Here is a 57,671-nt window from a genome sequence, read left to right on the forward strand (position 1 = left end):
ACCCACAACTCTGCGCCGGGGGCAGGGGCAGGGGCGGGGCGTCGCGAGGAGCAGCGCGAACGGGGGCGAGGCGTCGCAAGAGGTGGCGCGAACGTCGCGGAGGGGGACGTCGAAACCAGGAGAAAGGTTGTGGCCAGGTGCAGCCAGACCGGCTGCCTACCGCACTAACCCACAACTCTGCGGCGGGGGCAGGGGCAGGGGCGGGGCGTCGCGAGGAGCAGCGCGAACGGGGGCGAGGCGTCGCAAGAGGTGGCGCGAACGTCGCGGAGGGGGGACGTCGAAACCAGGAGAAAAGTTGTGGCCAAGTGCGACCAGACCGGCTGCCGACCGCACTAGCCCACAACTCTGCGCCGGGGGCGGGGCGGGGCGGGGCGGGGCGGAGGCAGACGGCGGAGGGCGGAGGGCAGACGGCAGAGCGCAGAGCGCAGACGAAGATCCCGCCGCCAGCTCTGGGCTGGCGACGGGATCTGCGTGCTGGGTGCTGTGTGCTGTGTGCGCTTACGCGTAGGGGTTCGGCGTGAGCGTGTACTTCGTGTACAGGTACTCCTCGATGCCCTCGAAACCGCCTTCGCGGCCGATGCCGGACATCTTCACGCCGCCGAACGGCGCCGCCGCGTTGGAGAGCACGCCGATGTTGAGGCCCATCATGCCCGTCTCGATGCGGTCGATGAGGCGCTGGCCGCGCTTGAGGTCCTCCGTGAAGACGTACGAGACGAGGCCGTACTCGGTGTCGTTGGCGAGGCGGATCGCCTCCTCCTCGTCGGCGAACGTCGTGATGGAGAGCACCGGTCCGAAGATCTCCTCGCGGAAGATGTCGCTCGACGATGGGGTGCGGTTGAGCACGGTCGGCTCGTAGAAGGAGCCGTCGCCCTCCACGCGCTTGCCTCCGTGCAGGAGCTCAGCCCCCGCCGCCACTGCGGAGTCGACCAGCGAGGCGACCTTGTCGACGGCCTTGTCCTCGACCAGTGGGCCGATGATGACGCCGTCTTCGGTGCCGCGGCCGATCTTGAACGCGGCGACCTTCTCGGTGACCCGACGCGCGAACTCGTCCGCGACATCCGTGTGCACGAGGATGCGGTTCGCAGCCGTGCAGGCCTGTCCGATGTTGCGGAACTTCGCCGCGATGACACCCTCGACGGCCTTGTCGAGGTCAGCGTCCTCGAACACGACGAACGGGGCGTTTCCGCCGAGCTCCATGGATGTGCGGAGCACGTTCTTCGTGGCCTCCTTCATGAGGCCCTGGCCGACGCCGGTCGACCCGGTGAACGAGATCTTGCGCAGGCGCGAGTCGGCGATGATCGGGGAGGAGACCGCGGCGGTGCTGCGGGTCGTGATGACGTTGACGACGCCCTTGGGCAGGCCAGCCTCTTCGAGGATCTTCACGAAGTAGAGGGTCGTGAGCGGCGTGAGCGACGCCGGCTTCACGACCGAGGTGCAGCCTGCGGCGATCGCGGGCGCGATCTTGCGAGTCGCCATGGCGAGGGGGAAGTTCCACGGCGTAATGAGGAACGCGGGACCGACGGGGTGCTTCGAGACGATCATGCGTCCCGTTCCCTCTGGCTGCGTGCCGTAGCGGCCGTGCACGCGGACGGCCTCCTCGCTGAACCAGCGCAGGAATTCGCCGCCGTAGGTGACCTCGCCCTGCGCCTCAGCAAGGGGCTTGCCCATCTCGAGGGTCATGATGAGCGCCATCTCGTCGCGGCGCTCCTGCAGGATGTCGAACGCGCGTCGGAGTATCTCCCCGCGCTCGCGCGGTGCCATCCGGGCGAAGTCCTCCTGCGCGGCGACGGCGGCGTCGAGCGCCTGGATGCCCTGCTCTGGGTTCGCGTTGGCGATGTGCTTGAGCGGCTTGCCCGTCGACGGGTCGTTGACCGCGAACGGCTCATCCGCGCCGTCGACCCACTCGCCGCCGATGAACAGCTGGCCGGGGACCTTCGCAAGCAGTTCCGCTTCGTTGGGGTACGTCATTGTGCAAACTCCTCGATTGTTGGCGAGCTCGCGCTTCCCGGGCCCCGAGTCTCGGGCGCGGTGGCGATGGATGCTCCAACGCTACTCGGGCGGGCTGGGCGCTTCACGAGCATTTCGCCCAGCCCGGGGAGCCGAGGTAGTGCATCCGCACAATCAGGCCAGCAGGTCCCTGACCATCGGGATGACCTTCGTGCCGTACAGCTCGATCGCCCTCATGCTGTGCTCGTGAGGCAGCGTGCCTGCGCTGTACTTGAGGTCGAAGCGCTGCAGGCCGAGCACCTTGACCGTGGCGGCGATCTTGCGCGCGACGGTCTCTGGCGAGCCGACGTAGAGCGCCCCGCGCTCGCCGGCTTCCTGCTCGTACTGCGCGTACTGCATGGGCGACCAGCCGCGCTCCTTGCCGATGCGCATCATCATGGTGCGGTAGTTCAGCCAGTGCTCTTCACGCGCCTGCTCGTCGGTGTCCGCGATGTGGCCAGGCGAGTGCGCGCCGATCGGGCCGTTCGGGTGGCCGAACTGCTCGTTGGCCTGCCGGTAGAGCTTCGCGAACGGCGCGAAGCGCGCTGATTCGCCGCCGATGATCGCGAGCATGAGCGGCATCGAGTACTGAGCGGCCCGCACGACGGACTGGGGCGTGCCCCCGACGGCGGCCCACGTGCGCAGGCGGCCCTCCTCGAGCTGCGGATGCACGGTGACGTCGTTGAGCGCACCCCGGACGGTTCCGCTCCAGCTGACGGGCCCACCCGCCGCGATCTTCATGAAGAGGTCGAGCTTCTCGTCGAAGAGCACCTCGTAGTCCTGGAGGTTCAGCCCGAAGAGCGGGAACGACTCGGTGAACGAGCCCCGCCCGAGCATGACCTCTGCACGCCCGCTCGAGATGGCGTCGACGGTGGAGAACCGCTGGAAGACCCGCACGGGGTCATCGGAGCTGAGGACCGTGACCGCGCTGCCAAGACGGATGCGCTCGGTGCGGGCCGCGATCGCGGCGAGCACGGTCTCCGGCGTGGAGATCGCGAAGTCGTCTCGGTGGTGCTCGCCGACGGCGAAGGCGTCGATGCCGACGTGTTCAGCCAGGACGCCTTCCTCGACGACGTCGCGGATGACCTGCGCGTGCGAGCGCGGGGTGCCGTCGAGGTCGTTGGTCGCGTCTCCGAAGGTGTTGAGGCCGAACTCGATCGTGCTGGTCATGGCAGCTCCATCCATTTCAATGCGTTTACATGAACTCTAGTCGCAAGAAAAAGCGCCGCCCCGGGGGAACACGGCATCCCCGAGGCGGCGCAGCTTGTGGTCGAGTGCAACGACGGGCAACGCGGGGCCAGGGGCGGCGTTCCATGCAATCGAATGAAGTTCGATGATCGTGCCAAAAATGCCATGGCGCGTCAACTCAGGCACCCCTCCCCGCGCAGAATGATCACGTTTCGCGGTTCACTTGTCGGTGGCCAGCAGATGCACGCGAAACCGTATATCGTCGCCCGTATCCCCCACCCGAATAGCCCACCCAAGACACCGAGAGGCCGAGCATGACAGGCGTGGCGGAGACCCTTGACCCGAGCCCCTCCGGCAAGACCCAATTGGCCTACGAGTTCATCGAGCAGCGGATCTCGGACGGCACCTTCGCCCCGGGCCACCGACTTGTCCTCGGCGCGATCGCAGGCAAGATCGGCGTCAGCACGCTCCCTGTGCGCGAGGCTCTCCGAATGCTGGAGGCGGAAGGCGCAGTCACCTACGAGCGCTACGTCGGCGCGCACGTGACCGGACTCGAGCCGGAGCGCTACTGGCAGGCTCTGGAATCACTTGCCATCCTCGACGGCTACGCGACCGCGAGCGCCGCCCGTCACCTCACGGAGGACGTGCTCAGCGAGGCCCGCAGCGCGAACGCCGAGATGGGTCGGATGCTCGTCGATCCCGACGACCCGACGTGGCTGCATTCGAGATTCCACCACCTCCTCTTCCGACGGAGCCCGAACACGTATCTCGTGGACCTCGTCGAGCGAACCTGGCGACACCTCGACCGCCTGAGATCCTCGGCGCCGGAATCCGACATCCGCATCACGCCCGCCACGATCGCCGAGCACGACCACCTCCTCTCCCTCCTCGAGATCGGGGCGCCGAGCAGCGTGATCGAGCAGGCGGTCCGCGACCACCACCGGGGGACGTCGCGAGCTCACACGAGCGAGGTGCCCGAGACGGCCTAGACCCTGCCTGCTCCTGCGATCTCGTCCATGAGCAGCGCGAGGGCGATGTCACCGCCGGCCGCTGCACCCTGGCCAATCGAGACCGGCACGTTGGCGCGAGGGTCCCCCGCGTTGCCGACGACCCAGACCCTGGACTCGGGATGCTCTGGGCCGCGGACATCCACACCGTCGAGCATCCCGGTCAGCGGCACGAAGCTCGGGTTCGTGAAGATCGCCTCGAGCTCGAGCTCTCTGCCGTCAGCGAGACGGACTCCGCGAAGCCGTCCGTCGACACCTGCGAGCACCTCGTCGACCCCGGAGCGCTCGATCCTCACTCCGCGGGCGACGAGTGAGCGCGCCTCCGCCTCACCGAGCGCGAAGGAGCCGTTCACGAGGAGCACGAGGTCGCCGCTCCACTGCCGAAGCATGTGCGCCTTCAGATCCGAGTGCTCGCCGTTGGCAAGAACGGCGATGGGTCGATCGCGGTGCTCGTAGCCGTCGCAGAAGGGGCAGGCGTAGACGCCTCGCCCCCAGAGGGCGCGGAGTCCCGGCACGTTGGGCAGCTCGTCACGGAGGCCCGTCGCCACGACGACCGCTCGTGCCCGGAAGCCCCGTCCATCCTTGGTCATCACCTGCACGCGTGCGCCATCCTCGCCGGCGACAGAGGTGACGCTCGCCACTTCAGCCTCGGCGAAGACACCCTCGTGGGCTTCGACCTCGGCGCGACCCAACCGCCGCAGCTCACCGGGCGCGAGACCCTCGTGGCCGAGGACGCCGTGCATGTGGTCGGTGAATCGATTGCGGGGAACGCCGTGGTCCAGCACGAGCACCCGCCTGCGCCCCCGCGTGAGCATGAGCGCAGTGCTCAGACCGGCGGGGCCGGCACCGATCACGATCGTGTCCCAGAGCAGGTTCTCGTTCTCTGCCGCGTGCTGCGGCGCATCCAGTTGTGTCATGGGTCGAGTCTCCGGCGGGACTCTCGTGTTTCGCAACCGAGTTTGCTAGTTTCGCAACATGACGGATGCAGCGACGACGGATGCAGCGACAAGCGATCCAGACAGCCTTGACGACCCGACCACCGGAATCACCGAGGCGCTCAGCCGCGTCGCGCCCCGACTCCGAGAGATCAGACAGGCCCGCGGCATGACGCTCAGCGAAGTCGCCGAGGAGACGAGCCTCAGCGTCAGCACCCTCTCGCGGCTCGAATCAGGCGGCAGACGCCCCTCCCTCGACGTGCTCCTGCCGCTCGCGCGCTGCTACCGCGTGCCGCTCGACGACCTCGTGGGCGCACCCTCGACCGGCGACCCGCGCATCCACCCCAAGCCCGTGAAGCGCGGCGATCGCGTCTACCTCGCGCTCTCCCGCGCCACGGACGGCATGCAGGCCTTCAAGGTGCTCGTCGCGCCGCAGAAGCCCTCAGAACGAGACAAGCCGGTCACCCTGCGCGTGCACGAAGGCACCGAATGGTGCTACGTCCTCGCCGGAAGACTGCGCCTGCAGCTCGACGACGACGTCACGATCCTCGAACCAGGCGAAGCCGCGGAATTCGACACGACGCGCCCCCACTCCATGACCAACGACGGCGACACGACGCTCGAGATCCTCTCGCTCTTCAGCCGGCAGGCCGAGCGCAGCCACATCCACGAAACCGGCTGATCGGATCGTCCGAATATCGGCGCACCGAATACCCGGGAACCCCTACGATATTGAACATCGCGGTGGGGCTCTGCGGTGCGTATCGAGGGCGGAGCGCACCGGGGAATTCCGCCGTGCACCATAGAACGGCGTCACGGCGCCACCCAACGATGCAAGGTTGGATGCAATGATCGCTCCTCGTCTCCGAGACGTGACACAGCTCACCAGTTCAAAGGCCATACTCTTCGACCTCGACGGCGTCATAACGCCAACCGCCGAGGTGCACATGCGCGCATGGGCGCGGCTCTTCACCGACTACCTCGCAGCCAAGGGCGCCGGTCCCGCCTACACCGACGACGACTACCTCCGCTACGTCGACGGCAAGCCCCGCTACGACGGAGTCCGCTCGTTCCTCGCCTCCCGCGGCATCACGCTCGAGGACGGCACGCCCGAGGACTCCCCGGAGCTCGAGACCGTCTGCGGCCTCGGAAACCGCAAGAACGACACCTTCAACGCGGAACTCGCCGAGACCGGCGTGCAGGCCTACCCGGGGTCGCTCGAGTTCCTCGACGCCGCCGTCCGGCACGGCCTCCGCGTCGCCGTCGTCTCCAGCTCCCGCAACGCCGTCCCCGTGCTCACCGCGGCCGGGCTGCTCGACCGCTTCGAGACCGTCGTCGACGGCCTCGTCGCCGCCGAGAACGGCATCGCCGGCAAGCCGGCCCCAGACACCTACCTGTACGCAGCGCAGCTCCTCGGACTCACCGCCGCCGAATGCGTGGTCGTCGAAGACGCCCACTCCGGCGTCCAAGCCGGCCGCGACGGCGACTTCGGCCTCGTCATCGGCGTCTCCCGAGAAGCGAGCCACGAAGAGCTCATGTCCTCAGGCGCGGACACCGTCGTCGACGACCTCGCCGAACTCGTGCCGGTGTTCCCGCACTCAGACCTCAAGGAAGATCACGCATGAACCTCTCCACGGAAGATCCCCTGGACCGCCACCGGTTCCCGCTCGACGAGTGGGCGCTGGTCGAGCACGAATTCGACGCCAACTCGCAGGGCCTCGTCGAGACGCTCTTCGCGACCGGCAACGGCTACCTCGGCCTCCGCGGCAACCTCGAGGAGAGCCGCGACGGCTACATGTACGGAACCTTCATCAACGGCTTCCACGAGACGTGGCCCATCCGCCACGCGGAGGACGCGTTCGGGTTCGCCCAGGTCGGCCAGACGATCGTCAACGTGCCGGACGCGAAGATCATCCGCCTCTTCGTCGACGACGAGCCCCTCGTCATCAGCGAGGCAGACCTGCTCTCCTACGCGCGCGTCCTCAGCTTCAAGGACGGCATCCTGACGCGCGAGCTCGACTGGCGCACGCCCTCCGGCAAGCACGTGCGCATCCGCTCGCACCGCCTCGTCTCCTTCACGGACCGCCACTACGTCCTCCTCGACTACGAGGTCGAGATGGTCGACCGCGGCGCATCCATCCTCCTCTCGAGCCAGATCATCAACCGCCAGGACGGCGGCGACGAGTTCCAGCGCGGCAAGAAGGAGACCGAGGTCGCCTTCGACCCGCGTAAGGCGGAGTCGTTCACCGACCGGGTGCTCCAGTCCCGCATCGCGCGCGAAGAGGGCCTGCGCTCGATGCTCGCCTACCGCACCACCCATTCGGGCATGACGATCGCCGTCGCGGCCGACCACGACATCATCACCGACAACGAGTGGGACGCCACCACGCGCGTCGACGCCGACTTCGCCGAGACCGCCTTCCGCGTTCGCGCCGAGCCCGGTGTCCCCGTGCGCATCATCAAGCACGTGGCCTACCACACGTCCAAGAGCGTCCCCACCCGCGAACTCGCGGACCGCGCCGACCGCACCCTCGACCGCATGCGCGAAGTGCCCGTCGAGGACGTGTACCGCTGGCAGCGCGAATGGCTCGACGACTTCTGGGACCGCAGCGACATCGTCATCCACGGCCACCCCGTGTACCAGCAGGCGACGCGCTGGAACCTGTTCCAGCTCGCCCAGGCAACGGCCCGCACCGACGGCGGCGGTGTCGCAGCGAAGGGCGTCTCGGGCTCCGGATACGGCGGGCACTACTTCTGGGACACCGAGGTCTACGTCCTCCCGTTCCTGAGCTACACGGCGCCGAACGTCGCCCGCAACGCGCTCCGCTTCCGTCACCAGATGCTCGACGCGGCACGCCAGCGCGCGCACGAGATGAACCAGAAGGGCGCCCTCTTCCCATGGCGCACCATCAACGGCCAGGAGTCCTCCGCCTACTACGCCGCAGGCACGGCGCAGTACCACATCGACGCGGACATCTCCCACGCGCTCGTGCAGTACGTGGCGGCCACCGGTGACGACGAGCTGCTCGCGCAGGGTGCCATCGACATCCTCGTCGAGACCGCGCGGCTCTGGGCCGACCTCGGCTTCTGGCGCACGGGAGGCGACGACCACTTCCACATCCACGGCGTCACCGGCCCAGACGAGTACACGACCGTCGTCAACGACAACCTGTACACGAACGTCATGGCCAAGGCGAACCTGCGAGCGGCGTACGACGCGTGCGAGCGCCTCCGCGAGACGGACCCCGCCTCGTTCGAGCGCCTCACGATGCGCCTCCACCTTGCAGAGGAGGAGCTCGTCGAGTGGGCTGCCGCCGCCGAGGCGATGTTCCTCCCCTTCGACGAGAAGCTCGGCATCCACCCGCAGGACGCGCAGTTCCTTGAGAAGGAGCTGTGGGACCTCGAGAACACGCCCTCATCGCAGCGCCCGCTGCTGCTGCACTTCCACCCGCTCGTCATCTACCGCTTCCAGGTCCTCAAGCAGGCCGACGTGGTGCTGGCGCTGCTCCTGCAGGGCAACGAGTTCACGCCGGAGCAGAAGCGCAAGGACTTCGAGTACTACGACGCCCTCACCACGGGAGACTCGTCGCTCTCCGCGGTCGTCCAGTCGATCATCGCGGCCGAGGTCGGGTACGCGGACCTCGCCGAGCACTACTTCTCGACGGCGCTGTTCGTCGACATCGCGAACCTGCACCACAACACGAGCGACGGCATCCACATCGCGTCAACGGGCGGCATCTGGAGCGCGCTCGTCTACGGCTTCGGCGGCATGCGCGACCACGGGGGCAAGATCACCTTCGACCCGCGCCTCCCCGCCGACTGGCCGCACCTCGAGTTCCGCATCACCCTGCGGGATTCGCGCATCCGCGTCGATCTCGAGCAGGACTCCATGACGTTCACGGCGGAGACCGGCTCGGGCGCCGAGGTGTTCGTGCGCGGACGCCGCGTCGCGGTCGCCCCGGGTGAACCGACGACCGTCAAGCTGGGTGCCGTTGAGGAGCTCGCCGGTTACCCGACGCTGAGCGACATCGAGGGCTCGATCCGCGAGGACGGGTCCGTCATCACAGCCTCGATCCCGACGATCTCCGTCGACCACGCAGTGCTCGACGCCGGTCTCGACTGACGCGAGCCTCGCATCCACGAACGCCGACGCCGTCTGCTCCTGCAGGCGGCGTCGTCGTTCTCTCAGCGGCCCGCGCCCCGGCCCCGCCGATCACTGCCCGGCGTTTCCCCCTCCGGTGCGTCCTCCAGAGGGGGATTCGGCTGGCAGCGATCACGGGCGAAGACCTCGCTCCGCGAGGGCGAGGCGGATGCTCTCGAACAGGCGCCGAGGCGACTTCAGGTCGCCTTCGGTCACTCTGACGACGCGCCATCCGGCTCGCTGCAGTGCCTCCGTGCGCGTCAGATCCCTTCGCGCTGAGGCCGCGTCCGTGAAGTGCCCCTCACCCTCGAACTCGATGGCGATCTTCTCGCGCACGTCGGCGAGATCGAGGCGAGCTTTCCCGTGTCCGGGCACGACGAGCCTGTGCTGCATGACCGGCTCGGAGAACCCGCCGCCGATGATGAGCAGCCTGAGCTGCGTCTCCTTCGGGGACTCCGATCCCGACCTCGAAAGCTCGAGCGCGGAGCGGAGAGTCGCCGCCCCCGGGCGACCCTTCCACTGTCGCGCGGTCATGGTGAGCTCCTCGAGCGTGTGCACCGGGACGATCTGGGTTCGACCCGGGTAGTGCTCGAACGACGTGCGGAGTGCATCCGCGAACACCACCGCCTGTGTGAGGGTGAGGCGCGCGGCAAGCTGCGCCAGGAGGGTCGCGGGCGCGAGGGTCGGGATGCCCGACGGGCCTGCCAGCACGAACCGCTTTGGGTCCAGGCGATATCCGCGAATCAGCTTCCAGGGCAGCGGAAGCCCCCAGCAACGAGCACCCGAGGCTTCGGCAAGCACTTGGCCGGGCCCGAGGCGCGCTCGAACGAAGCTCAGATCGAGGTCACGTGGCGCGAGGGTCCGAGCCGATACCCGGACGCCGTGGTGCGTGGCGACGAGGTCGCTGGCTTCGAGCCGTTTCCTCGGCACAGTGAGCGCCATCGCGGCTGATACGGAGACCCCCTCATCCCTCGTGAGGTCATCGGGCAACGGACAACGGGCAAGGCAACGGCATGCCGAGAAGATAGAAGCGCACGGCGCTCCGACCGTCAGCTGCGTCTCCGACTGTGGACGAGCGTCTCTCCACAACCCCGCCGCCTCGGGAGTCGGTGGAGCCGTCCACCGCGCACCCGCAGAGGGCGAAACGCCGGGCAGCGATGTACGAGAGGGGCGGGAGCTAGTACAGGAAGATCGGGAGCCAGGCGGGGTGATGGGCGTGGACGATCACGAGGAACACGACGAGGTCGAAGAGCAGGTGCACGCAGATGACGTACGTGAGCGACTTCGTCTTCGTGAAGATCCAGCCCTGGATGAGCGCGAACGGCAGCGTCAGGAGCGGACCCCATGACTGGTAGCCGAGCTCCCACAGGAACGACACGAACACGATCGACTGCAGCGCGTTGGCGACCCAGAACGGGAAGTGGCGGAGCAGGAGCGTGAAGACCGTGCAGATGAAGAAGAGCTCGTCCCAGATGCCGACGAACCCGACGCCGACGAAGAGCCGCCCGATCTCGGATGCCGTCGTGACGGCTGGCCAGTTCTGGTACACGCCGGAGGTGATGAAGTAGAACGGCAGGATGAGCCAGCCCAGGACCAGCACGAGGCAGAGCCAGATCTTCTCTGGTCGCGACCACGGAGTCCCTCGACGCAGCGGGAACCGCACAGCGTGGTCCTTGTAGACCCACCTCGAGATCGCGTAGGGGACGGCGACGGCGAGCGACAGCACGGTGCCCATGACGAAGATGTTGCCCCACGAGATGTCGGCCTTCATCGAGTGGAGGCTGATGATGCCCATGCCGATTCCGACGAGCAGCAGATCGCGCCCGAGGCTCCGGTCCGCGACGAACCCGAGGGCCACCCCTGCGGCGAGCGGAAGGTAGCCGAGGTCGTTCTCCAGGGCGAAGAGGACGGTTGCGCTGCAGACCACCAGCAGGGCGGCGACGAGGTGCAGGAGTCGGGTGCGCGGGGGCGCTTGTTCGGGGGTGCCAGTGACGGGCGGATCCTGCGCTCGTTCGCTCATCCACCCATCCTCGCAGGCCAACTTGGGCGGATGATTGGCCCAGATGGGCCCAACGATGTAACGCTCCGGTAACTATCCCGGTTCGCGCCGCGATCCGCATGAGCGTAGGCGAGACGCCAGGTTGACACCCGGCGAATGCACCGACTTTGGCGGAAAATCAGGCCTCTCAGGCGATACCCGGGGAACCCACCTTGCTACCGTTGACTCTCGGAGCAATCGCCGCCACACCGGTTCGGCGCCGCGATTCCCCGCGAAAGACCAACCCAGAGCGCTTTATCCGCTGCCTCAGTTAGGCAATTTTGATCGGCAGCGCGCGCCTGGGGCGACATCCGCGCCCAATCGACATTCTGGCGCTGATCCGCCTGGTACTCCGCCGCCACCGCGACGACCTCCCCCATCGAGGCACCGTCGAGAAGTGCTGCGAGCTTTCGCGTCCGATCCATCTACCGCAGGGAGAACGCGTGAACGACACAGCTGTGTCTGTGAAAGGCCTCACCAAGGTCTTCGGGCGCAAGCCCAAGGAAGCCGCGAAGCGACTGAGCTCCGGAACGCCGAGATCTGAACTCGGCGCTGGAGTCACCGCGGCAGTCATCGACGCCACCTTCGACGTCAAGCAAGGCGAGATCTTCGTCGTCATGGGCCTCTCCGGCTCGGGCAAGTCCACCCTCATCCGGACCCTCAACGGCCTGCTGGAGCCCACCGCCGGCAGCATCGTGATCCACGGCACCGACCTCGCGACGGCCGACGCCGCCGAGGTCCGCAGCGTGCGACAGAACCACGTCTCCATGGTGTTCCAGCACTTCGCGCTCTTCCCGCACCGCACGGTGCTCGAGAACGCCGCCTTCGGCCTCGAGGTCCAGGGTGTCCCCCGCGCAGAGCGGAACGAGCGAGCCCGCAAGGTGCTCGAGCGCGTGAGCCTCGGGCAGTGGGCCGACTCGCTGCCGTCCGAGCTGTCCGGCGGAATGCAGCAGCGCGTCGGCATCGCCCGCGCTCTGACGGCCGAGACCGACATCCTGCTCATGGACGAGGCGTTCAGCGCCCTCGACCCGCTCATCCGTCGCGAAATGCAGGAAGAGCTCGTCGAGCTGCAGGCCGAGCTCGGCAAGACCATCATCTTCATCACGCACGACCTCAACGAGGCCATGTTCCTCGGCGACCGGATCGCAGTCATGCGGGACGGCGCGATCGTGCAGATCGGGACGCCGGAGGAGATCCTCACGGACCCGGCCAACGACTACGTCGCGCAGTTCGTCCAGGATGTGGACCGGGCTCGTGTGCTCACGGCTGGCAGCGTCATGGAACCCGCGCGCGCCGTCGTCCCGCAGAGCGCGGGACCACGCGGTGCGCTTCGCGTCATGCGCGACACGCAGACCGGCGGAGCGTTCATCACGTCAACGGGCCGCAAGCTCGAGGGCGCCGTCATCGACCGCCACGTCATGCGCCTCGTGAAGGACGGCCAGCCCGACCTCGCGAGCGCCATCAAGCGCGACATTGCGATGGTCTCCCCCGAGACGCCGCTCTCCGACCTATTCGAGCTGTCGGTCGACTCGACCCTGCCGATCGCGGTCGTCGACGAGAACCAGCGCCTCCTCGGTGTGGTTCCCCGCGTCACGATCCTCGCCTCGCTCGCCAACGTGCCGAGCACCACGGGCCTGCTCCCGATCATCGACCCCGTCACGAGCGTCAGCCCGGCGGACATCGCAGAGACTCTCGAAGGGAGCCACGCATGATCGCGGCCACCGCACTCACGACCCTGCCGGCCACGTTCCGGCTTCCTCTCGGTGACGGGGCGGAGGCGGTCGTCGACTGGCTGACGAACGCACTCTCCGGCGTCTTCACCGTCATCCGCTCGCTCTTCCAGGGCATGTACGAGGGCGTCTACTGGGTACTCGAGACGCCGCCGTTCTGGGCGATCCTCATCCTGGTCGTCGCGATCGCGTACTTCGCGAAGGGCTGGAAGCTCGCTGTCGGCAGCCTGCTCGGCTTCCTCGTCATCGTCGGCGTCAACCAGTGGGAGAACGCCATGGCGACGCTCGCGCTCGTGCTCGTCGCAAGTGCGCTCGCGATCCTCTTCAGCATCCCGCTCGGCATCTGGGCTGCGAAGTCGGATGCTGCATCGAGCGCCATCAAGCCGGTGCTCGACTTCATGCAGACCATGCCAGCCTTCGTGTACCTGATTCCCGCGCTCATCCTGTTCCGCGTTGGCGTCGTCCCCGGCATCGTGGCGACGATCATCTTCGCCATGGCACCCGGCGTGCGCATGACCGAGCTGGGCATCCGCGGAGTCGACAAGGAAGTGGTCGAGGCCGGCCGCGCATTCGGCGCGACCCCTGGCCGCATCCTGCGTCAGATCCAGCTGCCGCTCGCGATGCCGTCCATCATGGCCGGCGTCAACCAGGTCATCATGCTCGCCCTGTCGATGGTCGTCATCGCCGGAATGGTCGGCGCTGGCGGTCTCGGCGCGCAGGTCGTGCAGAGCCTCAACCGGATCGACGTGGCCCTCGGCTTCGAGGCGGGCATCTCCGTCGTCATCCTCGCGATGTTCCTCGACCGGGTGACCGCCGCATTCGCCGGGCAGAAGCGTCGTGTGCCGTCGTTCCTCCGCTCCAAGCGCACCCAGAAGCGCGAGGCGGCCGGAGATCTCGAGCAGGTCGACACGAGCTCCACCCCGACTCAGGCGCCGGTCGCGGCCGGCACTGCCTGACCCACAGACCTCAACTCCCCCAACCAGAAACGAAAGGACGCGCATGCGTACCAAGAAACGAATCATCACCGGGATCGCGGCGGCTTCCGCCGCGGCGCTCGCCCTCACCGCATGCTCCGGCGACACCGCCGCTGAGACGCTCGAGAACGGCGACCAGAAGGACATCACGATCGCCGTGTTCAACGGCTGGGACGAGGGCATCGCCGCGTCCGAGCTGTGGAAGGCGATCCTCACCGAGCAGGGCTACGACGTCGAGCTCGAGTACGCGGACCCGGCTCCGGTCTACTCCGGCCTCTCCACGGGCGACTACGACCTGACCCTCGACACGTGGCTGCCGGTCACGCACTCCGACTACGTCGCCGAGTACGGCGACGACATCGTCGACCTGGGCGCGTGGAACGACGAGGCGTCGCTGACCATCGCGGTCAACGAGGACTCCCCGATCACCTCGCTGGAGGAGCTCGCCGGCTCGGCCGACCAGTTCGGCAACACCATCATCGGCATCGAGCCGGGTGCTGGCCTCACGCGCGTCACGCAGGAGGACGTCATTCCCGGCTACGGCCTCGAGGGGATGAACTACCAGACCTCGTCCACCGCTGCGATGCTCACCGAGCTGCAGACGGCGACGAACAACGGCGAGAACATCGTCGTCACGCTGTGGCGCCCGCACTGGGCCTACGACGCGTTCCCCGTGCGTGACCTCGAGGACCCGAAGGGTCTCCTGGGCGACGCCGAGGGCATCCACTCGTACGGCAAGGCCGACATCGTGGAGACGCACCCGACCGCGGCTGCTTGGATCCAGAACTTCAAGATGGACTCCGAGCAGCTCTACTCGCTCGAGAACCTGATGTTCAACGAGAACGAGACGGACGACTACGCGCCGATCGTCGAGCAGTGGATCTCCGAGAACCAGGAGTACGTGGACTCGCTCACGGCGTAGCCCGCACTCCGGTCTCGCGGAGCCCGCGAACCACACGAGCCCACCCCGATCTGTCGGGGTGGGCTCGTCTGCGTTCTCGGCGATATGCAGGATGCTGGCTCGAAGCGGAGCCAGCACCCTTCACGGGCGCTGCTGGCGGTCCCGGATGAGCGCCGGGAGCTCGGCCATGCGCTCGAACGTCTGGGCACCGGCATCTTCGAGCCACGCTCGCGGCGTGAGGCCGCCCGCGAAGCCGTAGGCGTGCATCCCGGCTGCCACCGCTGCCTGCACACCGTACGCGCTGTCCTCGACGACGACGCACGTGGCGGGGTCGACGCCCATGCGGTCGGCGGCGTGGAGGAACAGGTCGGGTGCCGGCTTCCCGTTCTCGACTTCGGTGGCGCTGTAGATGCGCCCCTCGAAGCGCGGGTGAAGCCCGGTGTGCCCCAGCGTCTTGCTGAGCTTCGCGTGGTCTCCGCTCGAGGCGACGCAGCTCGCGAGCCCCAGCTCATCCTGGATGACGGCAAGCGCCTCCGGCAGGCCGTCGACCGCCGTCAGCTCGGTATCGAAGGCACGGAAGAGCGTCTCGCGCTGCAGCGCGAACCACCCCTCCGGCACGGGGCGCCCCAGCCCTTCCTGCAGCTTCCGCTCGAAGGTCGCCTGCGACGTGCCGAGGAATCGGGCGACGTGCTCATCCTGTGTGAGCTGCCAGCCGAGCTCGGCGAGCATCTCCCGCTCGATCCGCACCGCGAGCACCTCACTGTCGACGAGCACCCCGTCGCAGTCGAAGATGACGAGTTCGACCGGGCTCATGCACCTGCCCCTGGGAGGGTGCGCGTGGCGATGAGCTGCTGGTACCAGCGCCCCGAGTCCTTCCAGGTGCGCTCGAGCGTGTCGTAGTCGACGCGGAGGATGCCGAAGCGCATGTTGTAGCCGAACGCCCACTCGAAGTTGTCGAACAGCGACCAGGCGAAGTAGCCGCGGACGTCCGCCCCGGCGTCGATGGCGTCCGCGATGGCGGCGATGTGGTCACGGTAGTAGGCGACACGCTCCGGGTCGTGCACGAGCCCGTCCTCGCTGACGACGTCGGGGAAGGCCGCGCCGTTCTCGGTGACCATGAGCGCCTGCCCCGGGTAGCGCTCACTGAGCGACATGAGGAGCTCGGTGAGGCCGTCAGGGAAGATGCTCCACCCCATCGACGTGTACGGCGCCCCCTGGTCGACGAAGTCGATGTCGGTGACCCCCACCCAGGGGCTCGCCGCGGACTCTCCGTGGCCGTCGTTGCGCGAGCGCTCCCCCGTGCCCAGGTACTTCTTGACGCGGAACGTAGTGTAGTAGTTCACGCCGAGCACGTCGATGCGCTGGTGGATGAGCTGGGTGTCGCCCGGCAGCACGAACGCCCAGTCGGTCACGTGGCGGGTGTCGTGGATGAGGTCCTCGTCGTAGTGCCCCGAGAGCATGGGGCCGAGGAACACTCGGTTCGCAAGTGCGTCGATCTGGCGGACGGCGTCTCGGTCGGCGGCGGACTCGGGGTCGTCCGGGCGGATGACGTGGAAGTTCAGGGTGACCGAGACCACGGCGTCTTCGCCGACCGCCGCGCGAATGGCCCGTGTGGCGAGGCCGTGCGCGAGGTTGAGGTGGTGGCAGGCTGCGAGCGCCGCGGCTGGCTCGGTGCGCCCAGGTGCGTGGACACCGGAGGCGTAGCCGAGGTAGGCCGTGCAGAACGGCTCGTTGAGGGTGGACCACGTGTGCACGCGGTCGCCGAACTCGGCCGCCATGCGGGCCGCGTACTCCGCGAAGGCGTACGCGGTGTTGCGGTTCGCCCATCCGCCCTCGTCTTCGAGCTCCTGCGGCAGGTCCCAGTGGTAGAGGGTCGCCACGGGCTTCACACCGGCCGCCACGAGCGCGTCAAGGAGCTCGGAGTAGAAGCGGATGCCCTCCTCATTGAACTCGCCGGAGCCGCCGGGCTGCACTCGCGACCAGGAGATCGAGAAGCGGTACGCATCCAGTCCCATCTCCCTGATGGTCTCGACGTCGTCGCGCCACCGGTGGAAGTGGTCGATGGCCACGTCGCCGGTGTCGCCGCCCTCGACCTTGCCAGGCGTGTGCGAGAACGTGTCCCAGATCGACGGGGTCCTCCCGCCTTCTGCCGCACCGCCTTCGATCTGGTAGGAGGCGGTCGCAGAGCCCCAGACGAAATCGTCCGAGAAGACTCGAGGGGAAGATGCCGCGGTTGGTTCAGGCACGATACTCCTTGGCTGAGTGGGACGCGCGTCGTCGCGCACGCCAACTCTAGCGAAGCGGTGGACGGCGGCCGTGGCGTTCACCACTGCCCGCTGTTCACGGAGGAGACCACCCCCAAGCGACGGTGAGATGTCTGCAATCGACAGAACGAGCAGTCAGCGGCAGGGAATGCTTGTTTACATGATCTCAATCCGTCGGCAGATTGGACCGGGCTATAGTCTGGTTCTTCGTGCTGCGCCAAGGGGCCAGCAGACGGGGGAAAGACGAGAAGTGAAACGCACATTCCGAGACACCGCGGGGGCGGCTCTCAAGACACTGCTCGTCGGAGCACTCGCAGTCGCAGGCCTGACGTTCGCAGCACAGAGCGCGGCGGCAGCAACCGTGCAGCCGACGACAAGCGGCGTCACGTTGACCAACGCAGCTGGCGAGGCCGTCGACACGGTTTCGCCGAACCAGCCCTACAAACTGGGCTTCAGCTTCAACATGCCAACCGGCGTCGAACCGGGCGATTCGTTCGATGTGACGCTGCCAGACGGCTTCGCCGTGGCATCGACCGAAAGCGTGGCGCTCGGCCAGATCGCCACTGCTGTCCCGAACGGCACCGGAAAGGTCACGGTGACCTTCACCGACGACGCTGCCGGTGCCGCCAGCCTCTCGGGTGGCTTCGAGTACGTCATCACCTACGTGAAGATCCCAGATGAGGGCACCCCCGTCGACAACCAGGTCATCATCGGTGGCGAGACGGTGTACTTCCCCGTCGTCAAGTTCGGAGCCGCTCCCGGCGAGAACCCCATGATGATCACCAAGTGGTCGGGGAACAGCAGCGACTCGGTCAACCTCCAGCAGAAGCTGAAGCTCGATTCCTTCGCGTACGACTTCGCGTGGATCCAGCCGGCGAACAGCGGCCAGATCTTCGCGCAGTGGTTCGTGGAGCTGAACAACTGGCAGTCTGGCGAGCCCACGGCCCTGGGCCAGAACATCATCCTGAAAGACAAGCTGCAGAACCTCGGTGGCTTCGCGCCCGAGATCAAGCAGGACCCGGACGACGGACGACGGACGCTCACCGCGGCCGAGCTCGACGGCCTGCTCGCTGGCCCGTACCTGAAGGACTTCCTCACGCTCAACGTCCGCGACGGCGGCACAACGCAGGCGTTCTCCGGCCTTGCCGACAGTGAGTTCCTCACCTTCGCCGCTGACCCGGACGGTTCGACGACACTCGAGCTGCGCATCAGCGACTACCTCGCGTCGCAGGGTGTGAAGCCGAGCGACAAGGCCCAGTATGCGCTCTCTTACCGCACGGTGCTCCCGAAGATGAACGCCGAGATCAAGAACTCCGCGAGCATCACTTCCACCGAGATCGAGGGCGAGGTCGTCGACGGCGGTTGGTTCAAGTTCGTGAACGCCTCAGGTTGGGGCGAGACCGAGTTCGCCGAGCAGCCCACGACCTCTCTCATGCTCAAGAAGGAGTGGGCGGGCAAGTCCGAGGCCGGCGTGAGCGCCGGAACAGGAACCTGCCCTGCGGCGCCGCCCGCGGGCCCGCTCGACGTGCCTGCCGCGACATTCAAGCTCCTAGCGAACGGCACACCCGCCGTCGGCCTCGACGGTGCCCTCCTAGCGGACCAGACGGTGACTCTGGAGCCCGGTACTCAGCACTACGTGTGGCGGAACCTGCCGACGCAGCTCGCCCCGGGCGAGCCTGTCACGTACACGATCGAAGAGGAAGCCGTCGCCGGTTACACATCGGTTGTATCCGGGCCGTATTCGGTCGACCTCACGAAGTCGAACGCCTGCGGAGTGATCGCGGTCACGAACACGCCGACGCCGACCGCAACACCGGAACCGACGCCGACGCCGACCGCAACGCCGGAACCGACGCCGACGCCAACCGTGACGCCCGAGCCCACAGCTACGCCGACATCGACGCCCGAGCCGACCGCAACACCGGAACCAACGCCGACGCCGACGCCAACCGCGACGCCAGGGCCCACCTCGACACCAACACCGACGCCCACGCCCACGCCAACGCCAATGCCAACGCCGACTCCGAAGCCCACGCCCACCGGAACGCCTGCGCCGACCCCGACGCCTGAACCGACCGCGACACCGACACCCACGCCCACCGCGACTGAGCCCGCAGTTCCTGCCCAGCCGCCGACGACCCCAGACACGCCGACGACGCAGCCGGGCAAGTCCGCGCCACCTACGCCGCAGAGCGGCGGAAGCCTCGCCACGACGGGAGGAGAGATGCCGACCTGGCTGATTCCGGCTGCGGCCCTCGTCACCCTGTCCGGCGGCGCGCTCTTCCTGCTGAAGCGGCGGCGCACCGCGCGCGACTAGTCTCCGCTGAGGAGTCCAAGCAGGAAAGGCGGGTCACTCTCACGAGTGGCCCGCCTTTTCGCCTGCACAGAGACAGGGACCGCCAGAGGGGAAGCAAACACCTCGATACGAGCGAGCGACAACGTGGACGAAGCAGAGGTGCCCCTCGCCGCATGGGCGAGGGGCATCTCACGGAGTCGCGACTCAGCTGTCGTAGCGCTTCTTGTAGGGGCGGTCGCCCGAGTCGCGCGACGGTCCGCGGTCTGGGGTCAGCTCGATGAGCTTGCCCGAGATGCGCGTGCCGGTCAGCTTGTCGAGCACGTCGTTCGACAGGTCGGCGGGCAGCTCGACGAGCGAGAAGCCGGGGCGGATGTCGATCGCACCGAAGTCGTCGCGGCTCAGGCCGCCCTCGTTCGCGAGCGCGCCAACGATCTGGCGGGGCTCGACCTTGTGGCGCTTGCCGACGGCGAGGCGGTACATGGCCATGGGCTTGCCGTTCGAGCGCGGGCGGCGGGGTGCACGCTCTCCGCCGCTCTCACGACGGTCGCCCCCGCGCGAGCCACGGCTGTCGCCGCCGCCTTCGCGGTCGCGGCGCTCCTTGCGCTCCGCCTGCTCGCGCTGGTTGCGCTCGAAGCGCTCCTTGCGCTCTGCTTCCGCGTCGAGGAGCAGAGGCGTCTCGCCCTGGGCCACGATCGCGAGGGCAGCAGCGACGTCGGCTTCCGGCACGTCGTGGTGGCGCACGTAGTGCTCGATGATGTCGCGGAACTTCTCGACACGGTCGGACTGCGTGAGCGCCTCGCTGATGGCGTCGTCGAAGCGCGTGAGGCGCGTCGTGTTGACGTCGTCGACGCTGGGGAGCTGCATCTGCGTGAGCTCCTGCTTGGTCGCCTTCTCGATCTGGCCGAGCAGGTAGCGTTCGCGGGGCGTGATGAAGCTGATCGCGTCGCCGGTGCGACCGGCACGGCCCGTGCGGCCGATGCGGTGCACGTACGACTCGGTGTCGGTCGGGATGTCGAAGTTCACAACGTGGCTGATGCGCTCCACGTCGAGACCGCGGGCAGCGACGTCGGTCGCGACGAGGATGTCGAGCTTGCCCGACTTCAGCTGGTTGACGGTGCGCTCGCGCTGCACCTGAGCGACGTCGCCGTTGATGGCGGCTGCCGAGTAGCCGCGTGCGCGGAGCTTCTCGGCGAGGCCCTCCGTCTCGTTCTTCGTGCGAACGAAGATGATCATGCCTTCGAAGTTCTCGACCTCGAGGATGCGCGTGAGCGCGTCGACCTTCTGCGCGTAGCTCACGATGAGGTAGCGCTGCGTGATCGTCGACGAGGTGGTGGTCTTCGTCTTGACCGTGATCTCGGCGGGGTCGTTGAGGTACTTCTTCGAGATGCGGCGGATCTGCGACGGCATGGTCGCCGAGAACAGCGCGACCTGCTTGGTGTCCGGGGTGTCGGCGAGGATCGTCTCGACGTCTTCCGCGAAGCCCATCTTGAGCATCTCGTCGGCCTCGTCGAGGACGAGGAACTTGAGCTCGCTGAGGTCGAGCGTGCCCTTCGAGAGGTGGTCCATGATGCGACCCGGGGTGCCGACGACGATGTGCACGCCGCGACGCAGCGCGGAGAGCTGGACGCCGTAGCCCTGGCCGCCGTAGATGGGCAGCACGTGGACGCCGCGCATGCGGGCCGCGTACTTCTCGAACGCCTCGCACACCTGGAGTGCGAGTTCGCGGGTCGGTGCCAGCACGAGCGCCTGAGGCGTCTTCTGGTCGACGTCGAGCTGGGAGAGGATGGGCAGCGCGAACGCGGCCGTCTTGCCGGTTCCCGTCTGCGCGAGGCCGACGACGTCGCGGCCTTCGAGGAGGGTGGGGATGGTCGCGGCCTGAATGGCGGAGGGGGTCTCGTACCCGACGTCGCTGAGGACCTTGAGTACGGGCCCGTCAAGACCGAGATCGGCGAATGTAGGCAGGGCCTGGGCCTCTTCGGAGGGAGCCTCGGCCTCGGTCTGAACGGTAGAATTGCTAGAAGTCACGCTTTAGACTAGTCGTTTCTGTAGGAGTTTGGGCAGTTTCAGTTCTGAGTATCGCATCAAGCACTGAGCGAAGCAGATCAGCGCGGTCTGCATCGCGCCCCCAGCGCACGAGCGCGTGGGCGTTGAGGCCGTCGATCATGCCGAGGATCTGCCAGGCGACGGCGTCCGCCTCGCGCACCCGGAACTCCCCCGTCGCGCTTCCGTCGACGAGGATGCGCGTGATGGCGGCGTGCCATCTGTCCATCTCGGCACGCACCCCCTCGGCGAGGATCTCGTTGCGCCGCCCGAGCGACCATCCGTCGACCCACACGTGCGTCACGGCATCGCGGCTGCCGTCGAGGAGGGTGCCCACGAGCAGGTCCAGCTTCTTGGATGCCGACGAGACGGGCGCGAGCTGCACTTCGAGCTCGTCGAGCTCACCTCCCACGATGGCCCTGAACGTGGAGGTGACGAGCTCGTCCATGTTGGGCTCGTAGTGGGCGACGAGGGCTGGGGCGACGCCGATTCGCGTGGCGACGGCGCGCATGGTGATACCGGCGAGCCCCTCTTCGAGGGCGAGGTCGATCGCGGCCGCGGTGATGTCGGCGCGGCGCTCTGCTGCTGGCTTCCTGATGGCTCTTGACACGATGTCCCGAGTCTACGTACTCTTCGAGCACTTGTTGATCACATGATCAACAATGCTCGCTTCGAGTTCTGGAGGACCGGATATGGCCTGGAAGATGCCCGCCGAGACGGCACCGCACGATCGCACGTGGATGGCCTTCCCCCGCGAGGGGATCACGCTCGGCGACACGGCCGCGCAGCGCGAGGACGGCTACGCGGCCTGGACCGCGGTCGCGCACGCCGTCGCGCGCTTCGAACCCGTCACGATGGTCGTCGATCCCAGCGAGCTGCATCGCGCCCGCCGGATGCTCGGCGAGGAGATCGAGATCCTCGAGGCACCCCTCGACGAGTTCTGGATGCGCGACATCGGCCCGACCTTCGTCACCGACGACGAACGGCCCGGCGTCCTCGGCGCCGTCGACTGGATCTTCAACGGCTGGGGCGCGCCGGCGTGGGCCGAGTGGCAGAAGTCGGCGGGGATCGGCCGCTTCGTCGCAGAGGCTAGCGGTGCTGAGCTCGTGAGCTCTCTGCTCGTCAACGAGGGCGGCGGCATCCATGTCGACGGCGAGGGCACGCTGCTCGCGACGGAGACCGTGCAGCTCGATCCGCGACGCAACCCGCTCGCCGACAAGTCGCGCGTCGAAGCCGAGTTCGCGAGGACGCTCGGCGCGACGCACACCATCTGGCTGCCGCGGGGGCTCACCCGCGACTACGACGATTTCGGCACGAACGGGCACGTCGACATCGTCGCGACCCTCACCGCACCTGGCACGCTCCTCCTGCACGAGCAGCTCGACCCCGAGCATCCTGACCACGAGGTGGTCGCCGGCCTGCGCGAGCACCTCGCGGGCCAGCGGGATGCCGCGGGGCGCGAACTCGAGATCGTCGGCATACCGGCGCCGAGCACGCTCCGCGATGAGGAGGGCTTCGTCGACTGGAGCTACGTCAACCACCTCGTCACGAACGATGGCGTCGTCGCGTGCGGCTTCGACGACGAGGCGGCGGATGCGCGGGCGCGCGAGGTGCTCGAGTCGGTCTACCCCGGCCGCACGGTCGTGTCGGTGGATGCCCGTGAGCTGTTCGCGCGCGGGGGCGGCATCCACTGCATCACCCAGCAGCAGCCCACGCTCGGGGGTGCACGGTGAGCTTCGACGTGGTCGAGGCGCCGATCGCGCAGCTGCGGGCCGCGCTCGAGGACGGGCGCGCGACGAGCGCCGGCCTGGTCGAGGCCTACCTCGCGAGGATCGCGGCCTACGACGCGAGCGGTCCGAAGCTCAACGCGGTCGTCGTCCAGAACCCGGATGCGCTCGAGGAGGCTCGCGCCTCGGACCGGCGCCGCGCGGCGGGGCGCCTGCTCGGCCCGCTCGAGGGCATCCCCTACACGGCGAAGGACAGCTACCTCGTCGAGGGCCTGACCGCGGCGTCCGGGAGCCCCGCCTTCGCGGGCCTCGTCGCGCAGCGCGACGCGTTCACGATCGAGCGCCTCCGCGCCGGGGGTGCGATCTGCCTCGGGCTCACGAACATGCCGCCGATGGCGAATGGCGGCATGCAGCGCGGCGTGTACGACCGCGCCGAGAGCCCGTACAACGCCGCGTTCCTGACGAGCGCGTTCGGCTCCGGCTCCTCGAACGGCTCGGGAACCGCGACGGCGGCGAGCTTCGCGGCGTTCGGTCTCGGCGAGGAGACGTGGTCGAGCGGTCGGGCCCCGGCTTCGAACAACGCGCTCTGCGCGTACACGCCATCACGGGGCGTGATCTCGGTGCGCGGCAACTGGCCGCTCGTCCCGACGATGGACGTCGTCGTCCCCCACGCCCGCTCCATGGCCGACCTCCTTGAGGTGCTCGACGTGGTGGTGGCCGACGATGCGCAGACGCGAGGCGACTTCTGGCGGGCGCAGCCGTGGGTGCGCATCCCTCCCGTCTCGGAGGTGCGTCCCGCCTCGTACGTCGCCCTCCTCCCGTCGAACCAGGCGGATGCGCGTGCCGGCCTCGCGAGCACCCGCATCGGCGTGCCCCGCATGTACATCAACGCCGACCCGGACGCGGGAACGTCGTCCGAGCCGGGTATCGGCGGTCCGACCGGCCAGAAGATCGACACGCGTCGATCCATCGTCGAGCTCTGGGAGGCGGCGCGGGCCGACCTCGAGGCGGCGGGCGCGACCGTCGTCGAGGTCGACTTCCCTGTCGTGTCGAACTACGAGGGCGACCGGCCGGGAGCTCCGAAGATCCACACGCGCGGGCTCGTCTCCCCCGAGTACCTCAAGCGCGAGATCGTCGACCTGTCGGCATGGGGGTGGGAGGACTTCCTCTCGGCGAATGCCGACCCGCAGCTCAACTCCCTGACCCAGGTCGACGGCTCGCGCATCTTCCCGAACCCCGAGGGGGCACTCCCGGACCGCTACACGGGCTTCGATGACGACATCGCCACCTACCCGGACCACGTGCGCGAGCATCCGGTCGCCTCGTTCGCCGACATCCCCGAGCTCGCGGCCGGCGTGCGCGGCCTCGAGGAGACGCGGCGGGTCGACCTCGAGGAGTGGATGCTCGCGCAGCGCCTCGATGCCGTCGCCTTCCCGGCGGTGGCCGACGTGGGCCCAGCCGACATGGACGTCGACGTGGCCTCAGCCGACCTGGGCTGGCGCAACGGCGTCTGGGTCGCGAACGGGAACCTCGCCATCCGCCACCTGGGCATCCCCACCGTGACCGTGCCGATGGGCACGATGGCGGACATCGGGATGCCCGTGGGGCTCACCTTCGCGGGGAGGGCCTACGACGACACGGCGCTCCTCCGCCTCGCCGCGGCCTTCGAGGCGACGGGCGAGCGCCGCACGGAGCCGCCGCGCACGCCGCGGCTCTGACGCCTCGCCGCGCCTCGCGGCGTCTCGGGGCGCCTCGGTCCCGACAGAGTTGTGGCCCGGTGCTCCTCCCGAATCCGGGAAGCGCATCGGGCCACAACTTCGTGCGACTGGGTGGCGGCAGGGCGCGGCTCGCGGCCGCTACGCCTCGACCTTCTCGTCCTCGACGGCGTCGGCCTTCTTCACGACCAGCGTCTTGGCCTGATCGAACTCGGCATCGATCTCGGGGTCGCGCTTGTACGTGAGGAGGCTGACGACGACCGAGGCGATGAGGCTGACGACGACGCCAGGAACGATCTCGTAGAGGTCGGTCCCGAGGGCGGACCAGGCGAACACGGTGATCGTGCCCGCGACCATGCCCGCGAGCGCTCCCCAGTTGGTGAGCTTGCGCCAGTAGAGGCTGAGGATGACGGCGGGGCCGAAGGCCGCACCGAAGCCGGCCCAGGCGAAGCCGACGAGGCTGAGGATGGTGCCGGTCCGGTCGAAGGCCAGGACGCCCGCGACGACCGCGACGGCGAACACGCACGTGCGACCGAGGATCACGAGCTTCCGAGCGGAGGGCTGCCTCTTCGCGATGACCATGTACAGGTCCTCGACGAGCGCCGACGAGCACACGATGAGCTGGCTCGACATCGTGCTCATGATGGCGGCGAGGACAGCGGCGAGGATGAAGCCGCTCACGATGGGGTGGAACATGACCTGCGCCATGACCAGCGTGACCGCCTCGGGGTCGCTCAGCTCGATGCCGTTGCGCTGGATGTAGGCGACGCCCACGATTCCTGCCGTGACGGCTCCGACCATGGAGAGCGTCATCCAGGACATGCCGATTCGGCGTCCCGCCTTGGCCGAGCCCGGGTCGCGCATCGCCATGAACCGGACGATGATGTGCGGCTGGCCGAAGTAGCCGAGGCCCCAGGCGAGCGCCGAGACGATGGCGAGCGTGGTCACCCAGTCGAGTCCGTCGCCGGGGATGAGCCCCGTGTGCTCGATGCCGGACGCGACGATGGCCTCGGAGACGCCGCCGAAGCCCCCGAGCGTGAAGATGGCGACGACGGGGATCAGGACAAGCGCGAGCATCATCATGAGCCCCTGCACGACGTCGGTGAACGACGCCCCGAGGAACCCGCCGAAGAGGGTGTAGAGCAGCGTGACGCCCGTGACGAGGAGCATCCCGACCAGGTAGTCGCCGCCGAATGATCCCTCGAAGAACACGCCGCCTGCGACCATGCCGGACGAGATGTAGAAGGTGAAGAAGATGAGGATCACGACGCCGCTGACGATGCGGAGGAGGCGCGAGCGGTCGCGCAGGCGGTTCTCGAAGAAGCTCGGGATGGTGATGGAGTTCTTCGCCACCTCCGTGTAGGCGCGGAGGCGCGGGGCGACGAAGCGCCAGTTGAGGTAGGCGCCGATCGTGAGGCCGATGGCGATCCAGGCCTCGATGAGTCCGGAGATGTAGATGGCTCCGGGGAGTCCCATCATGAGCCAGCCGGACATGTCGGAGGCCCCGGCGCTGAGCGCCGCGGTGCCCGGGCTGAGGTTGCGGCCGCCGAGCATGTAATCCTCGTGATCCTTGGTCTTGCGGAACGCGTAGAGCCCAATGCCCACCATCGCCGCGAAGTAGATCGCGAGGGCGATGAGCTGGAAGGTCAGATCGGACATCGGCAGTGACTCCTTCTGGAAGCGACGCGTCGACCCCGGTGGATACGCGCCCTTTCCAGTGTTGCTGGCGTGATTGCGGACGAATAGCGAAGATAGTCGAAACGAACTCATCGATGAAATCGAAAGGTGGCGCAAGATGTGGGACCTCCGCCGCCTCCGCCTGCTGCGAGAGCTGCAGCTGCGAGGCACCATCACTGCCGTCGCGGCCTCGCTCAACTTCAGCGCGTCGACCGTCTCGCACCAGCTGGCGCAGCTGCAGCGCGAGGTGGGCGTTCCCCTGCTCGTGCAGGATGGCAGGCGCGTGCGGCTGACGCCGCAGGGGGTGACACTCGCCGAGCACGCCGCGCGTGTGCTCGACCTGGAGACCCGCGCTCGCGATGAGCTCGGCGCGATGCGCACGGGCACCGAGCGGGTGCGGGTGGCCGCGCTCGAATCCGTCGTCCGCGCGCTGCTCCCCCGGGCCCTGACGCTCCTGGAGCAGACCCGTCCGGACATCCGGGTCGAAGTGGACGCCGTCTCACCTGAGGAGGGGCTCTTCGAACTCGAGGCGCACCGGTACGACCTCGTGGTCGCCGAGGAGTATCCAGGCCACACCAGGCCCCACGCGGAGGGCATCGAGCGTGAGGTCCTCGGGTTCGACGCGATCTCGCTCGCGACCGCCGGAACGTCTGGAGCCACCTCGATCGCCGACTTCCGCGGTAGCCCCTGGGTGATGGAGCCCCCGGGCACCGCCGCGCGTGACTGGGCGGAGCAGCAGTGCAGGGCGGCGGGATTCGAACCGGAAGTGCGGTACGTGGCCAGTGACCTGCACACGCACCTGCGCCTCATCGCCGCGGGTCACGCGGTTGGCCTCGTCTCCGAGCTCGTGGGCGCCGCATCTGGCGGCGGGCTGCGCTTCCTGGACCTCCCGGGGCGGCCCCACCGGGATATCTTCACGGCGACGCGTGGGGCGCTCCGCGATCGAGACAGCGTGCGTCTCGTCAGGGATGCGCTTGGCACCGCGTTCTCGGAGCTCGTCGCGGCAGGCGCCGCGACGGAACCCGGCGTGCCGGACTGAGCCGACCATCCGGCCCCGCAATGCGTCGTTAGTGCTTCTCGACGCCGGGAGCTTTTGCGGTCGCGGCCGCCTTGGGCTTCTTCGGCAGGATGCGTCCGACGAGCAGCGTGATGCCGACGACGACCAGGCCGACGACGAGACCGACGATGGCGGAGATGAGCGTGTCGACGAGCCAGACGACGACGGCACCGGCGTTCATGAGGGCGTGCTCGATCTCGTGCAGCAGGTCTGCAGGCGCGTGCCAGCCGACCTCGCCGACGTTGATGATGACGAGGTGGCCGCCCACCCAGAGCATCGCGACGGTTCCGACGATGCTGATGACCCGGAAGACGGCGGGCATGGAGCGCACGATGCGCACGCCGAGGTGGCGGGTGCGGCGGTCGCGGCGGGTCGCCATGTGCAGGCCGACGTCGTCGATCTTGACGAGCAGCGCCACGGCGCCGTAGACGAGGGCCGTCATGGCGAGCGCGATGACGACGAGGGCCGCCAAGCGCATCCAGAACCCCAGCTCGGGGTCGAGGTTCGACAGCGAGATGAGCATGATCTCGGTCGAGAGGATCAGGTCGGTGCGCACCGCTCCCGAGACGAGCTTCTTCTCGTCACGCGGATGGTCCTCGTCGAGCGCGTGATGGTGGCCGAACCACTCGGTGACCTTCTCCGCGCCCTCGAAGCACAGGTACACGCCGCCCACGATGAGGAGGTAGGGCAGCACCCAGGGCGCGAAGGCCGTCAGCAGCAGCGCGATCGGGATGATGATCACGAACTTGTTGAAGAGGCTGCCCTTGGCGATGTTCCACACCACCGGCAGCTCCCGTGCTGGCGTGATGCCCTGCACGTACTGCGGAGTGACGGCGGCGTCGTCGATGACGACTCCCGCCGACTTCGCCGAGGCCTTCAGCGCAGCGGTGAGGATGTCGTCGACGACGGCGAGCAGTCCAACGGGCACGGTGTTCTCCTTGGTGTTCTGGTGCAGCGCGGAACGCGGCAGACAGAGCTTACCCGCGGTGTGCGAGAGCAGGGAGGTCAGGACGGATGCGCGTTCAGGCTTCTCGGGAGCTCCGGCGGGATCGCCGCGAGGAGCTGCTTCGTGTACTCCTCCTTCGGGGCGCCGAAGATCTCGTCGGCAGGGGCATGCTCGACGATTCGCCCGCGCTGCATGACGAGCACATCGTGACTCATCTCCTCGACGATCGCGAGGTCGTGCGCGATGAAGAGGTAGCTGAGCGAGAGCTCGTCCTGCAGCCTGCGCAGCAGCTCGAGGATGCGGGACTGGATGGACACATCCAGAGACGCCGTCGACTCGTCGAGGATGACGATGTCGGGCTCGAGCGCGAGTGCCCTGGCGATCGAGACCCGCTGCCGCTGCCCGCCGGAGAGCTCGTGCGGATACCGGCCGATGAAGTCCCGCGGCAGCTCGACGAGGTCGAAGAGCTCGTCGATGCGCACGGAACGCGAACCGCCAGCGGGGAGGCGGTGGACGCGCAACGGCTCGGCGACCGACTGGCCGACGGACATGCGGGGGTCGAGCGAGGAGAACGGGTCCTGGAAGACCATCGCGATGCGGCGCCGCAGCTGGTTGTCGGCCTTGAGCACATCGAGGCCCTCGAGCGTCGCTGTGCCGCCCGTCGGCTTGACGAGGCCGGTGAGCGCGTTCGCGATGGTCGACTTCCCGGAGCCAGACTCGCCGACGATGCCGAGCGTCGTCCCCTGGCGCAGCTCGAACGAGACGCCGTCGACGGCGTGCACGTGGCTGCGGCCCTTGGGGGTCTGGATGGGGAAGCGCACGTCGAGCTCGGAGACCCGGAGGATCGTCGTCGCGTCCGGCCTCGCTGGGGTGGGCTTCGCCTTGCCGAGCCGGGGCCTCGCTGCGAGCAGCTCCCTGGTGTACGGATGCCGTGGGGCCGTGACGAGGTCGATGGCGCCGCGCCGTTCGACGGCCGCGCCGTGGCGCATCACGAGCACCTCGTCCGCGACCTGCGAGATGACTCCCATGTCGTGGCTGATCCAGATGACGGCGGTGCCGTGCTCGTGCTGGAGCGTGCGGACGAGATCGATGATCTGCGCCTGCGTGGTCACATCGAGGGCGGTGGTCGGCTCGTCGGCGACGAGCAGGCCGGGGTCGCAGGAGAGCGCGATGGCGATCATGACGCGCTGCCGCTGCCCGCCGGAGAGCTCGTGCGGGTAGGCGTCGAAGCGAGCTTCGGGCTCTGGGATGCCGACGGATTCGAGGAGCTCGATGGCTTTCGTGCGCGCGGCGCGGCGCGAGAGGCGTCGGTGCGTCTCGAGCGACTCGGTCAGCTGCCGGCCGAGGGTGAGCAGCGGGTTGAGCGAGGTGCTCGGGTCCTGGAAGACGAAGCCGATCCCGTTGCCGTGCACGCTCCGCAGGGTTCGAGCGGATGCGCCGATCAGCTCAACCTGCCCGAGCTTCTGGTCGTTGAGCGTGCTGGTGCCCGTGACGCGGGCGCCTGGCGCGTCGAGGAGTCCGGTGGCGGCGAGGACGGTCATCGACTTCCCCGATCCGGACTCCCCCACGATGCCGAGCGTTCCGCCCGGCTCGATCGAGAAGTCGATCCCGCGGACGATGTCCTTGCGGCCGATGGAGACCCGCAGGTCGGCGACGCGGAGCGCTGGAGCGGTCATCGCTTCCTCCTTGACTCGATGAGGGTGCGCTGCTTGGGGTCGAGGACGTCGCGCATCCCGTCGCCGAGCAGGTTGAAGGAGAGCGCCGTGATGAAGATCGCGACGCCGGGGAAGAGGCTCATCCACCAGGCCTGGCTGATGAAGCCCTGCGCGGCGAAGAGCATGCCACCCCAGGAGGGGGCCGGCGGCTGGATGCCGAGGCCGAGGAAGGAGAGGGCCGATTCGGCGAGGATCGCGAAGGCCAGGGAGAGCGAGGTCTGCACGATGATCGGGCCGGTGATGTTGGGCAGCACGTGGCGGCCGAGGATGCTCGCCCATGGCGTGCCCATCGTGCGGGAGACCTGGACGTACGGCTCGACACGGACGGAGAGCGTGCTCGCTCGGGCGACCCTCGCGAAGATCGGCGTGTAGACGATGCCGATCGCGAGCATGGTCGTCGCGAGTCCTGGCGCGAGGATCGCGACGATGGCGAGCGCGAGCAGGAGCACGGGGAACGCGAACATGACGTCGACGAGGCGCATGAGCACGGTGTCGAGGAGTCCACCCGCGTAGCCGGAGATGACGCCGACCAGCACGCCGACGACGAACGCAAATGCGACGGACACGAACGCCACCTGCAGGGAGACGCCAGACGCGATCATCACGCGGCTCAGCACGTCCCGTCCGAGGTCGTCGGTGCCGAACCAGTGCGCGGCGCTCGGCGGCTGGAGCTGGTTCGCGACGTCGACGTCGTTGACGCCGTATGGCGCGATCCAGGGGCCGAGCAGGGCGACGAACACGACGATGAAGAGGAGCACCGCGCTGACGACCGTCACGGGGTTGCTGAGGAGGAGGCGCCAGGCGGCGACGCGGGTGCGTTCCTCCGGTGCGGGCGGGCCGGATTCCGCCTGCCGCGTGGCTTCTGGGTTCTGTGCGGTCATGAGAGCCGGATCCTCGGGTCGACGAGCGCGTAGAGCACATCCACGATGAAGTTCACGGCGAGGAACATCACGGCGATGAGCAACACGGAGCCCTGGATGAGCGGGTAGTCGCGGGAGGAGACGGCGTCGTAGACGAGGCGTCCGAGCCCTGGCCAGGCGAAGACGACCTCTACGACGATGACGCCGCCGAGGATCGTGGCGAGCTGGATGCCGGCGATCGTGAGGACGGGCACGAGCGCGTTCCTGACGATGTGGCGCATCGTCACCGTCCACGCCGAGAGCCCCTTGGACTTCGCGGTGCGGACGTACCCCATGGACGCCACCTCGAGCACGGCCGAGCGAATGTAGCGGGTCATGATGGCGCCAGCGACGAGGCCGACGGTGAGGCCGGGCAGGAGCACGTGCCTGGCCCAGTCGCCAGGGTCATCGCCGATCGACGAGTAGCCGCTCGAGGGGAGCCAGCCGAGCGTCGACGAGAACAGCCCGATGAGCAGCATGCCCATCCAGAAGTCCGGAATCGAGACGCCGAACTGGCTCGTGACGCGGATGACGCCGTCGCTCACGCGCCCTTCCCGCAGCGCCGACCAGATGCCGGCGGGCACGGAGATGAGGAGCGCGATCACGAGCCCGACGCCGGCCAGCGAGAGCGTCGCCGGCAGGCGCTCGAGCAGCGTCGTCGTCACGGCGTCGCCGTTGCGGAAGCTCACGCCGAGGTTGCCCGTGAGCGCGTTGCCGACGTAGGAGAAGAACTGCTCGAGGATGGGCCGGTCGAGTCCGGACGCCGCCCGGAGCGCGTCGTACGCCTCCTGCGTGTACCTCGTGCCGAGCGCCAGCCGAACTGGGTCGCCCGGCACGAAGTGCACGAGGGAGAAGACGACGACGAGCACTCCGAGCAGCACGATCGCCGAGTAGAGCAGGCGCCAGCCGAGGAACGCGGCGATGGAGCCGAACGACATTCTCATTGGGTTTTCCCCTCGTGGACCCTGTGTCCTGGGTTGTTGTCTTGCTGTGTTGCCGTCTCGCCCGGTTGCTGGGCGGGGCGGGCTACGGGGTCAGCGTGGCGTCGCGGAACCGCGTCGCCCGGTCAGCGCGCGCCTCGTAGTCGCCGAGGGTCGGGCTCCACACCTGGATCACCGACGGGTTGTACAGGTAGATGTAGCTGGCGTCGTCGGCGATGATCGTCGCGGCCTGCGCGTACAGCTCCTTGCGCGCAGCCTGGTCGGTCTCCGTGCGGGCCGAGTCGAGCAGCGCGTCGACCTCCGGGTTGGAGTACTTCTGGGCGTTGCTGCCGCCGTCGCTGTGGTGCTGCGAGTAGTAGAAGTCGTCCGGGTCGATGTTGCCGAGCCAGCCCATCATGAGCATGTCGAAGTTGCCGGAGTTCTGCTCGTCGAGCCAGGTCGAGAAGTCGGGCTGCCTGATCTCGACGGTGATGCCGAGCGGCTCGAGGTTGGATGCGATGATCTGCGCGGCCGTGACGGTCTCGGGGTACTCGCTCGTCGCGAGCAGGTCGAGCGTTCCGCCGGTGAAGCCGGCCTCGCTGAGGAGCCGCTTCGACTCCTCGATGTCGGTCGAGTACTTGTCGTACTCCGTGTACCAGATGCTGTCCTGCGGGATGGCGAGCTGGTTGGCCTCGGCGGTGCCGTAGCTGACCGCCTGCACGATGGCGTCGCGGTCGATGGCGTAGGCGATGGCCTGGCGGACGCGTGGGTCCTGCCACTGCTCCTTGCCCTCGTTGAGTGCCAGGTACCAGTAGTCGCTCGACGGGTTCTGCCCCAGCTCGATGGACTCGTCGCCGCTGAGTTCCTCGACCTGCTGCGCGGGGACGACGTCGGTCCACTGGATCTCACCGCTCTTGAGTGCGGCGAGCGCCGTCGAGGGCTCGGAGATGAACTGGAACTCGACGCCGCCGATGCTCGGGGCGCCGTCCCAGTAGTCGGGGTTGGCGGCGAGTTCGATGCGGTCGCCGCTCGTGTAGCTCGCGAGCGAGAAGGGGCCGGTGCCGACAGGCGCGTTCGTGATCTCGCCGGATTCGACGTTGGACTGCTCGACGATCGCCATGCCCTTGAACCCACCGAGGTTGGAGAGCAGGTTCGGGGTCGGCTGCGAGACGGTGATGACGACCGTCGAGTCGTCGGGCGCCTCGACGTTCGTGACGGCGTCGAACTTCCACGCGTTGGCGAGCTCTTCGTCGATGATGCGGTTGTACGAGTAGACGACGTCCTCGCTCGTGAAGTCGGAGCCGTCGTGGAAGGTGACGCCGTCGCGCAGCGTGAAGGTCCAGGTCAGCTGGTCGTCGCTGGTCTCCCAGGACTCCGCGAGCGCGGGCTGCATCTCGAGGTTCTCGTCGGGTTCGACGAGGGTGTCGTAGACGTTCTCGAGCACCTGGAACGAGAAGTAGGAGGACGTCTTGTGGGGGTCGAGCTGGTCGGGTTCCCCGCCGATGGCCGCGTGGAGCACTTCGCCTTCGACGGCGTCTCCGCCACCGAGGTCGACGCTCTCGCCGGCCGAGCATCCGCTCAAGACGAGGAGCGCGCCGATGGCCGCGGCTCCGATCCCTGCACTTCGTCGTTGCATGATGCACTCCACTTCGTTCATTTTCGTGAATGTTTCATCAGTATGTGGCACGCTTGGGCGAGGTACAAGGCCGCAGGGCGGCCGAAACAGGATCGTCACAAACGATTCCAGTGCCCGGGGTTCCCTCCTCGAGGCGCGCTGCTGAGACGAGGACGAGCATGACCTTCACACTGCTGGCACGCGATCGCACGGCGGGCCTCCTCGGCGCCGTGACCGCAAGCCGATCCCTCGCGGTGGGCAACGCCGTGCTCGCCATCGATCCGACCGTGGGGGTCGTCGCCAGCCAGGCGTGGACCAACAGAGCCCTGCGAGGCCGCATGCTCGACGCCCTGGCGGCTGGCGAATCGCCCGACGCCGTCGTCGGCCGAATCGCCGAATGGGACGAGGCTCCCCAATACCGACAGACGGCGGCACTCGACCTGAGCGGACGCACGGGCGCGTGGGTGGGCGACCTCACGAGCCCCTGGACGGGCCAGCGCCACGGCGCAGGCTACGTGACCGTCGGCAACCTGCTCACCGGGCCAGAAGTGCTCGACGCCATCGCCGACTCCTTCGAGCGCAGCGCCCCGGAACCCGGGTCCCCCGAGCTCGAGCAGACGACCGCGATCGCCGTGTTCGCGAGACGACTGCTCGTCGCGCTGCACGCCGGCCAGAGCGCGGGCGGGGACGCGCGAGGCCGGCAGAGCGCCGCGATCCTCGTCGCCACCAGGCAGGAACGTCGCATCCACCCGCCGGAGCTCGCGGTCGACCTGCGCGTCGACGACCACACCCACCCGGTCGACGAGCTCGACCGCCTGCTCGAGCTGCGCATCCACGACCTTCATGAGGCGCTGGTCTCGAGCTCGTCCGTCGACGCCGAGCCGGAGAGCTCCCGCAGGGGCGAGGGCTCGACGCAGGCCTAGCGCTCGAAGGGGCTCACGGCTCCGATCACGACCGTCTCGCCGTCGTGCTCGTTCGACCACCAGTGGGCGGTCGAGCATGCGTAGGTCGCGGTGTCCCCCGCCTCGAGGACAACCCGCTCCTCGCCGTGCACCACCATGAGGCGACCCGAGAGCACGGTGACGCTCTCCGTTCCGATATGCCGGAACGGGCGGCCCGCGTTCGTGAAGCGCGGCGGCAGCACGGACCGGATGAGCTGCAGCGTCGACTCGCTGCGGGGCGTCAGCAGCTCACGGACCGCGCGCTCGTCCTCCGGGACATCGGTGGGAGTCGGCAATCGCAGCCGTCGGTCGTGGGTGACGACGGCGAAGTCGGGTGCCGGCGGTTCCAGGAGCTGCGTGATGGGCACGCCGAGCGCGGTCGCCAGTCGCTGGATCGAGCCGAGCGACGGATTGCCGATGCCGCGCTCGAGCTGGCTGATGAGCCCAAGGCTCACACCCGCCTGCTTCGCGAGCGCGTGCACGGAGAGGTCGAGGCGCTTGCGGCCGGCACGGACCGCGAGCCCGAGCGAGGTGACCGCGAACTGCTCTTCGTCCTCGGATCCTCGCGGGTCTGCCATGCCGCGAGTCTACCGACGCAGCTTGCCTAGGCTGGGTGCATGCGTGATCGTGCGGTTCCCAATCTCCCCTCGAGGCACTTCGATGCGACGCAGCTGAACCTCATCGGAGCATCGTGAGCAACCGCCCCATCGCCCAGCTGCCAGGTGCCGCCCGGATGCTCTGCCTCAGCCGCCGCAGCGGCGAGCTCTGCACGCGTCGCGCGGGCCACGCCGGCCTCCACAACCGGACGGGGTCGAGCATCCTCTGGAGCGATATCGACGCGGACGCACCCCGGTGCCCGGCGAGTGGGTCGGCCGCGGTTCCGGCGCCGAGACTCCCGGACGGCTACCCCAACGGCCGAGCTCTGTGCGGCGTCTGCTTCGCATTCGTCACGCTCGACGACGGTGCCCTGTCGGCACACGACTCGTGGCGCGGCGATGAGTCACGCGAAGAGGCCGACCGACGCCGAGCGTGGATGAACACGCACGGCTGGTGAGCCTCGCACGGCGCGGGCGCGCAGTCCCCTCGCCTCCATCGCGGGCCCACCGACTGGCTAGGATCTCGTGACAGGCCGCGAGCAACGCCCGAGGCGACCCCTCCCCGACTCCCCTGATCCCCGACTCCCCCCGACGACTTGGAGCGCGCCCATGAGCGGCCGAAGCGAAGACCCCTCGACGTCGACGTCGATCTCCCCCTGGAAGCGCTTCTGGGAGCGCGGCGGCTGGTGGAAGGCGACGCTGCTCGTCGTCGTGTACTACGCGCTCTACCAGCTCGGGGGCTTCCTCTTCGTGCCCTTCAGGGGCGACCCGGCACCCGGTTCCGCCTCCGCGCTGCTCTTCGACTACATCCTGCCGATCGCGTTCGGCGGTGCGCTGCTCGTCGCCTTCGCGCTCTCACTCGGCTGGCTGCGCGAGCTGTTCGCGCGGCAGCCGATCAACGGCAGGGGGTGGATGTGGATCGGCGTCGCCGTCGTCCTCGTCTTCAACGTGCTCCGCTTCGCGTCGCTCGACTACGCAGCGGCTGGGTTCGATGTCGTCGCTGCCTGGCTGGTCGCCGGCCTCTGCATCGGCTTCGCCGAAGAGGTGCTGACACGTGGCTACGTCGTGAACCTCATGCGCAAGGCCGGCCACTCGGAGCTCGCGACCGCGCTCGTCTCGGCCGCGCTGTTCGCCGGACTGCACTCGGGGAACCTGCTCGGCGGGCAGAGCCTCCTGGCAACGGGCATCCAGGTCGTGTACACGTTCGCGTTCGGCATCTGCATGTACCTCACGCTGCGGGTCACGGGCCACCTCATCTGGCCGATCCTCCTGCACGCGAGCACCGACCCGAGCATCTTCCTGCTGACCACGCACCCGGGAGACGGGCCCCTGGCGACGTTCGCCGGATTCGGGAACATCCCGGTCATCCTCTTCGGCCTCGTGGCGATCATCTTCATCCGCGGACGAGTCACTCCGCCCGCGGTTCCGGGACTGCCTGAAGGCGCGCCACGCGACTGACGGCGCGCACCCTCGTCGCGAGCTGAAGTCAAGGGGTCTGGAAACTCCAGGGGCACCTGCGACGCTCAACCGGATCACACCGGGAGCCCACATGACCTCGATCTGGCACGACACCACCGCTCGCCCCATCACGGACCCCTCCGACGAGTTGCCGAGCAGAAGCGACGTCATCGTCGCGGGTGCTGGCATCGCGGGACTGACCGCGGCGGTCCTCCTCAGCGAGGCCGGGCTGAAGGTCACCCTCGTCGAGGCGCGCACCATCGCAGCGCTCGCGACGGGCAACACCACCGCGAAGTTCTCGCTGCTGCAGGGATCGCAGCTCTCCAGCGTTCGAGCGCAGCGCGGCCACGAGATCGCGGCGGCCTACGTCGAGGCGAACAGGCTCGGACTCGACTGGGCGGCAGCGTTCTGCGCCGAGGAGGGTGTGGGCTGGCAGACGAGGCCGGCCGTGAACTTCGCCACGACGAGGTCCGGGGCGAGAAAGGTGGACGAGGAGCGTGCGGTCGCCGAGGAGCTCGGGCTGCGCGTCGAGACCGGCGGACACCACGGGCTGCCCTTCACGGTCGAGAACTTCTTCGCGGTCCCCGGCAACGGGCAGCTCGACCCGTACGAGCTGTCGATCGCGCTGGTCGCCAGGGCTCGCCGGGCAGGCGCGAAGGTCGTGGAGGGGCTGACCATCACCGCCGCGTCCCAGCACAAGGCGCACGTCGAGGTGCAGGCGACGAAGGCACCGAACGCCGACCTCGTCTCGTTCTCCGCGTCGCACCTCATCCTCGCCACCGGCTTCCCCGCGCTCGACCGCGGCCTGCACTTCGCGCGCCTCACCGCCCACCGCTCGCACCTCGTGTCGTTCAGATCGGAACGCGAGGTGCCGACGGGCATGTACCTGTCGATGGACTCGGGCGGCCACTCGTACCGACAGTTCCGTCGCGGCGACGACGACTACCTGCTCGTCGGCGGGGCCGGACACCAGGTGGGGGCTTCCATCTCGTCACGAGCACTCGTCGACGCCCTCATCGCCCAGGCGCACGAGCGCTTCCCCGGCCTCAACGAGACCCACCGGTGGGCCGCCCAGGATTACACGAACGTCGACGCGACGCCGCTGTCCGGCCCCATTGACCCGCGCGACGACCGCATCCTCGCTATGACCGGGTTCGCGAAGTGGGGCATGACCAACGGCGTCGCGGCCGCCCACGACCTCGCTGCCCGCATCCTCGGCGGGCGGGCCGAGTGGATGAAGACCCTCTTCGATCGTGCCCCCAGCGCGAAGGGCGCCCTGGGGCTCGCTGAGCGCGGCGCGCACACCGCGGCCAGGCTCACGAGCGAATGGGGCAAAGCGCTGAGCCACGCCGACGACGCGGCACCCGCGGAGGGCGAGGGACGCGTCGGTCGGGACGGAGTGCATCCGGTCGCGACGAGCACCCTCGGCGGAACGACACGCACCGTCTCGGCAGTGTGCCCGCACCTGGGAGGTGTCGTCGTGTGGAACGACGAGTCCTGCTCGTGGGACTGCCCCCTGCACGCTTCACGCTTCGAGGCGGACGGGACCCGGATCGAGGGGCCCGCCACGACGGGCCTGCCCCGTGTTCCCTAGTCGACGGCGTCAGCCTTCTCGAACTTCCCCCTGAGCTCATCGAGCTCCAGAGCGTCCGTGGTGACCTGCTTCTTGTCGTCGTAGACGTCCCGGTCGATCTCGTTGGTGGCGTTGGCGACGAGCATGGCGACGAACGTGTCGCCGTTCACGTTGAGGAACGTGCGGAAGATGCCCGCGAACCAGTCGACGGCGATGAGGAGGCCGACCGCCTCGAACGGGAGGCCGAGCGAGGTGGCCAGGAACATGGCGACGACGGGGAAGCCGCCCGGCACGGTGATGGTGCCCATGTTCAGGAGGATGGCGAGGGCCATGCCGAGCACGATCGTCCCGAAGTCGAGGGTGATGCCGCCCGACTGCGCGAGGAACATGACGACGATCATGTAGTTGAGCACGGCGCCGTATGACCCCATCGTGAGGCCGACGGAGAGCGTGAAGTTGGCGACGGGCTGGCTGACGCCGACCTTCTCGATCGCCGTCTTCAGCACCGTCGGGTAGGTGACGGCCGAGCTGGTCGTCGTGATGGCGATCATCGTCTGGTCGCTGAGCTTGGCGGGAAGCCGCGCGGGGTTGAGCCCAGTTCGCAGCCACACGACGACCACGAAGAGCACGAGCAGGATGAGCACCCCGATGAGGGTCGAGCCCAGGTACTTGAGTCCGCTCGTCACGACGGCGAACCCGACGGTGCCTGCGAGGTTCGCGAGCAGGCAGAAGACGCCGATCGGCGCGATGATCATGACGAAGCGGATCATCGTGAGGACGATCTGCTGGATCTGGTCGAAGAAGTCCAGCACGAGGCGGTTGCCGGTCTTGGCGATGAAGGCGTTGAGCGCGACGCCGAACAGCAGCGAGAAGATGATGATCGGCACCATCGTGGCCGTCGACATGGCCGCGAAGATGTTCGTGGAGACGAAGTTCACGACCGTCTCCTGCCAGCCCGTGGCCTCGGCCGCGGACTCCTGCAGCGCTGGGTCGACCGCGGCGGAGAAGTCGATGCCGGCTCCGGGCTGGAGCACGGCGCTGATGCACCAGGCGAGGATCGCGGCGACGACGGAGAAGCCGATCATCCACGTGAAGGTGCGGGCGGCCATCCGACCCATGCCCGAGCCGCTCATGGCCCCGGTCGCGACGATGACCGAGGTCATGACGAGCGGCACGATGGCCATCTGGATGAGCCGGATGAAGAGGTCGCCGACGAACTTGAGGTTCGCCGCCCACTCGCCCACGAGCAGACCGAACACGATGCCGAGGATGGCAGCGGACCCGATCTGGAGGGCGGGGTTCTTCAGGGTTCTCTTCACGGTGTCCTCCGGGCGACTGACGGTGAGCGGCGCAGAGCTGCGTCGGTGCGACCCAAGCTAGGGCCGCCAGAAGCCGCACCTCAGCGAATTGGTAGGACCGTTACACGCTGTTCACGTGGCGCCTCAGGCCGTAACACGCTCTTTACAGGAGCGGGCATCTCCCGCCGCGAATGGGCCTCCAGTGCGTGCCACACTGAGGACGTGGTGACGGTCGCCACACCACTCACGCGAGAACAGGTGACCCCGTGACTGACACGACCGACCGAGCCCTCGGCCCGCTTCCCCGCACGCGGGCGCTCATCGCGGACGACATCGTGCTGCACCTGGAACGCCTCATCGTCGGGGGTGACCTCGAGCCAGGAGCACCCCTGCCCCCGGAGCGCAGTCTGGCGCTCGAGCTCGGCGTCTCGCGCAACGCGCTCAGGGAAGCCCTGACGCGACTCGAGGGCCTGGGCCTGCTCGAGCGCCGCCACGGGAGTGCCAATCGCGTCAGCCGCGCTATCCCCCTCACCGCCACGCTTGCCGGCAGGCTCCAGGCGGTGCAGGCCGACTACGACCACTCGGCGGAGTTCCGCGCCCTCGTGGAACCGCGCATTGCACGGCTCGCGGCCGAGCGCATCGACCGGAAGCAGCTGGCGACGCTCGGAGAGCTGCTCGCGCGCTCGGCCGACGAGATGGATGCCGACCTCTCCGCCAGACTGGACATCGCCTTCCACACGGCCATCGCCCAGGCCACCGCGAACCCCCTGCTCGCGACGCTCGGCGAGCTCACGGCGTCCTGGACCGTCGAGGCACGCGTGCTCTCGCACCTCGAGGGGGCAGGACGCAGGGTCTCCCACGAGGGTCACTCGCGCATCTTCGCCGCCCTCTCCGCTCGCGACTCGGAAGCGGCCGAGTACGCCATGCGCATCCACCTCTCGGAGATCCGGGACGTGATCGAGCAGGCTCGGAGCGAGGATGCCCACAGCACACACCCGCAGCGGTAGGGGGCCTCGAGGACCGTGTTGGTCCAACCAATCTCAGGCCGTCGAAGAGCTGAGCCAGCCGAGGCGACGCTGCCCTGAACAGCAGAAAGGCCCCGGCTCCCTTGCTATTGCAGGGAAGTCGGGGCCTTTCAGATGGCGGTGACGGTGGGATTTGAACCCACGGTAGAGTCGCCCCTACACAACATTTCGAGTGTTGCACCTTCGGCCGCTCGGACACGTCACCGTGAGGAATCTTATACCGAGACCAGGGGTGCGCCGCAAATCGAGCCGCCCAGGCGTGTTCTCAAGAGGCCAGCCGGGGCGGACTCTCAGACGATCGGGATCTGGAACGTCTCGGTGAAGGGCGGCAGCGCCACCGTCGACACGTAGGAGACGTTGGCCCCTGACGGACCGGTGACCCGGAAGTTCGCGACCAGTGTGGTGACGCCGGAGTCGACGGTGGCGGTGAAGCTGCCATCTCCGTTGTCCGTGAGGACACCACCCGTGATGGCCGTGTTCACGATCGTGACGCCGGCATCCGGAGTGATGACCACGGTGGAATTGTCGGGGAGCACGGAGTCGTTGCCGTCTCCGTCATCGCCCGTGAGCGTGAACCGGGCGACGTTCCCGCTCACGACGCTCGTCGAGCCACCCGTGTACCAGGTGTTCGCGAGGGGGACGGGCGTCGAGGCCACGGCGATCGGCGCCGCGACCGTGATGGCCACGGCCGGGACGGACCAGGCTGCGCCGGCCAGAAGGGTACGACGGGAAGTGCTGTCAGCAGACACGAGGATCCTGTTCGAGAGGGGGGAAGCACGCAGGGGGATGGACGAGTCGGCAGATGGGGAATCGGCTCGGCCAGGTGGATAGTCGCACGCGCGAGAGGATTCGCGTTGCCCCTTGCATTTCGACGTCACAAAACGTATGCGGCCTCGACCGGTCTACCGACGCGTTCCGGTCTCGATCAGGCGCACAGCTCCCGCGTCGATGCGGAGATCAAGCGTGCAGGCGGCCCGGCCCGGCCCGCGGAGCTCCTCGCCGTCGGCGTAGACGAGCACGCCCTTCGGCACCAGCACGCGGATGCCCGTCAGGCGCTCGAAGGTGACGGCCGGGAGGCGCGTGTGCAGGCCGGCCATGGCGAGTGGGAAGAGCGTGAGCAGGCCGATCCTCGGGAGCCCGCCGACGACGAACAGGTCGAGGAGCCCGTCGTCGATGACCGCGTGCGGCGCGACTGCGATGCCGCCGCCGATCGACGAGCCGTTCAGCACCGTGAGCATCTCGGCGGCGACCGACTCGCCAAGGCCGCCATCGATCCGAACACCGAACTCGAGCGGCTCGAAGTGCCGCACGGACTCCAGCAGGGCGGCGACGTAGCGGACCGTTCCCGGCAGACGCCGCAGCTCGTTGGCGCGCCGATTCACGACGGCGTCGAAGCCGATGTTGACCGAGTTGACGGCCACATGCTCGGCGCCGTCGAGCACCAGTCGCATGGCGTCGACGCTCCGGGTGCTCGCGGTGCCGGTGCGCAGCGCGGTGAGCATCCGCTCGATGCCGACTGCTGGCACGCCGCGTTCGATCCCGGCGGCTCGAGCGAAGTCGTTGCCCGTGCCAGCTGGCACGACCCCGAGAGGGACCTCGGTGCCCGCGACGAGGCCGGCCCCCATCGACACCATGCCGTCCCCGCCCTGCACGATGAGCGCATCGGGGCGACGCTCCCCACCGAGCTCGGCCACAGCCTGCCGTCGCAGCTCCTCGAACGAGTCGGCCGCCACGAGCACGACCTCGAGATCCGGCGAGGAGGCGGCGCCAGCTCCCCCGGCGAGGCGCCTGCCGAGGTGCGCGGATGCGCCCAGCCCAGCCGCCGGGTTCACCACGTACAGGACTCTCTGCGCTCGCACGATCCCATTCTGCACGCACCCGGTCCCCGCGCGACCTCACCCCGCAGTCCAGCGCCCGAGAATCGCGCCGCCACGGGCCCGCTGACGCGCCAGTGTCGGTGGTGCCGCCTAGCCTTGGCACATGCCTCCCAAGACCAAGCAGCAACCAGCGTTCAAGTGCACCGAATGCGGCGCAGCGTCGCTGAAGTGGTTCGGGCAATGCCCCGAGTGCCAGGCCTGGGGCACCCTCGTCGACCGCTTCGAATCGCAGACCGCTGGCCGCATCCAGGCGGCCACGATCAGCGAGTCACGCGCCGCACGTCCGATCACCGAGGCGCCTATCGACAACGTCGCCCACCGCCCGACGGGCATCGGCGAGTTCGACCGCGTGCTCGGCGGTGGACTGGTGCCTGGCGCCGCCATCCTGCTGAGCGGCGAGCCCGGCGTTGGCAAGTCCACGATCCTCCTCGAGCTCGCGTCACGCGTCGCCGCGAAGGGCACGACCGTGCTGTACGCATCGGCCGAGGAGTCCGTGAACCAGGTGCGGATGCGCGCCCAGCGCACCAACGCGCTCCACGACACCCTGTACCTCGCGAGCGAGACCGACCTCTCGACCGTCCTCGGCCAGATCGAGCGCCTCGACCCTGGCCTCATCATCGTCGACTCCGTGCAGACCGTCGCGAGCGATACCGTCGACTCGCTCGCCGGCCAGCCCAGCCAGGTGCGCGAGGTCGCATCCGCCCTCATCCGAGTCGCGAAGACCAGGGGCGTGCCCGTCATCATCGTCGGCCACGTCACGAAAGACGGCACGATCGCGGGGCCCCGACTGCTCGAGCACCTGGTCGACGTCGTCGCCCACATCGAGGGCGACCGCCACACGGCGCTTCGCTTCGTGCGCACCATCAAGAACCGCTTCGGCCCCACGGACGAGGTCGGCTGCTTCGAGATGACCGGCGAGGGAATGACGGAGGTGCCAGACCCCTCAGGACTCTTCCTCAGCGAACGCCCCGAGCCGGTCAGCGGCACGTGCGTGACCGTCGCGCTCGAGGGGCGACGCGCCCTCCCCGTCGAGATCCAGGCGCTCGTGCAGAAGACCAACGCCCCGAACCCTCGCCGCGTCACCAACGGCGTCGACACGAGCCGCGTCGCCATGCTGCTCGCCGTGCTCGAACGACGCACCAAGCACAAGCTCTCCGAGTACGACGTCTACGTGTCGACTGTCGGCGGGGTCAAGCTGCAAGAACCCGCGGCCGACCTCGCCATCGCCATCGCCATCGCCTCCTCCATCCGCAACCGGCCCGTGCGCGACGGCACCGTCGTCTTCGGCGAGGTGAGCCTCGCCGGAGAGATCCGCCGTGTCGCATCCGCCAACCTCCGAGCGGCCGAGGCCAAGCGCATGGGCCTCGCCCACGTCGTCGACCCTTCCATCGGCAGCATCGACCGCGCCCTCACGGCCGCGCTCGGCAACTGACCGCAGACCTCTCACTCGGAACGCGAGCCACCCGAAGGCTCGAGGAGTCCAGAAACGCGAGTAGGCCCGGAGCGATGCTCCGGGCCTACTGCTCATCGACCGCTGGCCGAATCAGTGCTGCGTGCGCGTGCTACGCGTCGCTGCCCGCGCGTCGGCGGAGCAGGATCGCGGCGCCACCGGCGACGAGGAGCGCAAGCGCGCCCGCGATAGCCGCGAACATGGCGTTCTCGTCAGCTCCGGTCGTGGCGAGGGCACCGTCTCCGGCGTCCGCCGTCGGAACCGGCGCAGCCGTGGCGCTTGCCGTCGGCTCGACGGTCGCCGTCGGGGTGACGGAGACCGTCGGTCCCGGCGTCGCGGTCGGCGTCTCAGCGGCCGCCTGAACCGAGACCGGCACGGCGACGGATGCCGCAGACAGGTCCGCGAGGAACGTCAGCGTGCCATCCCCCACCGTCGAGTCGACGGGAACGGTGAAGCTCACATCGACGAGGTTCGCGTCAGCAGCGACGTCGACAGACCCGATGCCGATCTGCTCATCGCCGAGCCACACCGTGACCGAAGAGCTCTGGATGAATCCCACCGACTGCAGGTTGAACTTCGCGACCTTCAGCGAGTAGCTCTCACCTGCCTGGAACTTGTTGTCCGTGGGCAGGCCGACGACCTCGAAGCCGTTGCGCTGAACATCCGGGACGACACCAGTCGATCCCGCGGCAGTCTTCGCGCGAACCCAGTTGACGAACGCGTCGAGATCGATGAGGCCCGTGTCCTTGACGCTCTCGGCGTTGTTCAGCGAGTGGAAGTTGTCGCCACCCGCGGCGAGGAACGTCGGCATCGCCACGTTGTAGACCTGGCCGCTCGAGACGGGCTCACCGTTGATGGAGAGCGACACGATGCGCTCCATGCGAGGCCGCGAGCTGTCGAACGCGTACGTGAAGTTGTCGCTCAGCCCGAGCTGCAGGTAGTCGCGCGACGGCACCTCGCCGCCAGCGGTGAGCTGCCACTGCTCCTCGAGCACGTTCTTCAGCTCGGCGCCGGAGATGCTGACGACCGACAGGTTGTTCGCGAAGGGAAGGACCGTCGCGGCTTCCTTGTACGTGATCTGACCGTCGTTGTCCAGCAGGTCAGCACGGAGACCACCCGGGTTGATGATCGCCGCGTCGACGTCGAAGCGGCCCGTGTCACTGATCGACTCGAGCATCGACTGCGCGACGATGCCACCCAGCGACGACTCCTCCGCACGGTTGTCCTGTCCGCCCTCGGCGACGACACCAGTGGTGGAGCCGTCCTCGGCCATCTCGATGGAGTCGGGGACGAATGTCTTCGCCCTGGAGATGTCACCCTGCTGGGTGCCGATGACCTCAGCCCCAAGCACGTCGGCCGTCGCGATGGCTGCGTCGAGCTTCGCCTTGATGTCGATGATGCGCTTGTCGTTGACGTACTCGATGGGCGCCGGGTTCTTCGGCGGGGCAGCGTCGGGCTTCAGCGTCGACGGGTCGATCGAGTCGTAGACGGGCACGATGGAGCTGTCCGAGGCGGTCACGTTGCCCGCGGCGTCGACCGTGAGTACGACCTGCGCGAGGTTCTCCGCGTACTGCCCGGCCTGCACGATGGGACGGGTGGATGCACCGTTCGGGGCGTCGTAGGCGTAGGTCTGGTGCGTGTGCGCGTTGAAGATCGCGTCGACCTCGGGGGCCGTGTCCTCGGCGATGGAACGGAAGGTGCTGCTCTCCTGGTTCTCATCGAGAGGAGCGTCGGACTTCGGCGCGCCCTCGTGGTAGGAGGCGATGATGACGTCGGCCGACTTCGCCGCCGTGATCTCGGCAGCCACCTCGTTGACCGCCTCGACGGGGTCGCCGAAGGTGACGCCCGTGATGCCGTCGGGCGAGACGAGTGCCGAGGTCTCCTCCGTCACGGCCCCGATGACGGCGACCCTGACGCCGTCGACGTCGAAGATGGCGTGCGTGTCGAAGGGGTGGCTGCCGTCCGCGAGCGTGACGTTCGCGGCGAGATCGGGGCCGTTGGTCGCCGAGGCGAGCCGGCCGGTGGCGTCGTCGATGCCCTTGTCGAACTCGTGGTTGCCCTGCGTCCACGAGTCCACGCCGATCGCGTTGAGCAGGTCGATCGTCGGCTGGTCCTGCTGGATCGAGGACTCGAAGAGGCTCGCGCCGACAGCATCGCCGTTGGAGATGACGAGGCTGCTGTCCTCGCCGAACTCCTTCTGCGCCTCGAAGACGGAGGCGGCGAACTTCTCGCCGTTGAGGATCCGACCGTGGAAGTCGTTGAAGCCGATGAGGTTGATCTGCTTCGCGCCGTCGGTGGGCGTGATGAAGCTCGGCGAGAGGACGGCTGCTTGAGCTGGTGCCGCGAAGGCAGACACGAGAGCTGCCGTGCCGAGAACGGCAGCGGCAGCGGTGGCGCGCTTGCGAGTGGGCGTCGTCATGAGTCTCCTGGCGATCGACGAACGGACGGAATCGTGCGGAACGTGAGGATGCTCTCAGCTCACACTGTCTTCAAGGTTAACGTTCAGGAGATTTTCGCGAAAGCCCCCGGGCACCCCGCGCGAGTCAGTCGAGAACGAACGTCGCCGGCTGCGACACGATGCCGTTGACGCTCACGACGAGCTGGTAGTAGGCACCCCCGGCCACCGCATCCGCCCGGTCGGTCCCGCACGTGTCGAGCGAGGAACGCTCGCGCACCCAGGTGATGGGAGGGGCTGTCACGGACTGCCCGGCACCGATCGTGACGATCTCGTCAGCTGGGTCGGTCTGGCAGTGCGACGACACCCAGATCACGTCGGCTCCGCTCGAGATCGTGTAGACCTGCACGGCCGTGCCGACGTTCATGACACACGCTTCGCCGCCCGTGTTGGCGATCGAGAGCGACAGCTGAGGCTGCGCGTCGGGCGCGTAGCTCGTCGCGTCGAGCATCGCCGAGACGACAAGCTCAGGGGCTGCGCACTCGGCGGGCCCCGTCGGAGTCGGAGTGGGCGTCGGTGTCGCCTCGGCCGCCCCACCACCGTCGCTTGACGCCGTCGCGGCGGACGACGCCGTCGGCGCACCGGATGCGGAGGCTTCGCCGGGTTCGCCGGAACCCGCCCCGAAGAGGCTCGCGATTCCCCAGATGAGCGCCCCGATGACAAGTACGCAGACGATGAGGAGCGCCAGCCGCCGACGGCGGTAGACGGCCTTGCTTGGTCTGCGGGTCGAACTCACTCGCCAAGGGTACGGACCCGTCCTTGGGACTCCCGTGAGGCGCACCGTGCGACCACTGCGACGCGCCCGAAGAGCCCGTCGCGGCGGCGGAGACGGGCTCTTAGAGCACCTTCAGCATGCGCGTGTTGCCAAGCGTGTTGGGCTTGACGTGGGCGAGGTCGAGGAACTCCGCAACGCCCTCGTCCGGCGAGCGGCGCATCATCTCGTAGGTCTCCGCGTCCACGATCTGCTCGCCGACCGAGACGAAGCCGTGCCGCTCGAAGAACCCCGTCTCGAAGGTGAGGCAGAAGAGGCGCTCGAGGCCCAGCTGACGGGCGTCCGCCATCAGCCGATCGAGGATCACGTGCCCGACACCGGTGCCGCGAACCGAGTCCGCCGTCGCGATGGTGCGCACCTCGCCGAGGTCGCGCCAGAGCACATGCAACGCGCCGCAGCCGACCAGCTGCCCCCGCTCATCGACCGCCACCCGGAACTCCTGCACCGCCTCGTAGAGCGTCACGAGCTCCTTTCGCAGGAGCACGTTTCGGTCGACGAGCGGCTGGATGAGCTCGCTGATGCCCACGATGTCGTGCGTGGTGGCCCGTCTGATGGTGATCTCCTGCATCCGACCAGCGTACGCGCGGGCACGAGAGCAGGACGCTCAGGACGACAGCACGGGTAACATCACGGTCATGCGCCTTGGAGTTCTCGACGTCGGATCCAACACCGTCCACCTCATCGTGGTCGACGCCCACCCCGGCGCGAAACCCGTCCCCGAGACGTCCCAGAAGAGCGTGCTGCGCCTCATGCGCTACCTGCAGGCCGACCGCTCCATCTCCGACGAAGGTGTCGCGAAGATCATGGAAGCCATGCACCGCGCCGCCGATGCGGTGAAGAAGAGCAAGCTCGACCACTTCATGCCCCTCGCCACCAGCGCCATCCGCGAAGCCAAGAACGGGCCGGAGCTGCTGAAGCGCATCCACCGCGAGACCGGCATCGACCTGCAGGTCATGAGCGGCGAGGAGGAGGCGCGCACGACGTTCCTCGCGGTCCGCCGCTGGTTCGGCTGGGCCGCCGGGCGAATCATGCTCGTCGACATCGGCGGCGGCTCCCTCGAGCTGGCGGTCGGCGACGACGAGCTCTCCGAGCACGCCATCTCGGTGCCGCTCGGAGCGGGCCGCAGCACCGTCAACTTCCTGCACAACGACCCGCCGACCGACGATCAGGTCGAGGAGCTGCGCAAGTACGCACGAAAGCTCATCAAGGAAGCAGCGGAGACCTTCGAGGGCGGGGCGCGACCCGACCAGTTCGTGGGCTCGTCCAAGACCATCCGCTCCCTCGCCCGCCTCGCCGGCTCGTCCATCGACGGCATCGGCGCGGGGCAGCGGACCACCCTGCAGAAGTGGCAGCTCGACGACTGGGTGCCCCGCCTCGCGAAGCTGCACTCCGAGGCGCGCCCCGCGCTCCCTGGCATCACCACCGACCGGGCCCTGCAGATCGTCGCCGGCGGCGTCGTCCTCTCCGAGGTCATGCACGTCTTCGACATCAAGCAGCTCGACGTGTCCCCGTGGGCCATGCGCGAGGGGGTCCTCCTCGACTACCTGGACCGCCTCCCGCACTGAGCGCCCGGCGTCACCGCCGCTGTCGCGGGACGTGCTTCGGGATCTGCCACCCCATGAGGGCCGCCCCCACGAACCCAAGCACCCCGAGCATCCCGGACGTGAACGAGATCGACACGACCGCCGTCGCCACCGCCACGATGACGGGCACGGATGCTGCCGACGAGTCGGTGATGAGCCTCCAGGCCCCGAGGAACGGGGCCGGATCCTGACGCGGCGCGAGGTCGGCGCCGAGCGTCATGAGGATGCCGGAGCCGATGCCGTTCGCGAAGCCCAGCCAGATCGCGAGCACCGTGAACCACTGCTGAGCGGCGTCCCCGACGAGGTCGTGGGTGAAGGCGAGTGTCAGGAAGCCCGCGCCGAGGCCGAGCAGCGCCGGCACGGCGCCCCACACTCGACCGAAGCGGTCCATGACCCAGCCGGACACGAAGAAGAGCGCGAAGTCGACGCCGGCGCTCACGCCGATGACAAGCACCGCCGTGGCGGTGTCCATGCCGATCGACAGCGCCCACAGCGGCAGCATCACGTTGCGCGCCGCCCGCAGCGCTGCCATGATTCCCGCACCGGTCCCGAGCCGGACCAGCACGCCGGCGTTGGCGCGGATCGTCGCGAACACGCCGAGGCGTTCGGGCACGCCAGCCCCCGCACCCCCATCCCCCGCTGAGACCGGCGCCTTCGCGGAATGCGACGGGCGTGCGACCGTCTCGGGGTCCGGCGCGAACAGCAGGATGAGCGCGGCCACCGCGCCGCACACGACGAAGACCCAGAACCCGTACTGGGGAGCATCGAACAGGACGAGGATTCCCGCGATGATGAACGGCCCGACGAAGAAGCCGGCGCGGAACACCCCGCCAAGCGTCGAGAGCACTCGCGCCCGGTAGCGCAGCGGCACGTAGGTCGTGAGGAACGCGTGCCTCGCGAGGTTGAAATTGGCGGCGGAGATGCCGATGATGACGACCCCGACGAGCAGCATCCACGGCGCGACGGCGAACGCGCAGAGCAGGATGCCGACGAGGCTCACCGCGAGGGCCGCGAGCATGGCCCGCTTCTCCCCCAGGCGCTGCACGACGGCACCGGCGGGAAGATCGCCGATCATCTGGCCGATCATGAGCGACCCGGCGATGAACCCGGCCAGCTCGATGCCGGCTCCCAGCGAGACCGCCACGGTCGGGATGATCGGGATGATCGCTCCCTCGCCGATCGCGAACACGAACGACGGCAGGAGCGCCAGCAGAGTCACCTGCGCGAGCGTGGCTTCCTTCTTCGGCTTGCCGTGTGACGAGGGTGACGGGGATGCAGGCACGCGTTCCAGCGTAAGCCCGTCCGGTCGTGCGCCGGACAGGGGCCGCCGGCGCTGCACGCTCGCTGCGCGCTTTTGCAGTGTCATTGACGACACTGTGTGACGCACACTATGGTGTGAGTCATGGGCACTGAAGAGACGCACGACATCCACCTGCAGGAGCTCCGCAGGGGCACCGTCGTGCTCGCATGCCTTCGCCTCCTCGCCGAGCCGGGCTACGGCTACGGACTCCTCGAGGCACTGCAATCCCGAGGCTTCGACACCGACGCCAACACCCTCTACCCGCTCCTTCGCCGCCTGGAGAAGCAGGGTCACCTCACGAGCGAGTGGAACACCGACGAGGCGCGACCTCGCAAGTTCTACCGCGCCAGCCCATCCGGTGCCGCACTCGCCGCCGCGATGACCACCGACTTCCGCTCCCTCGCCCAGGCGATCGAGCACCTCCCAGAAGGGGCCTGACATGACGACCATCACCGACACCCTGACCGAGCGCTACGTGAGCGCCGCCATGCGCACGGTGCCAGACGACCAGCGCGCCGACCTCGAAGCAGAGCTGCGCGCCTCCATCCGCGACCTCGTCGATGCGCGAGTCGAATCCGGCGAGGCGGGCGATGCCGCCGAGGTGGCCGTGCTCACCGAGCTCGGCGACCCTGAGCTGCTCGCCGCCAGCTACACCGACCGCCGACTGTTCCTCGTGGGGCCCCGCTACTACCTCATGTGGTGGCGGCTCCTGAAGACCCTGCTGTGGATCGTGCCGGTGTGTGCGGCCTTCGGTGTCGCGATCGCGCAGACGCTCATCGGCAGCACCATCGGCGAGATCATCGGCGAGGTCGCGGCAGTCACCTTCAGCGTCATCATCCACGTCACGTTCTGGACGACCCTGGTGTTCGTGGTGCTCGAGCGCTCCGGCGGCCAGTCCAAGCCGGAGCAGTGGAGCGTCGCCGACCTGCCGGAGATCCGCCAGACCGGGGCCGGCAGATCCGAGCTCATCGCCTCGCTCGTGTTCCTCGCACTCGGGACCGGCGCCGTCGTCTGGGACCGCTTCATCGGCTTCGTGCCGACGCAGCCGGGACTGTCGTTCTTCGGCCACGACCTCTGGCCGTGGTGGGCCCTCGCGCTTCTGGTCCTCTTCGTACTCGAAGCGGCCTACAGCGTGGCGCTCTACCGGACGGGTCGCGTCACGCTGCCCCTCGCCTGGGCCAACGCGGTCCTCGCGGTCCTGTTCATGTCGCTGATCCTGACCACCCTGGGTCGCGGCCTGCTGCTGAATCCGGACTTCTTCGCCACGGTCATCCCAAGCGCGGACAGCGCGGCGACGGTGACCACCATCGTGACCGTGATGATCGCCTTCGGAGTCCTCGCCACCAGCGTCTGGGACATCTGGGACGGTTTCCGCAAGGCAACCCGCTAGCGGGCTACGGGGCGCGCACGACGAAGCCCCCGCATCACGTAGATGCGGGGGCTTCGTCGTATGCGCGTGCGGAGGTTACGCGGTCGGCGCGTCACCCTCACCGGCGTCGGCGATGATGCCCTCAGCCTGCGAGGTGACTCCACCTGCCGCGACCGTCTCGGGGACGAGGCGCTTGGAGACGTTGAACACGAACTCGTCTACCGGGTAGTCGACCTCGACGTGGTCGCCGGCCTTGAGCTCGCCGCGGAGGATCTTCTCGGAGAGAAGGTCTTCCACCTCGTGCTGCACGGCTCGGCGCAGCGGGCGAGCACCGAGTGTCGGGTCGAAGCCGACCTTGATGAGCTTGCGCTTCGCGAGCTCGGTGATCTCGACGGTCATGTCGCGGTCGAGCATGCGCTCGCTGAGGCGACCGATGAAGAGGTCCACGATCTGCAGCAGCTCGTTGGTGGAGAGCTGCGGGAACACGATCGTGTCGTCGACGCGGTTCAGGAACTCGGGCTTGAAGTGCTTCTTGAGCTCTTCGTTGACCTTCGACTTCATGTTGTCGTACGACACCGAGGCGTCGCCTTCGAGCTGGAAGCCGACGGGGCCGCCGGAGATGCCCTTCGTGCCGAGGTTGGTCGTCATGATGATGACCGTGTTCTTGAAGTCCACGACGCGACCCTGGCCGTCGGTGAGACGACCTTCTTCAAGCACCTGGAGGAGCGAGTTGAAGATGTCGGGGTGAGCCTTCTCGATCTCGTCGAACAGGACGACGGAGAACGGCTTGCGGCGCACCTTCTCGGTGAGCTGGCCGCCCTCTTCGAAGCCGACGAACCCTGGAGGGGCACCGAAGAGCCGCGAGACCGTGTGCTTCTCGCCGAACTCGGACATGTCGAGCGAGATGAGCGCCGACTCGTCGTCGAAGAGGAACTCCGCAAGCGCCTTGGCGAGCTCCGTCTTTCCGACGCCCGTCGGGCCGGCGAAGATGAACGAACCGGACGGACGGTTCGGGTCCTTGAGTCCGGCGCGGGTGCGGCGGATGGTCTTGGACAGGGCCGCGATGGCCTCGTTCTGGCCGATGACCCGCTGGTGCAGGGCATCCTCCATGAACACGAGACGCGCGGTCTCTTCCTCGGTGAGCTTGAAGACCGGGATGCCGGTGGCCTGCGAGAGGACCTCGGCAATCAGGCCCTCGTCGACGGTGCCGGTGGACTTGACGTCGCCCGACTTCCACTGCTTCTCGAGGCGGAGGCGCTCGCCGAGGAGGTTCTTCTCGTCGTCGCGCAGTGACGCGGCGCCTTCGAAGTCCTGCAGCTCGATGGCCTGCTCCTTGTCGGCGCGGACGATGGCGATCTTCTCGTCGAGTTCGCGCAGCTCGGGGGGCGAGGACAGCACCGAGAGGCGGAGGCGGGCACCTGCCTCGTCGAGGAGGTCGATCGCCTTGTCCGGCAGGAACCGGTCGGAGACGTAGCGGTCGGCGAGGGTTGCCGCGGCGACGATGGCGTCGTCGGTGATGGACACCTTGTGGAACGCCTCGTACTTGTCGCGGAGCCCCTTGAGGATGTTGATCGTGTGCGCGATCGACGGCTCCTCGACCTGGATGGGCTGGAAGCGTCGCTCGAGCGCCGCATCCTTCTCGAAGTGCTTCTTGTACTCGTCGATCGTGGTGGCGCCGATCGTCTGCAGCTCACCTCGCGCGAGGAGCGGCTTCAGGATGCTCGCGGCGTCGATCGCGCCCTCGGCGGCACCCGCACCAACGAGGGTGTGGATCTCGTCGATGAAGACGATGATGTCGCCGCGTGTGCGGATCTCCTTGGTGACCTTCTTGAGGCGCTCTTCGAAGTCACCGCGGTAGCGGGACCCGGCGATGAGCGAGCCGAGGTCGAGCGAGTAGAGCTGCTTGTCCTTGAGCGTCTCGGGAACCTGCCCCGTGACGATCGCCTGGGCGAGGCCCTCGACGACGGCGGTCTTGCCGACGCCCGGCTCGCCGATGAGGACGGGGTTGTTCTTCGAGCGGCGCGACAGGATCTGCATGACGCGCTCGATCTGCTTCTCGCGCCCGATAACGGGGTCGAGCTTGCCTTCGCGAGCGGCCTGCGTGAGGTTGCGGCCGAACTGGTCGAGCACGGCGGAGCCCTGGGCTGCCTGCTGCGGCTGGTCCGCTCCCGCGACGACCTGCTCCTTGCCCTGGAATCCGCTCAGCAGCTGGATGACCTGCTGGCGCACCCGATTGAGGTCGGCGCCGAGCTTCACGAGCACCTGAGCTGCGACACCCTCGCCCTCGCGGATGAGGCCGAGGAGGATGTGCTCCGTGCCGATGTAGTTGTGGCCGAGCTGCAGCGCTTCGCGGAGCGACAGCTCAAGCACCTTCTTGGCTCGCGGCGTGAACGGGATGTGCCCCGTCGGACGCTGCTGGCCCTGGCCGATGATCTCCTGGACCTGCTCACGTACGGCAGGCAGCGAGATGTCGAGGGATTCGAGCGCCTTGGCGGCGACCCCTTCACCCTCGTGGATGAGGCCGAGGAGGATGTGCTCGGTCCCGATGTAGTTGTGGTTGAGCATCTTCGCCTCTTCTTGGGCGAGGACGATCACGCGACGGGCGCGGTCGGTAAATCTCTCGAACATCCGTTTCTCCTTCGACTCCCTGACCTCGACACCTGGCTACAGGGTCGGGGGCCGTGTACAGAGAGAGTAACGGCGTCAACCTCCGTTTCCCTCCCCTGTTCGCCCTGGGCGTGCGGATGCGTCGCCCAGGTACGCGAATGCGCCGCCGCTGGTCTCTTCGACCGCGCGACGGCGCATCCCTTGTTCAGCTTCCGAGCGCTAGAGGCACTTCTCGAAGGCGAGGTCGCTCAGCCCGATGAGCTGGTTGTGGTTGGCGTCCAGCTTCTTGAGGTCCTGGTAGTAGCGGAAGGTGACCTCGCTGATGGGACCCGTGTAGAAGAGCTGCACGTTGCCGTTCAGGGACGTGCTGGGGATCTCACCTTCGGTGGCCTTGCGCCACGGGCTTGCGAGCGTGCCGCTGCCTTCGAGCGCGGATGCTCGCGTGGACGAGGTCGGCGTGGTCGTGGCGATGACGGCGTCGCGGTGGTTGCCCGGCGCCCAGTCGAGGTCGAAGATCGTGAACGAGAGCTTCGTGACCGGTTCGCTGAAGACGATCTTGACGTCGACGCCACTGCCGGAGCGGGCGGTCCCGTTCTCGATCTTGATCCACTTGAGCGACTGCGGGTTGCCCCCCTGTGGTCCGTCCTGGACGGTCCCGTTGGTCGATGAGCCCGTGAAGCCTCCGTAGCCGAGGTAGCTCAGGGTCGCGGTGACGCCGGTGCCGGGGAAGGGGATGCTCGTGGGCTTGGTGCCCGTCTTGAGCGCGTTGTAGTTGGTCTTGATGACGCATCGGGAGGCCGCCTGCGCTGGCGCGGCGGTTGCGAGGGCGATGACGGGGGTTGTCCACGCGGCGGCGCGCAGCACGGAGCGGCGAGTGGTGCCGCCCTTCTCGTCGGTGGTGACTGGGGCGGATGAGGAGCTGGGGGTTTCTGACAAGGGGGAACCTCTTCGGAGCAGATCGGGGGAAGTTGCTTCCGCGCCGGTGGGCGCGTGGTTCGCCGGTGCATCCAGTTCGGAGGTACCGAGCGGCTCAATAGCACCCCGGTTTCGAATCCGTTCTCGTGAAGTCACCCCAGACTTCACCCTAAGTTGTATCTACAATTAAATGGCCCACCAATTTCCCCGGGCACCAACGACGAAACCACCCCGGGCTTCACCCCGGAGTGGCTTGCGGAACAGAAGAGCGACGAACTACTCGCCGTTGCGATCCCGGAGCAGGCCCAGAGATTCGGCGCGACGCAGGGCCTCTGGCCGCGTGTGGACCCCGAGCTTCTTGTAGGCAGAGCGCAACTGGGTCTTCACGGTGTTTGGCGAGACGAACAGCTCCTCGGCGATCCGCGTCGGCGAGGTGTGCCTTGCGAGCGCGTGAACCACGACTCGTTCGCGCTCCGTGAACTGCGGCATGGCGCTCACTTCCTGGAAGTTCGTCACCACGTCGAGCGAGTCGAACATCGCGATGTCATCCGCGCCGCCGGATTCTCGGCTGAGCTCAGCCAGCGCGTTGCGGTCGCGATCGGGCAGCATGAGCAGGGGCGAGACGAGCCCATATTGGAGCGAGAGCCCGGCAGCGAGGCCGACCATGCTCCGGGCGACGTCGCGGTCGCCATCGCGCAGCGCACCGGCCGCGCCGATGAGGTGCATCGCCATGCGCATCCTCGGCGTCGTCACGAAGTCCAGCGACCGCGAGACCCACTGCATCGACTGGTCCGTGTCGCCGTCGACAAGAGCGAGCAGCGACCTTGCCGGCAGCGTCCGGAAGTCGTCGACGGCGTACCCCTCCAGCAGCTTGCGTGCGCGTGCCGGGCGACCGGCGGCGAGCCAGAGGACGACGAGGAGGGACTTCACGCGGAACAGGCCGAGGCTCTCACCGACCCCAGAGGCGGCAAGCGGGCCCTCGAGCATCTCCTCGACCCGCCTGGCCTCCGCGAGCGCCTCGCCCTGCGCCAGCCGAGCAAGCATGACGGGCTCCTGCAGGTAGGGCCAGAGGTCGGACGTGACGGTGAAGCGCTCGATATCCTCGAGAGCCGCCTGCGCCTGCATCCACTCACCGCGCTCGAGATACCCGTAGGACTTCGCGATATGCCCGAAGGTGCCGAGGTGTCCGCGCGAGCTTGTCGTCATCCACGCACCATCTTCGACCTGCGCGAGCATCGCCTCCGAGGCGGGCATGTCACCATCGATGGCCTTGTAGCCCGCCGCATCCCAGAACGACAGGTTGCGGGAGCTGTTCGACTGCGGCACCACGAAGGTCCCCTCGAGTGCGGCGTGCGCCCCCGTCATGTCGCCGACGAGGAACAGCGAAAGCGCCGCCCCGCGAGTGAAGACCGGAGACAGCGTAGGCGACGCCCCCACCCGGGACTGGGCAGCGGCGAGGCCGAGCGCTTCCCGCGCGAGCTCAGCCGACTCGAGGTACCTCCCGAGGGTGCGCAGCGCGAAGACCTTGAAGCAGAGGTACTCGCAGCGACGTGCGACCGAGAGGTCGCTCGGGATGCGCATCCCGGCCGCGATCTGCAGGAGCGGCTTCGCACCGCTGCGCAGCACTGGATTGGCGAGACGGGCGAGGCCGAGCACGAACGCGAGCACGGGGTACGCGACGAGCACGTCCTGCGGGAGGTGCTGCAGCCGCGATACATAGCGATCCGTCGTGTAGGCCTCGACGACCGTGAGCAGCAGGCGTGCGCAGATGCGTGACGCGAGGTCGAAGTCGTCGACCTCGAGCGCCAGCTCGAGAGCCCCTTCCGGGTCGCCGTTTGCGCTCAACCACGCCGCGGCGAGAGAGGCTGCGCGTCGATACTCGGCCGGGGAATCGGCCCGCAACTCCTCGTGCAGCGCCTCGCGGAGCGCCGTGACGTACTGGAAGGCCTTGCTGCTGCGGGTGAACGAGATGTGCCTGCCGAAGCCGTCCGCTTCGAGCATCTCGATCGCCGCGTCCGGATCCAGGTCGGGCACGAGCATCCGCGCGAGCGAGGCGTCGAAGTACGGCACGACGCTGGTGATCCTCGCGAACCTGGCGAGCTCGGCGTTGGGCAGCTGACCGGAGAGGTTCGTCGAGTTGAGCGCATTCTCGCGCCAGTGGAATGCGCGCGGGCCTGACCGGGAGAGCTCGAGGATGGCCGCGCGGACGGCGATGGCGTAGCCACCGGTCGCCTCGTACACCTCCGCTGGCGTCGCGATATGGGTCTGCCCCACGACGAGCTCGAAGAAGGCCGCGACCTCGGCCTCCGTGAACTCCAGGTCGATGTTGGTCACGACACGAACTCGGCCCTGCAGCTGGAGCCTCGACTGGTCGAGCGTGGTGCGGCCCCTCGCGGCGATGATGACCCGCATGTTCGGGACGCTCTCGGCGCCTCTGAGGAGGTCCTGGTCGACAATCGGCACGAGGTCGCCGAGCCGCTCGTAGCCGTCGAGGATGATCGTGAAGGGAACCTCACTGCGCATGGCCACGACGAGGTCGCGCTTCTCGAAGTCATCGCTGTTGATGAGCGTCACGAGGTCGTCGTATTCGAGGCTGGTGAGGAGGCCCTCGCGGAGGGCCGCGCGCGCGATCTGCTCCCAGACGCTGTTGCGGGTGGTCGTGGCGGTGCTGAAGGTCACCC

The 57,671-nt window shown here is 68.2% G+C and carries 46 protein-coding genes and 1 tRNA gene (1 of these 47 only partly in view); 20 read left to right on the forward strand and 27 right to left on the reverse strand.

The features are described 5' to 3' along the window. Positions 1 to 498: 498 nt before the first annotated feature. Positions 499 to 1,968: an NAD-dependent succinate-semialdehyde dehydrogenase gene (locus ITJ61_RS08265; protein WP_104242822.1), complete on the reverse strand. Its 1,470-nt coding sequence runs from the start codon at positions 1,966 to 1,968 to the stop codon at positions 499 to 501. Between the two features lie 153 nt (positions 1,969 to 2,121). Then, positions 2,122 to 3,156, reverse strand: coding sequence for an LLM class flavin-dependent oxidoreductase (locus ITJ61_RS08270; RefSeq protein ID WP_194685938.1), 1,035 nt, complete (start codon positions 3,154 to 3,156; stop codon positions 2,122 to 2,124). Positions 3,157 to 3,497: 341 nt separating this feature from the next. On the opposite strand from ITJ61_RS08270, the gene ITJ61_RS08275 reads away from it, so the two are divergent. After that, positions 3,498 to 4,163, forward strand: a complete 666-nt coding sequence (locus ITJ61_RS08275) for a GntR family transcriptional regulator (protein ID WP_181059744.1) — start codon at positions 3,498 to 3,500, stop codon at positions 4,161 to 4,163. Here the strand turns inward: ITJ61_RS08275 and ITJ61_RS08280 are convergent. After that, positions 4,160 to 5,098: an NAD(P)/FAD-dependent oxidoreductase gene (locus ITJ61_RS08280; RefSeq protein ID WP_194685939.1), complete on the reverse strand. Its 939-nt coding sequence runs from the start codon at positions 5,096 to 5,098 to the stop codon at positions 4,160 to 4,162. The genes ITJ61_RS08275 and ITJ61_RS08280 overlap by 4 nt on opposite strands. A 58-nt stretch (positions 5,099 to 5,156) precedes the next feature. Here ITJ61_RS08280 and ITJ61_RS08285 point away from each other — a divergent pair, with 58 nt between their 5' ends. The 3 genes from ITJ61_RS08285 to ITJ61_RS08295 all read left to right on the forward strand — a co-directional run bounded on the left by ITJ61_RS08285 (position 5,157) and on the right by ITJ61_RS08295 (position 9,239). Further along, complete coding sequence (locus ITJ61_RS08285; RefSeq protein WP_104242830.1) at positions 5,157 to 5,798, forward strand: helix-turn-helix domain-containing protein; 642 nt, start codon at positions 5,157 to 5,159, stop codon at positions 5,796 to 5,798. Between the two features lie 166 nt (positions 5,799 to 5,964). Beyond that, a complete protein-coding gene (locus ITJ61_RS08290; protein ID WP_104242832.1) occupies positions 5,965 to 6,741 on the forward strand; it encodes an HAD family hydrolase in 777 nt (258 codons plus the stop codon). Continuing rightward, the gene (locus tag ITJ61_RS08295; protein ID WP_104242834.1) at positions 6,738 to 9,239 is read left to right on the forward strand and encodes a glycoside hydrolase family 65 protein; all 2,502 of its coding nucleotides are present in this window, start codon (positions 6,738 to 6,740) and stop codon (positions 9,237 to 9,239) included. The genes ITJ61_RS08290 and ITJ61_RS08295 overlap by 4 nt, the downstream gene beginning before the upstream one ends. A 150-nt stretch (positions 9,240 to 9,389) precedes the next feature. Here ITJ61_RS08295 and ITJ61_RS20265 read toward each other — a convergent pair whose 3' ends face one another. Further along, entirely contained in the window at positions 9,390 to 10,187 is a 798-nt protein-coding gene (locus tag ITJ61_RS20265) for an endonuclease domain-containing protein (protein WP_194685940.1), read from the reverse strand. A 247-nt stretch (positions 10,188 to 10,434) separates the two neighbouring features. Continuing rightward, complete coding sequence (locus tag ITJ61_RS08305; RefSeq protein WP_104242837.1) at positions 10,435 to 11,277, reverse strand: CPBP family intramembrane glutamic endopeptidase; 843 nt, start codon at positions 11,275 to 11,277, stop codon at positions 10,435 to 10,437. A 461-nt stretch (positions 11,278 to 11,738) separates the two neighbouring features. On the opposite strand from ITJ61_RS08305, the gene ITJ61_RS08310 reads away from it, so the two are divergent. The 3 genes from ITJ61_RS08310 to ITJ61_RS08320 are packed head-to-tail and all read left to right on the forward strand — an operon-like array spanning position 11,739 to position 14,921. Then, the gene (locus tag ITJ61_RS08310; protein ID WP_104299607.1) at positions 11,739 to 13,007 is read left to right on the forward strand and encodes a quaternary amine ABC transporter ATP-binding protein; all 1,269 of its coding nucleotides are present in this window, start codon (positions 11,739 to 11,741) and stop codon (positions 13,005 to 13,007) included. Next, positions 13,004 to 13,981 carry an ABC transporter permease gene (locus ITJ61_RS08315; protein ID WP_104242840.1) on the forward strand — a complete coding sequence of 326 codons (978 nt, stop codon included), beginning with the start codon at positions 13,004 to 13,006 and terminating at the stop codon, positions 13,979 to 13,981. Before ITJ61_RS08310 ends, ITJ61_RS08315 begins: the two co-directional genes overlap by 4 nt. Before the next feature lie 43 nt (positions 13,982 to 14,024). Continuing rightward, on the forward strand, positions 14,025 to 14,921 hold the full coding sequence (locus tag ITJ61_RS08320) for a glycine betaine ABC transporter substrate-binding protein (protein WP_104242842.1): 897 nt from the start codon (positions 14,025 to 14,027) through the stop codon (positions 14,919 to 14,921). A 120-nt stretch (positions 14,922 to 15,041) separates the two neighbouring features. Here the strand turns inward: ITJ61_RS08320 and ITJ61_RS08325 are convergent, their stop codons facing one another. Both ITJ61_RS08325 and ITJ61_RS08330 read right to left on the reverse strand, forming a co-directional pair. Continuing rightward, positions 15,042 to 15,713, reverse strand: a complete 672-nt coding sequence (locus tag ITJ61_RS08325) for an HAD family hydrolase (RefSeq protein WP_104242844.1) — start codon at positions 15,711 to 15,713, stop codon at positions 15,042 to 15,044. After that, positions 15,710 to 17,146 carry a GH1 family beta-glucosidase gene (locus ITJ61_RS08330; protein ID WP_104242846.1) on the reverse strand — a complete coding sequence of 479 codons (1,437 nt, stop codon included), beginning with the start codon at positions 17,144 to 17,146 and terminating at the stop codon, positions 15,710 to 15,712. The genes ITJ61_RS08325 and ITJ61_RS08330 overlap by 4 nt, the downstream gene beginning before the upstream one ends. 268 nt (positions 17,147 to 17,414) lie before the next feature. On the opposite strand from ITJ61_RS08330, the gene ITJ61_RS08335 reads away from it, so the two are divergent. Beyond that, a complete protein-coding gene (locus ITJ61_RS08335; RefSeq protein WP_194685941.1) occupies positions 17,415 to 19,481 on the forward strand; it encodes a Cna B-type domain-containing protein in 2,067 nt (688 codons plus the stop codon). 183 nt (positions 19,482 to 19,664) lie between these two features. On the opposite strand, the gene ITJ61_RS08340 is transcribed toward ITJ61_RS08335, so the two are convergent. Together ITJ61_RS08340 and ITJ61_RS08345 are read right to left on the reverse strand one after the other, a co-directional pair. Next, positions 19,665 to 21,485, reverse strand: coding sequence for a DEAD/DEAH box helicase (locus ITJ61_RS08340; protein WP_194685942.1), 1,821 nt, complete (start codon positions 21,483 to 21,485; stop codon positions 19,665 to 19,667). Next, the gene (locus ITJ61_RS08345; RefSeq protein ID WP_194685943.1) at positions 21,475 to 22,110 is read right to left on the reverse strand and encodes a TetR/AcrR family transcriptional regulator; all 636 of its coding nucleotides are present in this window, start codon (positions 22,108 to 22,110) and stop codon (positions 21,475 to 21,477) included. Before ITJ61_RS08345 ends, ITJ61_RS08340 begins: the two co-directional genes overlap by 11 nt. Positions 22,111 to 22,192: 82 nt before the next feature. On the opposite strand from ITJ61_RS08345, the gene ITJ61_RS08350 reads away from it, so the two are divergent. Next, the gene (locus ITJ61_RS08350; protein ID WP_104299612.1) at positions 22,193 to 23,233 is read left to right on the forward strand and encodes an agmatine deiminase family protein; all 1,041 of its coding nucleotides are present in this window, start codon (positions 22,193 to 22,195) and stop codon (positions 23,231 to 23,233) included. Then, on the forward strand, positions 23,230 to 24,945 hold the full coding sequence (locus tag ITJ61_RS08355) for an amidase (RefSeq protein WP_194685944.1): 1,716 nt from the start codon (positions 23,230 to 23,232) through the stop codon (positions 24,943 to 24,945). The genes ITJ61_RS08350 and ITJ61_RS08355 overlap by 4 nt, the downstream gene beginning before the upstream one ends. 138 nt (positions 24,946 to 25,083) lie before the next feature. Here ITJ61_RS08355 and putP read toward each other — a convergent pair whose 3' ends face one another. Then, positions 25,084 to 26,601, reverse strand: coding sequence for a sodium/proline symporter PutP (gene putP / locus ITJ61_RS08360; protein WP_194685945.1), 1,518 nt, complete (start codon positions 26,599 to 26,601; stop codon positions 25,084 to 25,086). Positions 26,602 to 26,737: 136 nt separating this feature from the next. Here putP and ITJ61_RS08365 point away from each other — a divergent pair, with 136 nt between their 5' ends. Further along, positions 26,738 to 27,658, forward strand: coding sequence for a LysR substrate-binding domain-containing protein (locus ITJ61_RS08365; RefSeq protein WP_194685946.1), 921 nt, complete (start codon positions 26,738 to 26,740; stop codon positions 27,656 to 27,658). 28 nt (positions 27,659 to 27,686) lie between these two features. On the opposite strand, the gene ITJ61_RS08370 is transcribed toward ITJ61_RS08365, so the two are convergent. The 5 genes from ITJ61_RS08370 to ITJ61_RS08390 form a co-directional block, all read right to left on the reverse strand. Then, a complete protein-coding gene (locus tag ITJ61_RS08370) occupies positions 27,687 to 28,604 on the reverse strand; it encodes a DUF808 domain-containing protein (RefSeq protein WP_194685947.1) in 918 nt (305 codons plus the stop codon). Positions 28,605 to 28,681: 77 nt separating this feature from the next. Beyond that, positions 28,682 to 30,298: an ABC transporter ATP-binding protein gene (locus ITJ61_RS08375; RefSeq protein ID WP_194685948.1), complete on the reverse strand. Its 1,617-nt coding sequence runs from the start codon at positions 30,296 to 30,298 to the stop codon at positions 28,682 to 28,684. Next, on the reverse strand, positions 30,295 to 31,218 hold the full coding sequence (locus ITJ61_RS08380) for an ABC transporter permease (RefSeq protein WP_104305920.1): 924 nt from the start codon (positions 31,216 to 31,218) through the stop codon (positions 30,295 to 30,297). Before ITJ61_RS08380 ends, ITJ61_RS08375 begins: the two co-directional genes overlap by 4 nt. Further along, positions 31,215 to 32,180, reverse strand: coding sequence for an ABC transporter permease (locus tag ITJ61_RS08385; protein ID WP_104305919.1), 966 nt, complete (start codon positions 32,178 to 32,180; stop codon positions 31,215 to 31,217). The genes ITJ61_RS08380 and ITJ61_RS08385 overlap by 4 nt, the downstream gene beginning before the upstream one ends. A gap of 82 nt (positions 32,181 to 32,262) precedes the next feature. Beyond that, positions 32,263 to 33,792, reverse strand: a complete 1,530-nt coding sequence (locus ITJ61_RS08390) for an ABC transporter substrate-binding protein (protein ID WP_194685949.1) — start codon at positions 33,790 to 33,792, stop codon at positions 32,263 to 32,265. A 158-nt stretch (positions 33,793 to 33,950) separates the two neighbouring features. Here ITJ61_RS08390 and ITJ61_RS08395 point away from each other — a divergent pair, with 158 nt between their 5' ends. Further along, the gene (locus ITJ61_RS08395; protein ID WP_194685950.1) at positions 33,951 to 34,694 is read left to right on the forward strand and encodes a DUF1028 domain-containing protein; all 744 of its coding nucleotides are present in this window, start codon (positions 33,951 to 33,953) and stop codon (positions 34,692 to 34,694) included. On the opposite strand, the gene ITJ61_RS08400 is transcribed toward ITJ61_RS08395, so the two are convergent. Further along, positions 34,691 to 35,290: a helix-turn-helix domain-containing protein gene (locus tag ITJ61_RS08400; protein ID WP_104242870.1), complete on the reverse strand. Its 600-nt coding sequence runs from the start codon at positions 35,288 to 35,290 to the stop codon at positions 34,691 to 34,693. The two genes, ITJ61_RS08395 and ITJ61_RS08400, sit on opposite strands and share 4 nt — an antisense overlap. A gap of 113 nt (positions 35,291 to 35,403) precedes the next feature. Between ITJ61_RS08400 and ITJ61_RS08405 the strand changes: the two genes are divergently transcribed. From ITJ61_RS08405 to ITJ61_RS08415, 3 genes are all read left to right on the forward strand, one after another. Next, a complete protein-coding gene (locus ITJ61_RS08405) occupies positions 35,404 to 35,766 on the forward strand; it encodes a hypothetical protein (protein WP_323744318.1) in 363 nt (120 codons plus the stop codon). A gap of 151 nt (positions 35,767 to 35,917) precedes the next feature. Then, the gene (locus tag ITJ61_RS08410; protein WP_194685951.1) at positions 35,918 to 36,766 is read left to right on the forward strand and encodes a CPBP family intramembrane glutamic endopeptidase; all 849 of its coding nucleotides are present in this window, start codon (positions 35,918 to 35,920) and stop codon (positions 36,764 to 36,766) included. A 91-nt stretch (positions 36,767 to 36,857) separates the two neighbouring features. Next, a complete protein-coding gene (locus ITJ61_RS08415) occupies positions 36,858 to 38,360 on the forward strand; it encodes an FAD-dependent oxidoreductase (protein ID WP_194685952.1) in 1,503 nt (500 codons plus the stop codon). On the opposite strand, the gene ITJ61_RS08420 is transcribed toward ITJ61_RS08415, so the two are convergent. Continuing rightward, positions 38,357 to 39,658 carry a dicarboxylate/amino acid:cation symporter gene (locus tag ITJ61_RS08420; protein ID WP_194685953.1) on the reverse strand — a complete coding sequence of 434 codons (1,302 nt, stop codon included), beginning with the start codon at positions 39,656 to 39,658 and terminating at the stop codon, positions 38,357 to 38,359. The genes ITJ61_RS08415 and ITJ61_RS08420 overlap by 4 nt on opposite strands. Before the next feature lie 245 nt (positions 39,659 to 39,903). Here ITJ61_RS08420 and ITJ61_RS08425 point away from each other — a divergent pair, with 245 nt between their 5' ends. After that, positions 39,904 to 40,644 carry a FadR/GntR family transcriptional regulator gene (locus ITJ61_RS08425; protein WP_194685954.1) on the forward strand — a complete coding sequence of 247 codons (741 nt, stop codon included), beginning with the start codon at positions 39,904 to 39,906 and terminating at the stop codon, positions 40,642 to 40,644. 133 nt (positions 40,645 to 40,777) lie between these two features. On the opposite strand, the gene ITJ61_RS08430 is transcribed toward ITJ61_RS08425, so the two are convergent. From ITJ61_RS08430 to ITJ61_RS08440, 3 genes are all read right to left on the reverse strand, one after another. Continuing rightward, positions 40,778 to 40,867 (reverse strand) — tRNA-Ser (locus ITJ61_RS08430). 85 nt (positions 40,868 to 40,952) lie between these two features. Further along, positions 40,953 to 41,411, reverse strand: a complete 459-nt coding sequence (locus ITJ61_RS08435; RefSeq protein WP_104299625.1) for a hypothetical protein — start codon at positions 41,409 to 41,411, stop codon at positions 40,953 to 40,955. A 153-nt stretch (positions 41,412 to 41,564) separates the two neighbouring features. Then, on the reverse strand, positions 41,565 to 42,521 hold the full coding sequence (locus ITJ61_RS08440) for a diacylglycerol/lipid kinase family protein (RefSeq protein ID WP_194685955.1): 957 nt from the start codon (positions 42,519 to 42,521) through the stop codon (positions 41,565 to 41,567). Positions 42,522 to 42,642: 121 nt separating this feature from the next. On the opposite strand from ITJ61_RS08440, the gene radA reads away from it, so the two are divergent. Further along, positions 42,643 to 43,971 carry a DNA repair protein RadA gene (gene radA / locus ITJ61_RS08445; protein WP_104242905.1) on the forward strand — a complete coding sequence of 443 codons (1,329 nt, stop codon included), beginning with the start codon at positions 42,643 to 42,645 and terminating at the stop codon, positions 43,969 to 43,971. Positions 43,972 to 44,101: 130 nt separating this feature from the next. Here radA and ITJ61_RS08450 read toward each other — a convergent pair whose 3' ends face one another. The 3 genes from ITJ61_RS08450 to ITJ61_RS08460 form a co-directional block, all read right to left on the reverse strand. Beyond that, positions 44,102 to 46,408: a 5'-nucleotidase C-terminal domain-containing protein gene (locus ITJ61_RS08450; protein WP_194685956.1), complete on the reverse strand. Its 2,307-nt coding sequence runs from the start codon at positions 46,406 to 46,408 to the stop codon at positions 44,102 to 44,104. Between the two features lie 124 nt (positions 46,409 to 46,532). Next, positions 46,533 to 47,180, reverse strand: coding sequence for a hypothetical protein (locus tag ITJ61_RS08455; RefSeq protein WP_194685957.1), 648 nt, complete (start codon positions 47,178 to 47,180; stop codon positions 46,533 to 46,535). Positions 47,181 to 47,280: 100 nt separating this feature from the next. Next, positions 47,281 to 47,784 carry an amino-acid N-acetyltransferase gene (locus ITJ61_RS08460; protein WP_104242911.1) on the reverse strand — a complete coding sequence of 168 codons (504 nt, stop codon included), beginning with the start codon at positions 47,782 to 47,784 and terminating at the stop codon, positions 47,281 to 47,283. A 67-nt stretch (positions 47,785 to 47,851) separates the two neighbouring features. On the opposite strand from ITJ61_RS08460, the gene ITJ61_RS08465 reads away from it, so the two are divergent. Then, on the forward strand, positions 47,852 to 48,781 hold the full coding sequence (locus ITJ61_RS08465) for a Ppx/GppA phosphatase family protein (protein ID WP_104242939.1): 930 nt from the start codon (positions 47,852 to 47,854) through the stop codon (positions 48,779 to 48,781). 10 nt (positions 48,782 to 48,791) lie between these two features. On the opposite strand, the gene ITJ61_RS08470 is transcribed toward ITJ61_RS08465, so the two are convergent. Continuing rightward, positions 48,792 to 50,081, reverse strand: coding sequence for an MFS transporter (locus ITJ61_RS08470; RefSeq protein ID WP_323744319.1), 1,290 nt, complete (start codon positions 50,079 to 50,081; stop codon positions 48,792 to 48,794). A 120-nt stretch (positions 50,082 to 50,201) separates the two neighbouring features. On the opposite strand from ITJ61_RS08470, the gene ITJ61_RS08475 reads away from it, so the two are divergent. Both ITJ61_RS08475 and ITJ61_RS08480 read left to right on the forward strand, forming a co-directional pair. Beyond that, a complete protein-coding gene (locus ITJ61_RS08475; RefSeq protein WP_104242915.1) occupies positions 50,202 to 50,537 on the forward strand; it encodes a PadR family transcriptional regulator in 336 nt (111 codons plus the stop codon). A gap of 1 nt (position 50,538) precedes the next feature. Continuing rightward, positions 50,539 to 51,489: a permease prefix domain 1-containing protein gene (locus ITJ61_RS08480; protein ID WP_104305905.1), complete on the forward strand. Its 951-nt coding sequence runs from the start codon at positions 50,539 to 50,541 to the stop codon at positions 51,487 to 51,489. A 75-nt stretch (positions 51,490 to 51,564) separates the two neighbouring features. On the opposite strand, the gene ITJ61_RS08485 is transcribed toward ITJ61_RS08480, so the two are convergent. The 3 genes from ITJ61_RS08485 to ITJ61_RS20270 all read right to left on the reverse strand — a co-directional run. After that, a complete protein-coding gene (locus ITJ61_RS08485) occupies positions 51,565 to 54,096 on the reverse strand; it encodes an ATP-dependent Clp protease ATP-binding subunit (protein WP_104305904.1) in 2,532 nt (843 codons plus the stop codon). Between the two features lie 198 nt (positions 54,097 to 54,294). After that, the gene (locus ITJ61_RS08490; protein ID WP_146081187.1) at positions 54,295 to 55,011 is read right to left on the reverse strand and encodes a hypothetical protein; all 717 of its coding nucleotides are present in this window, start codon (positions 55,009 to 55,011) and stop codon (positions 54,295 to 54,297) included. A gap of 255 nt (positions 55,012 to 55,266) precedes the next feature. After that, positions 55,267 to 57,671, reverse strand: the 3' portion of a protein-coding gene (locus tag ITJ61_RS20270; RefSeq protein ID WP_194685959.1) for a helix-turn-helix transcriptional regulator. 136 nt of this gene lie beyond the right edge of the window; only the last 2,405 of its 2,541 coding nucleotides appear in the window; its start codon lies beyond the right edge, outside the window; it ends in the stop codon at positions 55,267 to 55,269.

It is taken from the genome of Pseudoclavibacter sp. VKM Ac-2888 (assembly GCF_015351285.1).
Taxonomy (GTDB): domain Bacteria; phylum Actinomycetota; class Actinomycetes; order Actinomycetales; family Microbacteriaceae; genus Pseudoclavibacter.

Coding starts and splice junctions, on each gene's coding strand:
- ITJ61_RS08265 (WP_104242822.1), bottom strand. CDS start 1,968: ATGACGTACCCCAACGAAGCGGAACTGCTTGCGAAGGTCCCCGGCCAG.
- ITJ61_RS08270 (WP_194685938.1), bottom strand. CDS start 3,156: ATGACCAGCACGATCGAGTTCGGCCTCAACACCTTCGGAGACGCGACC.
- ITJ61_RS08280 (WP_194685939.1), bottom strand. CDS start 5,098: ATGACACAACTGGATGCGCCGCAGCACGCGGCAGAGAACGAGAACCTG.
- ITJ61_RS08285 (WP_104242830.1), top strand. CDS start 5,157: ATGACGGATGCAGCGACGACGGATGCAGCGACAAGCGATCCAGACAGC.
- ITJ61_RS08290 (WP_104242832.1), top strand. CDS start 5,965: ATGATCGCTCCTCGTCTCCGAGACGTGACACAGCTCACCAGTTCAAAG.
- ITJ61_RS08295 (WP_104242834.1), top strand. CDS start 6,738: ATGAACCTCTCCACGGAAGATCCCCTGGACCGCCACCGGTTCCCGCTC.
- ITJ61_RS08305 (WP_104242837.1), bottom strand. CDS start 11,277: ATGAGCGAACGAGCGCAGGATCCGCCCGTCACTGGCACCCCCGAACAA.
- ITJ61_RS08315 (WP_104242840.1), top strand. CDS start 13,004: ATGATCGCGGCCACCGCACTCACGACCCTGCCGGCCACGTTCCGGCTT.
- ITJ61_RS08320 (WP_104242842.1), top strand. CDS start 14,025: ATGCGTACCAAGAAACGAATCATCACCGGGATCGCGGCGGCTTCCGCC.
- ITJ61_RS08325 (WP_104242844.1), bottom strand. CDS start 15,713: ATGAGCCCGGTCGAACTCGTCATCTTCGACTGCGACGGGGTGCTCGTC.
- ITJ61_RS08350 (WP_104299612.1), top strand. CDS start 22,193: ATGGCCTGGAAGATGCCCGCCGAGACGGCACCGCACGATCGCACGTGG.
- putP (WP_194685945.1), bottom strand. CDS start 26,601: ATGTCCGATCTGACCTTCCAGCTCATCGCCCTCGCGATCTACTTCGCG.
- ITJ61_RS08365 (WP_194685946.1), top strand. CDS start 26,738: ATGTGGGACCTCCGCCGCCTCCGCCTGCTGCGAGAGCTGCAGCTGCGA.
- ITJ61_RS08375 (WP_194685948.1), bottom strand. CDS start 30,298: ATGACCGCTCCAGCGCTCCGCGTCGCCGACCTGCGGGTCTCCATCGGC.
- ITJ61_RS08380 (WP_104305920.1), bottom strand. CDS start 31,218: ATGACCGCACAGAACCCAGAAGCCACGCGGCAGGCGGAATCCGGCCCG.
- ITJ61_RS08385 (WP_104305919.1), bottom strand. CDS start 32,180: ATGAGAATGTCGTTCGGCTCCATCGCCGCGTTCCTCGGCTGGCGCCTG.
- ITJ61_RS08390 (WP_194685949.1), bottom strand. CDS start 33,792: ATGCAACGACGAAGTGCAGGGATCGGAGCCGCGGCCATCGGCGCGCTC.
- ITJ61_RS08395 (WP_194685950.1), top strand. CDS start 33,951: ATGACCTTCACACTGCTGGCACGCGATCGCACGGCGGGCCTCCTCGGC.
- ITJ61_RS08400 (WP_104242870.1), bottom strand. CDS start 35,290: ATGGCAGACCCGCGAGGATCCGAGGACGAAGAGCAGTTCGCGGTCACC.
- ITJ61_RS08410 (WP_194685951.1), top strand. CDS start 35,918: ATGAGCGGCCGAAGCGAAGACCCCTCGACGTCGACGTCGATCTCCCCC.
- ITJ61_RS08415 (WP_194685952.1), top strand. CDS start 36,858: ATGACCTCGATCTGGCACGACACCACCGCTCGCCCCATCACGGACCCC.
- radA (WP_104242905.1), top strand. CDS start 42,643: ATGCCTCCCAAGACCAAGCAGCAACCAGCGTTCAAGTGCACCGAATGC.
- ITJ61_RS08450 (WP_194685956.1), bottom strand. CDS start 46,408: ATGACGACGCCCACTCGCAAGCGCGCCACCGCTGCCGCTGCCGTTCTC.
- ITJ61_RS08460 (WP_104242911.1), bottom strand. CDS start 47,784: ATGCAGGAGATCACCATCAGACGGGCCACCACGCACGACATCGTGGGC.
- ITJ61_RS08465 (WP_104242939.1), top strand. CDS start 47,852: ATGCGCCTTGGAGTTCTCGACGTCGGATCCAACACCGTCCACCTCATC.
- ITJ61_RS08475 (WP_104242915.1), top strand. CDS start 50,202: ATGGGCACTGAAGAGACGCACGACATCCACCTGCAGGAGCTCCGCAGG.
- ITJ61_RS08480 (WP_104305905.1), top strand. CDS start 50,539: ATGACGACCATCACCGACACCCTGACCGAGCGCTACGTGAGCGCCGCC.
- ITJ61_RS08485 (WP_104305904.1), bottom strand. CDS start 54,096: ATGTTCGAGAGATTTACCGACCGCGCCCGTCGCGTGATCGTCCTCGCC.